The organism is Halomicrobium sp. IBSBa, assembly GCF_017612575.1.
Classification (GTDB): domain Archaea; phylum Halobacteriota; class Halobacteria; order Halobacteriales; family Haloarculaceae; genus Halomicrobium.
The window spans coordinates 393,682-448,502 of sequence record NZ_JADPQC010000002.1 but is presented as its reverse complement, the minus strand read 5'-3'; the positions used below and the strand labels follow the sequence as shown (position 1 = coordinate 448,502).

At 68.3% G+C, this 54,821-nt stretch carries 58 protein-coding genes and 1 pseudogene (1 of these 59 running past the window's edge); 35 read left to right on the top strand and 24 right to left on the bottom strand.

All coding sequences use genetic code 11. The features are described from left to right. Positions 1-66 precede the first annotated feature (66 nt). Entirely contained in the window at positions 67-327 is a 261-nt protein-coding gene (locus tag IL252_RS08985) for a hypothetical protein (protein WP_208627714.1), read from the bottom strand. A gap of 85 nt (positions 328-412) precedes the next feature. On the opposite strand from IL252_RS08985, the gene IL252_RS08980 reads away from it, so the two are divergent. After that, on the top strand, positions 413-643 hold the full coding sequence (locus tag IL252_RS08980; RefSeq protein WP_208627713.1) for a hypothetical protein: 231 nt from the start codon (positions 413-415) through the stop codon (positions 641-643). 89 nt (positions 644-732) lie between these two features. Beyond that, positions 733-2,046, top strand: coding sequence for a phosphoglucosamine mutase (gene glmM / locus IL252_RS08975; protein ID WP_208627712.1), 1,314 nt, complete (start codon positions 733-735; stop codon positions 2,044-2,046). A gap of 412 nt (positions 2,047-2,458) precedes the next feature. Here glmM and IL252_RS08970 read toward each other — a convergent pair whose 3' ends face one another. The 3 genes from IL252_RS08970 to IL252_RS08960 all read right to left on the bottom strand — a co-directional run bounded on the left by IL252_RS08970 (position 2,459) and on the right by IL252_RS08960 (position 4,054). After that, a complete protein-coding gene (locus IL252_RS08970; RefSeq protein WP_153552253.1) occupies positions 2,459-3,037 on the bottom strand; it encodes a hypothetical protein in 579 nt (192 codons plus the stop codon). Positions 3,038-3,132: 95 nt separating this feature from the next. Next, a complete protein-coding gene (locus IL252_RS08965) occupies positions 3,133-3,573 on the bottom strand; it encodes a DUF2391 family protein (RefSeq protein ID WP_208627711.1) in 441 nt (146 codons plus the stop codon). 46 nt (positions 3,574-3,619) lie between these two features. Next, a complete protein-coding gene (locus IL252_RS08960) occupies positions 3,620-4,054 on the bottom strand; it encodes a hypothetical protein (protein ID WP_208627710.1) in 435 nt (144 codons plus the stop codon). 86 nt (positions 4,055-4,140) lie between these two features. Between IL252_RS08960 and IL252_RS08955 the strand changes: the two genes are divergently transcribed. Together IL252_RS08955 and IL252_RS08950 are read left to right on the top strand one after the other, a co-directional pair. Continuing rightward, the gene (locus tag IL252_RS08955) at positions 4,141-4,881 is read left to right on the top strand and encodes a class I SAM-dependent methyltransferase (RefSeq protein WP_208627709.1); all 741 of its coding nucleotides are present in this window, start codon (positions 4,141-4,143) and stop codon (positions 4,879-4,881) included. A 60-nt stretch (positions 4,882-4,941) separates the two neighbouring features. Then, positions 4,942-5,910 (top strand): replication factor C small subunit, encoded by a 969-nt coding sequence (locus IL252_RS08950; protein WP_208627708.1) that lies wholly within the window; start codon positions 4,942-4,944, stop codon positions 5,908-5,910. On the opposite strand, the gene IL252_RS08945 is transcribed toward IL252_RS08950, so the two are convergent. Next, positions 5,911-6,384 (bottom strand): DUF6789 family protein, encoded by a 474-nt coding sequence (locus IL252_RS08945; RefSeq protein ID WP_208627707.1) that lies wholly within the window; start codon positions 6,382-6,384, stop codon positions 5,911-5,913. It lies immediately after the preceding gene. Between the two features lie 167 nt (positions 6,385-6,551). Here IL252_RS08945 and alaS point away from each other — a divergent pair, with 167 nt between their 5' ends. The 4 genes from alaS to IL252_RS08925 all read left to right on the top strand — a co-directional run bounded on the left by alaS (position 6,552) and on the right by IL252_RS08925 (position 12,060). Further along, entirely contained in the window at positions 6,552-9,326 is a 2,775-nt protein-coding gene (gene alaS, locus IL252_RS08940) for an alanine--tRNA ligase (RefSeq protein WP_208627706.1), read from the top strand. Between the two features lie 122 nt (positions 9,327-9,448). Then, the gene (locus IL252_RS08935) at positions 9,449-10,432 is read left to right on the top strand and encodes a DUF4013 domain-containing protein (RefSeq protein WP_208627705.1); all 984 of its coding nucleotides are present in this window, start codon (positions 9,449-9,451) and stop codon (positions 10,430-10,432) included. A gap of 39 nt (positions 10,433-10,471) precedes the next feature. After that, positions 10,472-11,251, top strand: a complete 780-nt coding sequence (locus IL252_RS08930) for an alpha/beta fold hydrolase (protein WP_208627704.1) — start codon at positions 10,472-10,474, stop codon at positions 11,249-11,251. A gap of 89 nt (positions 11,252-11,340) precedes the next feature. Continuing rightward, the gene (locus tag IL252_RS08925; protein WP_208627703.1) at positions 11,341-12,060 is read left to right on the top strand and encodes a type 1 glutamine amidotransferase; all 720 of its coding nucleotides are present in this window, start codon (positions 11,341-11,343) and stop codon (positions 12,058-12,060) included. Between the two features lie 15 nt (positions 12,061-12,075). On the opposite strand, the gene IL252_RS08920 is transcribed toward IL252_RS08925, so the two are convergent. After that, positions 12,076-12,564 (bottom strand): HPP family protein, encoded by a 489-nt coding sequence (locus IL252_RS08920; RefSeq protein WP_208627702.1) that lies wholly within the window; start codon positions 12,562-12,564, stop codon positions 12,076-12,078. A 121-nt stretch (positions 12,565-12,685) separates the two neighbouring features. Between IL252_RS08920 and IL252_RS08915 the strand changes: the two genes are divergently transcribed. Continuing rightward, complete coding sequence (locus IL252_RS08915; RefSeq protein ID WP_208627701.1) at positions 12,686-13,858, top strand: acyl-CoA dehydrogenase family protein; 1,173 nt, start codon at positions 12,686-12,688, stop codon at positions 13,856-13,858. 131 nt (positions 13,859-13,989) lie between these two features. On the opposite strand, the gene IL252_RS08910 is transcribed toward IL252_RS08915, so the two are convergent. The 4 genes and pseudogenes from IL252_RS08910 to IL252_RS08895 form a co-directional block, all read right to left on the bottom strand. Beyond that, positions 13,990-14,937, bottom strand: coding sequence for a hypothetical protein (locus IL252_RS08910; protein WP_208627821.1), 948 nt, complete (start codon positions 14,935-14,937; stop codon positions 13,990-13,992). A gap of 24 nt (positions 14,938-14,961) precedes the next feature. Next, positions 14,962-15,291 (bottom strand): annotated as a pseudogene (locus IL252_RS17785) (hypothetical protein); the annotation flags it as partial. 256 nt (positions 15,292-15,547) lie between these two features. Next, the gene (locus tag IL252_RS08900; RefSeq protein WP_170093314.1) at positions 15,548-15,712 is read right to left on the bottom strand and encodes a DUF6757 family protein; all 165 of its coding nucleotides are present in this window, start codon (positions 15,710-15,712) and stop codon (positions 15,548-15,550) included. A gap of 45 nt (positions 15,713-15,757) precedes the next feature. Then, positions 15,758-16,543 (bottom strand): PHP domain-containing protein, encoded by a 786-nt coding sequence (locus tag IL252_RS08895; protein WP_208627699.1) that lies wholly within the window; start codon positions 16,541-16,543, stop codon positions 15,758-15,760. A 117-nt stretch (positions 16,544-16,660) separates the two neighbouring features. Between IL252_RS08895 and IL252_RS08890 the strand changes: the two genes are divergently transcribed. Continuing rightward, entirely contained in the window at positions 16,661-16,948 is a 288-nt protein-coding gene (locus tag IL252_RS08890) for a DUF2795 domain-containing protein (protein ID WP_170093312.1), read from the top strand. Between the two features lie 127 nt (positions 16,949-17,075). Here IL252_RS08890 and IL252_RS08885 read toward each other — a convergent pair whose 3' ends face one another. Next, positions 17,076-17,348: a hypothetical protein gene (locus tag IL252_RS08885; protein WP_208627698.1), complete on the bottom strand. Its 273-nt coding sequence runs from the start codon at positions 17,346-17,348 to the stop codon at positions 17,076-17,078. Positions 17,349-17,514: 166 nt separating this feature from the next. On the opposite strand from IL252_RS08885, the gene IL252_RS08880 reads away from it, so the two are divergent. From IL252_RS08880 to IL252_RS08865, 4 genes are all read left to right on the top strand, one after another. Further along, entirely contained in the window at positions 17,515-18,213 is a 699-nt protein-coding gene (locus IL252_RS08880; RefSeq protein WP_153552101.1) for a DUF120 domain-containing protein, read from the top strand. Then, positions 18,197-18,874, top strand: coding sequence for a 3,4-dihydroxy-2-butanone-4-phosphate synthase (ribB, locus tag IL252_RS08875; RefSeq protein WP_208627697.1), 678 nt, complete (start codon positions 18,197-18,199; stop codon positions 18,872-18,874). The genes IL252_RS08880 and ribB overlap by 17 nt, the downstream gene beginning before the upstream one ends. Before the next feature lie 105 nt (positions 18,875-18,979). Continuing rightward, positions 18,980-19,216, top strand: a complete 237-nt coding sequence (locus IL252_RS08870) for a hypothetical protein (RefSeq protein WP_208627696.1) — start codon at positions 18,980-18,982, stop codon at positions 19,214-19,216. A gap of 139 nt (positions 19,217-19,355) precedes the next feature. Further along, positions 19,356-20,294: a branched-chain amino acid transaminase gene (locus tag IL252_RS08865; protein ID WP_208627695.1), complete on the top strand. Its 939-nt coding sequence runs from the start codon at positions 19,356-19,358 to the stop codon at positions 20,292-20,294. Positions 20,295-20,580: 286 nt separating this feature from the next. Here IL252_RS08865 and IL252_RS08860 read toward each other — a convergent pair whose 3' ends face one another. Both IL252_RS08860 and IL252_RS08855 read right to left on the bottom strand, forming a co-directional pair. After that, a complete protein-coding gene (locus tag IL252_RS08860) occupies positions 20,581-21,246 on the bottom strand; it encodes a DUF502 domain-containing protein (protein WP_153552104.1) in 666 nt (221 codons plus the stop codon). A 63-nt stretch (positions 21,247-21,309) separates the two neighbouring features. Then, positions 21,310-22,143, bottom strand: a complete 834-nt coding sequence (locus IL252_RS08855) for a proline dehydrogenase family protein (protein WP_208627694.1) — start codon at positions 22,141-22,143, stop codon at positions 21,310-21,312. 131 nt (positions 22,144-22,274) lie between these two features. Between IL252_RS08855 and IL252_RS08850 the strand changes: the two genes are divergently transcribed. From IL252_RS08850 to IL252_RS08810, 9 genes are all read left to right on the top strand, one after another. Then, a complete protein-coding gene (locus IL252_RS08850) occupies positions 22,275-22,820 on the top strand; it encodes a CDP-2,3-bis-(O-geranylgeranyl)-sn-glycerol synthase (RefSeq protein ID WP_170093306.1) in 546 nt (181 codons plus the stop codon). 85 nt (positions 22,821-22,905) lie between these two features. Further along, the gene (gene hemC / locus IL252_RS08845) at positions 22,906-24,039 is read left to right on the top strand and encodes a hydroxymethylbilane synthase (RefSeq protein WP_208627693.1); all 1,134 of its coding nucleotides are present in this window, start codon (positions 22,906-22,908) and stop codon (positions 24,037-24,039) included. Further along, the gene (cobA, locus tag IL252_RS08840) at positions 24,036-24,851 is read left to right on the top strand and encodes a uroporphyrinogen-III C-methyltransferase (protein WP_208627692.1); all 816 of its coding nucleotides are present in this window, start codon (positions 24,036-24,038) and stop codon (positions 24,849-24,851) included. The genes hemC and cobA overlap by 4 nt, the downstream gene beginning before the upstream one ends. Continuing rightward, on the top strand, positions 24,844-25,596 hold the full coding sequence (locus IL252_RS08835) for a uroporphyrinogen-III synthase (RefSeq protein ID WP_208627691.1): 753 nt from the start codon (positions 24,844-24,846) through the stop codon (positions 25,594-25,596). Before cobA ends, IL252_RS08835 begins: the two co-directional genes overlap by 8 nt. Positions 25,597-25,903: 307 nt before the next feature. Further along, positions 25,904-26,224 carry a hypothetical protein gene (locus IL252_RS08830; RefSeq protein WP_208627690.1) on the top strand — a complete coding sequence of 107 codons (321 nt, stop codon included), beginning with the start codon at positions 25,904-25,906 and terminating at the stop codon, positions 26,222-26,224. Between the two features lie 55 nt (positions 26,225-26,279). Then, complete coding sequence (locus IL252_RS08825) at positions 26,280-26,957, top strand: NAD(P)-dependent oxidoreductase (RefSeq protein ID WP_208627689.1); 678 nt, start codon at positions 26,280-26,282, stop codon at positions 26,955-26,957. Between the two features lie 120 nt (positions 26,958-27,077). Next, positions 27,078-27,338 (top strand): helix-turn-helix domain-containing protein, encoded by a 261-nt coding sequence (locus IL252_RS08820; protein ID WP_170093301.1) that lies wholly within the window; start codon positions 27,078-27,080, stop codon positions 27,336-27,338. A 141-nt stretch (positions 27,339-27,479) separates the two neighbouring features. Beyond that, positions 27,480-29,000, top strand: a complete 1,521-nt coding sequence (locus IL252_RS08815) for a sulfatase (protein WP_208627688.1) — start codon at positions 27,480-27,482, stop codon at positions 28,998-29,000. 2 nt (positions 29,001-29,002) lie between these two features. Further along, on the top strand, positions 29,003-30,034 hold the full coding sequence (locus IL252_RS08810) for a lysylphosphatidylglycerol synthase transmembrane domain-containing protein (RefSeq protein WP_208627687.1): 1,032 nt from the start codon (positions 29,003-29,005) through the stop codon (positions 30,032-30,034). 65 nt (positions 30,035-30,099) lie between these two features. Here the strand turns inward: IL252_RS08810 and IL252_RS08805 are convergent, their stop codons facing one another. Beyond that, positions 30,100-30,978, bottom strand: a complete 879-nt coding sequence (locus IL252_RS08805) for a ketopantoate reductase family protein (protein ID WP_208627686.1) — start codon at positions 30,976-30,978, stop codon at positions 30,100-30,102. 77 nt (positions 30,979-31,055) lie between these two features. Here IL252_RS08805 and IL252_RS08800 point away from each other — a divergent pair, with 77 nt between their 5' ends. Further along, positions 31,056-31,535, top strand: a complete 480-nt coding sequence (locus IL252_RS08800) for a hypothetical protein (protein WP_208627685.1) — start codon at positions 31,056-31,058, stop codon at positions 31,533-31,535. A gap of 201 nt (positions 31,536-31,736) precedes the next feature. Here IL252_RS08800 and IL252_RS08795 read toward each other — a convergent pair whose 3' ends face one another. Beyond that, positions 31,737-32,039 carry a rubredoxin-like domain-containing protein gene (locus tag IL252_RS08795; protein ID WP_170093295.1) on the bottom strand — a complete coding sequence of 101 codons (303 nt, stop codon included), beginning with the start codon at positions 32,037-32,039 and terminating at the stop codon, positions 31,737-31,739. A gap of 132 nt (positions 32,040-32,171) precedes the next feature. On the opposite strand from IL252_RS08795, the gene IL252_RS08790 reads away from it, so the two are divergent. Then, complete coding sequence (locus IL252_RS08790) at positions 32,172-32,411, top strand: hypothetical protein (protein WP_208627684.1); 240 nt, start codon at positions 32,172-32,174, stop codon at positions 32,409-32,411. Positions 32,412-32,433: 22 nt separating this feature from the next. On the opposite strand, the gene metX is transcribed toward IL252_RS08790, so the two are convergent. Both metX and IL252_RS08780 read right to left on the bottom strand, forming a co-directional pair. After that, positions 32,434-33,642 carry a homoserine O-acetyltransferase gene (gene metX / locus IL252_RS08785; protein WP_170093293.1) on the bottom strand — a complete coding sequence of 403 codons (1,209 nt, stop codon included), beginning with the start codon at positions 33,640-33,642 and terminating at the stop codon, positions 32,434-32,436. An 89-nt stretch (positions 33,643-33,731) separates the two neighbouring features. Continuing rightward, positions 33,732-35,024: an O-acetylhomoserine aminocarboxypropyltransferase/cysteine synthase family protein gene (locus IL252_RS08780; RefSeq protein WP_208627683.1), complete on the bottom strand. Its 1,293-nt coding sequence runs from the start codon at positions 35,022-35,024 to the stop codon at positions 33,732-33,734. 202 nt (positions 35,025-35,226) lie between these two features. On the opposite strand from IL252_RS08780, the gene IL252_RS08775 reads away from it, so the two are divergent. The 4 genes from IL252_RS08775 to IL252_RS08760 are packed head-to-tail and all read left to right on the top strand — an operon-like array spanning position 35,227 to position 41,451. Further along, complete coding sequence (locus IL252_RS08775) at positions 35,227-37,887, top strand: transglutaminase domain-containing protein (protein ID WP_208627682.1); 2,661 nt, start codon at positions 35,227-35,229, stop codon at positions 37,885-37,887. Next, entirely contained in the window at positions 37,887-38,513 is a 627-nt protein-coding gene (locus tag IL252_RS08770) for a hypothetical protein (protein ID WP_208627681.1), read from the top strand. Before IL252_RS08775 ends, IL252_RS08770 begins: the two co-directional genes overlap by 1 nt. Then, positions 38,510-39,847: a DUF58 domain-containing protein gene (locus IL252_RS08765; RefSeq protein WP_208627680.1), complete on the top strand. Its 1,338-nt coding sequence runs from the start codon at positions 38,510-38,512 to the stop codon at positions 39,845-39,847. Before IL252_RS08770 ends, IL252_RS08765 begins: the two co-directional genes overlap by 4 nt. Next, a complete protein-coding gene (locus IL252_RS08760; protein ID WP_208627679.1) occupies positions 39,844-41,451 on the top strand; it encodes a hypothetical protein in 1,608 nt (535 codons plus the stop codon). Before IL252_RS08765 ends, IL252_RS08760 begins: the two co-directional genes overlap by 4 nt. A 44-nt stretch (positions 41,452-41,495) precedes the next feature. Here IL252_RS08760 and IL252_RS08755 read toward each other — a convergent pair whose 3' ends face one another. Then, positions 41,496-42,452 (bottom strand): MoxR family ATPase, encoded by a 957-nt coding sequence (locus IL252_RS08755; protein ID WP_153552120.1) that lies wholly within the window; start codon positions 42,450-42,452, stop codon positions 41,496-41,498. A 143-nt stretch (positions 42,453-42,595) separates the two neighbouring features. Then, a complete protein-coding gene (locus IL252_RS08750; protein WP_208627678.1) occupies positions 42,596-43,639 on the bottom strand; it encodes a DUF4397 domain-containing protein in 1,044 nt (347 codons plus the stop codon). 301 nt (positions 43,640-43,940) lie between these two features. Here IL252_RS08750 and IL252_RS08745 point away from each other — a divergent pair, with 301 nt between their 5' ends. The 5 genes from IL252_RS08745 (at position 43,941) to ligA (ending at position 51,198) form a co-directional block, all read left to right on the top strand. Next, entirely contained in the window at positions 43,941-45,053 is a 1,113-nt protein-coding gene (locus tag IL252_RS08745; RefSeq protein ID WP_208627677.1) for an alanine--glyoxylate aminotransferase family protein, read from the top strand. A 115-nt stretch (positions 45,054-45,168) separates the two neighbouring features. Then, positions 45,169-46,758, top strand: coding sequence for a methyl-accepting chemotaxis protein (locus tag IL252_RS08740; RefSeq protein WP_208627676.1), 1,590 nt, complete (start codon positions 45,169-45,171; stop codon positions 46,756-46,758). Next, positions 46,751-47,455, top strand: a complete 705-nt coding sequence (locus IL252_RS08735; RefSeq protein ID WP_208627675.1) for a bacteriorhodopsin — start codon at positions 46,751-46,753, stop codon at positions 47,453-47,455. The genes IL252_RS08740 and IL252_RS08735 overlap by 8 nt, the downstream gene beginning before the upstream one ends. A gap of 355 nt (positions 47,456-47,810) precedes the next feature. Next, a complete protein-coding gene (locus IL252_RS08730; RefSeq protein ID WP_208627674.1) occupies positions 47,811-48,959 on the top strand; it encodes a hypothetical protein in 1,149 nt (382 codons plus the stop codon). 136 nt (positions 48,960-49,095) lie between these two features. Continuing rightward, entirely contained in the window at positions 49,096-51,198 is a 2,103-nt protein-coding gene (gene ligA, locus IL252_RS08725) for an NAD-dependent DNA ligase LigA (RefSeq protein ID WP_208627673.1), read from the top strand. A 19-nt stretch (positions 51,199-51,217) separates the two neighbouring features. On the opposite strand, the gene IL252_RS08720 is transcribed toward ligA, so the two are convergent. From IL252_RS08720 to IL252_RS08705, 4 genes are all read right to left on the bottom strand, one after another. Continuing rightward, positions 51,218-52,051, bottom strand: coding sequence for an ABC transporter permease (locus tag IL252_RS08720; protein ID WP_208627672.1), 834 nt, complete (start codon positions 52,049-52,051; stop codon positions 51,218-51,220). Beyond that, positions 52,048-52,977: an ABC transporter ATP-binding protein gene (locus IL252_RS08715; protein WP_208627671.1), complete on the bottom strand. Its 930-nt coding sequence runs from the start codon at positions 52,975-52,977 to the stop codon at positions 52,048-52,050. Before IL252_RS08715 ends, IL252_RS08720 begins: the two co-directional genes overlap by 4 nt. A 67-nt stretch (positions 52,978-53,044) precedes the next feature. Continuing rightward, positions 53,045-53,308 (bottom strand): hypothetical protein, encoded by a 264-nt coding sequence (locus tag IL252_RS08710; protein WP_208627670.1) that lies wholly within the window; start codon positions 53,306-53,308, stop codon positions 53,045-53,047. Positions 53,309-53,356: 48 nt separating this feature from the next. Continuing rightward, positions 53,357-53,734, bottom strand: a complete 378-nt coding sequence (locus IL252_RS08705; RefSeq protein WP_208627669.1) for a hypothetical protein — start codon at positions 53,732-53,734, stop codon at positions 53,357-53,359. 128 nt (positions 53,735-53,862) lie between these two features. Here IL252_RS08705 and IL252_RS08700 point away from each other — a divergent pair, with 128 nt between their 5' ends. Further along, the gene (locus IL252_RS08700) at positions 53,863-54,444 is read left to right on the top strand and encodes a hypothetical protein (protein ID WP_208627668.1); all 582 of its coding nucleotides are present in this window, start codon (positions 53,863-53,865) and stop codon (positions 54,442-54,444) included. A 7-nt stretch (positions 54,445-54,451) separates the two neighbouring features. Here the strand turns inward: IL252_RS08700 and IL252_RS08695 are convergent, their stop codons facing one another. Next, a protein-coding gene (locus tag IL252_RS08695) for a universal stress protein (protein ID WP_208627667.1) crosses the window boundary here: on the bottom strand, positions 54,452-54,821 show its 3' portion. It continues 356 nt past the right edge of the window; 370 of the gene's 726 nt are visible here — the last part of the coding sequence; the start codon falls outside the window, past its right edge — the gene reads right to left on this strand; the stop codon is at positions 54,452-54,454.

The following is a 54,821-nucleotide window of genomic DNA, read 5'->3' as shown; positions in this document are numbered from 1 at the left end:
CGGACGCGGACAAAACGTTTGTTCTCCGTGGCGACGCGCACCGGTAAGTAACTACAACGTTCCGTATCACTCGGGCGAACCGGTCACGCGTCCCGTGACCTCGAACAGCGTCGGCACGAGGCGGTCGGTGACGACGACGTAGGCGAGAAAGAGCATCGCGACGCCCATGAAGGCCGCCCAGGCCCCTGCGGTCGTGTCGCCGGTCTGGATCGTCGCGAACGCGAACCGCTCGACGTACGTGCCGGCGACCGACAGCACCGCGGTGCTCAGGCCCGCGACGAGCAACTCGACGAGTTCGGGAAACAGATCGAACAGTTCCGAGTCCATGTACGGACCCACCAGAGTCGCTGTCGAGTACCTTTTGGTTCGCGGGATCGCAACGACTATGACTTCCGTCGTCGGAATTCACACTATGGCAGGACGGTACGGCAACGTCGACTACGCGGCGCTGACGAAACGAAGCTTCCTCCTCGGTGTCGCCCTGTTCGCGATCGGCGGCCTCGGTGGGATCGCCGCCGGTGCGACCGGCGGCCCGATCCCGGGCTGGGAGCAGACACTGCTGTTCGACCTGGAGCTGGTCGGCCTGGTGATCGCGCTCGTGACTCCGTTCCTGTTCGGGATCGTCCTCCCGCTCACCGAGTGATCGGCGGGCGAGACTGTGTCGTGGGCGAAGCGACGAGGTCGTCGGCTAGACGACGCATACTTTTTATCACGCTCTCGCGACCTGCCGGTATGTTCGGTACGAGCGGTATCCGGGGACCAGTCGGCGAGGCGGTGACCGCGGAGCTCGCCCTCGACGTGGGGCGGGCGCTGGGCGTCGAAGCCGATCGGGTGGTAGTCGGGCGCGATCCGCGCGAGTCCGGGGAGCTACTGACCGACGCGCTGGCGGCGGGACTGCGCGAGTCCGGGACCGACGTGATCGACCTCGGAGTGGCGGCGACGCCGACGGTCGCCCGTTCGGTAGGGTGGCGCGACGCCGACGCCGGGGCGGCGATCACGGCGTCGCACAACCCCGCGCCCGACAACGGGATCAAGCTCTGGCAGCCCTCCGGCCAGGCGTTCGACGAGGCCGGGCGCGAGCGGATCGCCGAGCGGGTCCGCGACGGCGTCGCCGACCTCGAAGCGTGGGACGGGCTCGGCACGCGGACGACGTGGGACGGCCGCGAGCGCCACGCGCGGACGATCGCCGACGCCGTCTCGCTCGCTCCGGCAGACGCACCCCCGGTGGCCGTCGATCTCGGCAACGGCGCGGGCGGCGTGAGCGTCGACGCGCTCCAGCGGCTGGGCTGTGCGGTCGAGACGCTGAACGCCCAGCCGGACGGCTCGTTTCCGGGCCGTCCCAGCGAACCGACCGCGGACAACTGCGCGTCCCTGTCGGCGCTGGTCGCGAACACGGACGCCGAACTCGGTGTGGCACACGACGGCGACGCCGACCGCCTGCGAGCGGCGACGGCCGACGGGCGTTTCGTCTCCGGCGACGAACTGCTGGCCGTGTTCGCCCGCGAGGCGGCGTCGCCCGGCGACACCGTCGCGGTGCCGGTCGACACGAGCCTCGCGGTCGCGGACTTCCTCGCCGAGTCCGACGTGTCGGTAGCGTACACGCCGGTCGGCGACGTGTACGTGGCCGAGCGAGCGAGCCAGTCGGGCGTCGCCTTCGGCGGCGAGCCCAGCGGTGCCTGGATCTGGCCCGACCAGACGCTGTGTCCGGACGGACCGCTCGCGGCCTGCCGGCTCGTGGCGCTCCACGCCGAGGAGCCACTCCGGGAACGCGTCGCCGCGGTGCCCGACTATCCGATCCGCCGCGAGAGCGTCGCGGTCGAGGACAAGCACGCCGTCGTGGACCGCCTGGCCGACCGGATCACCGCCGAGTACGACGACGTGGCGACGCTCGACGGCGTTCGGGTCGACCTCGGAGACGCGTGGTTCCTGGTCCGGGCCAGCGGGACTCAGCCGTTGATCCGGATCACCGCCGAGGCACGAGACGAGGGGCGAGCGACGGACGCCTTCGAGATCGCGCGCGACGCCGTCGCTGGGGCTCGCGAGTGATACTGCCGGCTGTAAGTCTGTAACAGTGACAGCCGGCAGTACGAGACCGACAGAGCTGCCCGGCCGAGCGCTCGCTGGGCGCACTCGACTGTGCCGCGACGTGAGACGAGAGAACCCGCAGCGTTCGCGTGTCTGTCAGACCGCGCGACGATCGGAGACTATCCGCGCCGTTTCGACCGGGCTTCCCGAACGCCCGCGCCGTCGCGAATCTTGTCCTCGCACTGCGGACAGACCCGCGGTGCATCGACCCCGTTGGGTGTGAAGACCCGTGCGTAATCAGCCGTCACGAAGTTCCCGCAGTTCTGGCATTCCGGCATACGTCTCTCAACAAGGGAATCTGGCCTCTTAATGGTTCGTTCCTCCGATGCGAGCGCGGGTCGCGGTTCGGCGCGGACAGCGACGGCCGGTCGTATCAGAACTGGCTGGTGATCGAGCCGTCCTCGTCGAGTTCGACGACGCCGTCGAACAGCTCCCGGAAGCGGTCGACCGTCTCGTCGTCGTGGACGCCGCGAGCGAGGTGGAACATCCCGACGGCGTCGTGGTCGGCCAGCAGGTCGAGGAGCCGCTCCAGCGCCTGGACGGCGCGGTCCTCGTCGGCGTAGTAGATCAGTTCCGTGACGGAGTCGAAGGTCACCCGCAGCTTGCCGTCGTGATCAGTCAGGAACGTCTCGGCCTCGTCGACGATGGCCTCCCAGTCGTCGGGCGCGGAGACGTAGCGGACGTTGTCGGACTTCCGGCGCGTGTACCCGCGCTCGACGGACAGCGTGTCGAGGATGGTCGCCCGGTCCTCGTCGACCTCGTAGTACTCCAGTTTCTGTTCGACCTCGCGGGCCGTCGTCCGCGTCGAGACGACCAGCAGGTGGTCGGTGTCGGTACTGAGGAAGTCGGTGTCCAGTCGGTCCGTCTCGCCGGTGCTGGGATGCAACAAGAGGATGCCCGTCCCGCCCGGGATCGACTCGGGCGTGTTCTCGATGGCGAGGGAATACTCCATGTGGTCGCAAAGGGTGCCCGGCGCGCTTTAGAGTATCGGTCGTTTCCCCCGACGAGAGATGTGACCACACCGATCGGGCAAGCGGTCCGACGGGCTCAGAAGACGCTGTCGGCGGTCGCGGCCCCGACGACGCTGAAGATCGCGCCCACGGAGACGGCCTTCAGCGTGGTCGTGAACACCCTCCGCTGGGTCGGCTCCGCCAGGATCTCCGCCTCGACGAGGAACGTCTGCGGTGCGGTGAACGCGAGCGCGAGGATCGCCACGGAGCCAAAGGAGACGCCCATCAGCGAGACGAACCGGATCGGCACACCGGCGACCTCGGCCTCGGTGTCGGGATCGCGGTCGTCGTCGGCCTTGTACAGCGCGCCGTAGCCGATCGCGAAGACGATGGCGACGACGAGGAGCGCGTGGGCGTCGGTCATGTTCGCCGCCAGCACCCACACCTCCTCGGTGACGACGAAGGGACCGGCCAGCAGGAACCCGCCGACGAGTTGCTGCGCACTGTCGGCGATTCGATAGCGCGGTGCCCGTGTCATGCCGTGGTCTGGGCGGCGGGCCGGGAAAACGGTTTGTGTTCGACGGTCACGGCGACAGGGCACGCCGGAGTCGCGTCCAGCCCTCGCGGTAGACGAGCAGGTACGACAGGGGGAGAGCCGCGGTCGTGAGCACGGGCAGCGCCAGGATCTGCGTGAATGGGTCCGGTGGGGTCACTAGGACCCCGACGACGAACGCACCGCCGATGGCGACGAGTGCCGTCTCGACGCGGCGATCCCACGCGGTCTTGGGGTGCTCTCGCTCCCAGCGACGCCGACGGTAGAGGTACAGCAGGAGCCCGAACGGCGCGAACAGAGCCACCGGAACCACCAGGATCGGGTTCCGTCGACCGCGGGCGCTGGCGTCGCGGTAGACCCAGTAGCCGAGTAACGCGAACAGACCACCGACGAAGCAAGCCCCGAGTACGCCGATCAGGAGTGCCGGCCGGTCGGTAAACGGGAGGGCGACGGATCGGACGATCATAGTTCCACACCATCGCGGGCGGAACATACGTGTCACGATCGCGACCGTCCGAACCGCCTTTGTCCCGTCCCCGCGTTCGCTCGGGTATGAGCGTCAGCGACGCCTTCGACGAGTGGGCTCGTTCGGGCAAAGATCAGGGGATGGAAGAGCGCCACTGGCACACGGCCAAGCACGCGCTGGCCCGGATGCCGGTGGAGAGCGAGGCGCGTAGCGCCTCGAAACGGTCGAGCGGGGAGCGTGGTGACCCGCGAGACGAGGGCGACACCGTCCTCGATCTGGGCTGTGGCAGCGGCTACGCCGGCCGTGCCCTGCGCGAGACGAAAGACGTGGGTCGCGTCTACGGCGTCGACGTCGCGCCGGAGATGGCCCACAACGCACGCGCCTACACCGACGACCCGCGGGTCGCCTTCGCCGTCGGCGACTTCGAGCACCTGCCCTTCGACGACGACAGCATCGACCACTGCTGGTCGATGGAGGCGTTCTACTACGCCCAGAACCCCCACACGGTGCTCGACGAACTCCGCCGCGTCCTGCGCCCCGGCGGGACCTTCTACTGTGCCGTCAACCGGTGGGAGGAGCACGTCCACTCCCACGAGTGGGAGGAACTGGTCGGCGTGCCGATGCTGCTGTGGAGCGAACAGCAGTACCGCGAGGCGTTCCGCGAGGCCGGCTTCGCCGTCGCGGGCCAGGACCGGATTCCGGACACGGAGACGGAGATCCCCGCCGAGAGCGAGTTCCCGACCGAGGACTGGGAGACGCGCGCGGCGATGGTCGAGCGATACCGCGAGTACGGCACGCTACTGACGGTCGGCGTCGTTCCCGAGTAGCGCTCCGTCGAGGCTGGCAGTTTCAAACCAGTTAAGGACGGTCCCACCCTCCGATAGGGTATGAGCGAGGTCGAGCGTTCGGGTCGGGAGGAAGTCTGGATCGAGAAGTACCGCCCGCAGACCCTGGCAGACGTCGTGGGCCACGAGACGATCGTCGAGCGCCTGCAGAGCTACGTCGATCGCAACGATCTGAGCCACATGCTGTTCGCGGGGCCGGCCGGCACCGGCAAGACCACGAGCGCGACGGCCATCGCCCGGGAACTGTACGGCGAGGACTGGCAGGAGCACTTCCTCGAACTGAACGCCTCCGACGAACGCGGGATCGACGTGGTCCGAGACCGGATCAAGAGCTTCGCCCGCACTTCTTTCGGCGGCGTCGATTACCGAATAATATTTCTTGATGAGGCAGACGCGCTTACTTCTGACGCCCAGTCAGCACTCCGCCGGACGATGGAGCAGTTCTCGAACAACGTCCGCTTCATCATGTCGTGTAACTACTCCAGCCAGATCATCGATCCGATCCAGTCCCGGTGTGCCGTCTTCCGCTTCTCGCCGCTGGGCGACGAGGCCGTCGAGGAAGAGATCCGCCACATCGCCGACGAGGAAGGGATCGAACTCACCGACGACGGCGTCGACGCGCTGGTCTACGCCGCCGGGGGCGACATGCGCAAGGCGATCAACGGCCTGCAAGCGGCCTCGGTCTCGGGGGACGTGGTCGACGAAGAAGCGGTCTTCGCGATCACTTCGACGGCCCGTCCGGAGGTCATCCAGGGGATGGTTCAGGACGCCATCGACGGCGACTTCACGGCCGCTCGGGCGCAGCTGGACGATCTCATCACCGAGGAGGGGATCGCCGGTGGCGACATCATCGACCAGCTCCACCGGTCGATCTGGGAGTTCGACGTGCCCGACGAGCAGGCCGTCCGTATCCTCGATCGGGTCGGCGAGACGGACTACCGGATCACCGAGGGAGCCAACGAGCGGATCCAGCTCGAAGCGATGCTGGCCTCGCTGAGCTTAGACGACTGATCAGAGCCGGGTTCCCAGCGCGGCCGCGACGACGCCCAGCACCAGCCCGTAGACGGCGTGCCACAGCAGCGACGGCGGCGCGAAGTTCGGGAACGGCGGCGAGGCCGGCGACCCGACGACGCTCAGCCAGACCGGCATCACCAGCGCGGCCAGCCCGATCCATGTGAGCACGCCCCATCCGAGGCCGAGTCCGACGAGCCGGTTCGCCTCTCGCACGTCGAGTGCCTGTGCGAGCGCGGCGAAGCCGACGCCCAGTACGGCCCCGTGAGAGACGTGGACGGCCATCCCGAGGCCGGGGTTGGGCGGCGGCGCGAGGCCGTACAGCGACGGAATCGCGACGGCGAGCGTCGCGTCGTTCATCACCAGCACCAGGACACCCATCGCGAGCGCGCCAGCGATACCACCGAGGACGCCGGCCTTCCAGTCGGCGGTCCCAGCCGCGGTTCGCTGCGCGTCGACGTTTTCTGTTGACATGCGACCGGAGGATCGAAGGGGAAGATAAAACTCGTGTGGTGGTCGTGGCGTGTCTGGCACGACCGGGGAACGCTTAACAACGGCGTCGGCAGACGGCGCGTCACGCCGGCTGTCACGGATTGAGCCTTCGGAACTGTTTTACCCGCTGCTGGGCCAACAGTATCCCAATGAGCGACCTCGCCGACGAATATCGACTCGACTACTTCGAGGAGGAGGGGTTCGAGCGGCTGAAGTGTGGGACGTGTGGCGATCACTTCTGGACGCGCGACGCCTCCCGCGAGACGTGCGGTGAGCCACCCTGTGCCGAGTACGGCTTCATCGACGACCCCGGCTTCGAGGAGACCCTCTCGCTCGAAGAGATGCGCGAGACGTTTCTCTCCTTCTTCGAAGAGCGCGACCACGGCCGGGTCGACCCCTATCCCGTCGCCGCCAACCGCTGGCGCGACGACGTATTGTTGACCCAGGCGTCGATCTACGACTTCCAGCCCCACGTCACGACGGGCCAGTCGCCGCCGCCGTCGAATCCGCTGGTGGTCTCCCAGCCCTGCATCCGGATGCAGGACATCGACAACGTCGGCAAGACCGGTCGCCACACGATGGCCTTCGAGATGGGTGGCCACCACGCGTTCAACGCCGACGAGGGGTCGGGCTACGCCTACGAGGGCGAGGTCTACTGGAAAGAGGAGACCGTCCAGTACTGCGTGGAGCTGTTCGAGGAGCTGGGCGTCGACAGCAGCGAGCTGACCCTGATCGAGGACGTGTGGGTCGGCGGGGGCAACGCCGGGCCGTGTTTCGAGGTGATCTACCAGGGGCTGGAGCTTGCGACGCTCGTGTTCATGCAGTTCGAGCAGGACCCCGACGGCGACTACGAGATGAAAGACGGCAACAGCTACTCGGAGATGGACCGCCGGGTCGTCGACACGGGGTACGGGATCGAGCGCTGGACCTGGATGAGCCAGGGAACCCCGACGGTCTACGAGGCGATCTACCCCGAGATGATCGAGTTCCTGCGGGACAACGCCGGGCTCGACTACACCGACGAGGAAGACGAGATCGTCTTCCGGGCGGCCAAGCTGGCCGGCCACATGGACATCGACGAGGCCGAGGACGTCGAGGCGGCCCGCGACACCATGGCCGAGCAGTTGGGCGTCGAGACGGCGCGGCTGGTCGAGCTGATGGAGCCCCTCGAAGACATCTACGCCATCGCCGACCACTCCCGAACGCTCGCGTACATGCTCGGCGACGGCATCGTCCCCTCGAACGTCGGGACGGGCTATCTCGCGCGGATGGTGCTGCGTCGCACCAAGCGCCTCGTCGACACGGTCGGCGTCGACGCGCCCCTTGACGAACTCGTCGACATGCAGGCCGACCGGCTGGGCTACGACAACCGCGACACCATCCGCGACATCGTCCGGACCGAGGTCGAGAAGTACCGTGAGACGCTGGACCGCGGCGGCCGGAAGGTCCGCCAGTTGGCCGACGACTACGCCGAGCGAGGCGAACCGATCCCGGTGTCCGAGCTGATCGAGCTGTACGACTCCCACGGCATCCAGCCGGACATGGTCGCGGAGATCGCCGCCGAGCGGGGCGTCGACGTGGACGTGCCCGACAACTTCTACGGACTCGTCGCCGACCGCCACGGCGGCGGCCAGGCCGTCGAGGAGGAAGCGACGGTCCCACACGAGGAACGGCTCGACGAACTCCCGGAGACCGACCGGCTCTACTACGAGGACCAACAGCGCATGGAGTTCGAGGCCGTCGTCCTCGAAGTGTTCGACCGCGAGGACGGCAATTACGACGTGGTGCTCGACCAGACGATGTTCTACCCCGAAGGCGGGGGCCAGCCCCCGGACCACGGGACGATCTCGACCGACGACGTCACCGGAGAGGTGACCGACGTGCAGGTCCACGGCGGCGTCATCGTCCACACCTGTGACGAGGACCCCGGGACCGGCGAGTTCGTCCGCGGGCAGGTCGACGCCACCCGTCGCCGTCGGCTGATGCGCCACCACACCGCGACACACGTCGTCATCCACAGCGCCCGGCAGGTGCTGGGCGAGCACGTCCGCCAGGCCGGCGCACAGAAGGGGACCGACTCCTCGCGGATCGACATCCGCCACTACGAGTCGATCAGTCGCGAACAGGTCAAGGAGATCGAGCACCGCGCCAACGAGATCGTGATGGACAACGCCGCCGTCACCCAGGAGTGGCCCGACCGCCACGAGGCCGAGAAAGCGCACGGCTTCGATCTCTACCAGGGCGGGATCCCGACCGGCGAGCAGATCCGCCTGATCCACGTCGACGACGACGTGCAGGCCTGCGGTGGCACCCACGTCGACCGGACGGGTGACGTGGGTGCAATCAAGCTGTTGAACACGGAGCGGATCCAGGACGGCGTCATCCGACTCACCTTCGCCGCCGGGGACGCGGCCATCGACGCCACCCACGAGGTCGAGGACGCGCTCTACGAGACGGCCGAACTGTTCGACGTGGCACACGGCGACGTGCCCGAGACGGCGGCACGCTTCTTCGACGAGTGGAAGGCCCGCGGCAAGGAGATCGAGGAGCTGAAAGAACAGCTCGCCGAGGCCCGCGCGAGCGGCGGCGGAGACAGCGAGGCGGTCGAGGTCGCAGACACGACCGCCGTCGTCCAGCGCATCGACGCCGACATGGACGAACTCCGGGCCCAGGCCAACGCCGTCGTCGACCAGGGCTCGATCGCCGTGCTCGGTTCCGGTGCCAGCGGTGCGCAGTTCGTCGTCGCCGTCCCCGACGGCGTCGAGGTCAACGCAGGCGAAGTCGTCGGCGAACTCGCTTCCCGCGTCGGCGGCGGCGGCGGCGGCCCGCCGGACTTCGCACAGGGGGGTGGCCCAGACGCCGACAAACTGGACGCGGCACTGGACGACGCACCGGAGATCCTCAGACAGATCGCGAACGTCTGATCGGGACCGTCCCCGTTGCTTTGCTGTTCCCGCAGTCGCGAGTTCGGTCACGGCTGCGGGGCGATCCGTCCCGACGATCAGAGCACCAAGCTACTTTTACGTCGGTCCAGAAGGGCCGACCGATGCCATACTGTCTGGCCTGCGGGACGAAGACAGATTTCGAGACACAGACGTGTCCGTCCTGTGGGCAGGCGGTCAGACACCGGATCGATCCGCCGGGAGACGCGTTTCCGGAGCCGTCCGAGCCGGAGGTCCCCTGGGAGGAGGACGACGCCGAATCTGGGACGGACGACGCCGACTCCGGGGCGGGCGACGCCACGAACGGGGCCGGGGCCGAGGAGTCGAAGCCACTGGCGGGGATCGACGACACGCTCGCGGCCGAGGACGACAGAGCGGTCGAGGACGACGGAGCGGGCGACGCTCCGCCGTCGACGGACCCGTCGGGCCCGTCGCCCTTCGCCGATCGCTGGTCGTTCGGCGTGGCGGCGACCTATCCGGTCGACGAGGACTACCGGCCGCTGGTCGTCGGCGGGATCGTGGAACTGATCGCGCTCGTGTTGCCCGTCTTCTCGCTCGTCACCGTCGGGTACGGCTTCCGGCTCTGTGGCGCGGTCGCGCGGGGCCAGCGCGAGCGACCGGCGTTCGACGACTACGGCGAGTCGCTGGTCGGCGGGCTCCAGTCCCTGCTCGTGGCGGGGCTCTACGGGGTGATCCTGCTGGTCGGTGGGGGGGCCACAGCGGCGGTCTGGACCGTCGACGAACCGCTCGGGATCGCACTGGGCGTGACGACCGGCGTGCTGGGACTCTACCCGTTCCCGGCCTCGCTGACGGTCTACGCCGCGACCGGCGAGTTGCGAACGGCGTTCTCGCGGGCGTCGGCCGGTCGGTTCGCGACCTCGGGGACGTACGTCCGGGCGTGGCTCGCCTGGCTCGCCGGGATCGTCGCCGTCGCCCTCGCGGCGGTGCTGTCGGTGATCACGCTCGTCGGCCCCGTCGTCGTCCGGGCCTGGGGCACCTACTCGCTGGGAGTGTTGTGGGGGTACTACTACCGCAGCGCCGCCGCCGCGGGCGTCGTCCCGCCGGCCCCCGACGAGCCCGTTCGGTGAACCGATACGCACAACGGGCTCGCGAGCCACGGCTCGACTATGCCGACCGCGACAGCCGACGGCGTCGCAGTACACTACGAGCGCGACGGGGACGGCGAGACAGTGGCGTTCGTCAACGACGTGGGAGCCGGTGCGTGGCTCTGGAGCTGGCAACACGGCGTCGTCGCCGGGCCCTACGAGAGCCTCGTGTGGGATCTGCGCGGGACCGGCCGCTCGGACGCGCCGCCGGGTCCCTACAGTGTCGACCGGCTCGCGGCCGATCTGGAGGCAGTGTTTGCCGACGCCGGGGTCGCGCGGGTCCACCTCGTCGGCGCGGGACTGGGCGGGATGGTCGCCCTGGCCTACGCCCACGAGTACGACCGCGGGGCGTCGCTCACCCTCTTCGGGACCGCCGCCAGCGGCGACGCCGTGACCGACCGGCTGGCCGACCTCCGTGCCCCGCTGGACGACCGCGAGGCGCTCGCGGCGTCGCTGCAGACCGCGTTCGCCTCGGACCTGACCGACCACCCCACCATCCGCGAGGAGATGGTCGAGTGGCGGCAGGCCGACGACGCCGACCCGACGGCGTGGGACGCACAGGCCGCCGCGATGCGGTCGTTCGAGGCCCCGCCGCTGTACGAGATCACGCTGCCCACGCTGGTGTTACACGGCGTCGACGACGAGATCGTCCCGGCGTCGGCCGGCGAGGCGCTGGCTCGGGACCTCCCGCGAGGGGAGTACCGCGCCGTCGAGGGCGGCCACTGGGCCTTCGTCGAGGAGAGCGCCGCAGTCTCGGACGCACTGGTGGGCTGGCTCGACGAGCAGACGAGCAACGCGTGACCGGCCGCCCCGCCAGCGGCGTCGCGGAGATCGGCAAATACGGTCACGTATCTGTACGCTTTTGTGACTCGACCCGCTGACTAGGAGTGATGAGTCTCAGGATCGCCTTGCTGAACGCGGCCCACGACGGGGCGCTCAACCGCCGGAACTTCCGGCGGGAGCTAGACGCCGACCTCGTCGAGTACGACGTGACCGAACGCGAACTGCCCGACACCTTCGCGTTCGACGGCTGTCTCCTCACCGGGTCCCGCGCCTCCGTCTACTGGGAGGAGCCCTGGATCGCGGACCTGACCGCGTGGGTCCGCAACGCGGTCGACCGCGACGTGGCGTTCCTGGGCGTCTGTTTCGGCCACCAGCTGCTCGCTCACGCGCTGGGCGGCGAGGTCGAGCCGATGGACGAGTACGAGATCGGCTATCGGACGGTCGAGCACGACGGCACCAGCGAACTGCTCGACGGCGTCGACGACCGCTTCACCGTCTTCACCACACACTCCGACCGCGTCGTCGAGCTGCCGCCCGAAGCCGAGCAGTTCGCTGCGAACGACTACGGCATCCACGGGTTCCAGACCGAGGACGTGTTCTCCGTCCAGTTCCACCCCGAGTACGACCCGGAGACGGCCCGCGAGGTCACGCGGGGGAAAGACGAGCAACTCTCCGAAGCACGGATCAAGCAGGTGCTCGACGGGATCACGGCCGAGAACTACGACGCCGCCTGCGAGGCCAAGCGACTGTTCGACAACTTCACGCAGTACCTCCGAGAGCGAGCCACGACGGGAGAGTCCGGCGGCGTCGCGGCCGCAGACGACTGATCGGTCGGACGCCGACTACACTCCGATCCGGTCGAGCACCCGCTGTTCTACCACGAGGACGACGACGGCCACCACGATCAACAGCGCCGCCCGCGGCGTCGTGAGGATCCCCAGCGAGACGATGAGCGTCGTGGCACACGCGGGAGCGTGGCCGGTGTCGGTGGCGACCATGCCGGCGGTCGTCAGGCCGACGGCGACGACGCCGCTGGCGGCCAGTCGGAGCGCCGAGATCGACCCCGGAGTGGTCAGCGTGTCGATGCCGATGCCAGCGCCCAGCGCGTGGAACGCGACCAGTCCCGCGAGGACGCCGATGGCGTGGCCGGCGACGACGCGGCGGGGCGCACACTCCGGGGCCGCCGGGGTCGTCGCGAAGAGGTACGCGGTGGGACCGAGGCTCGGAAAGAGGAAGGGGAGACCGCTGAGCCACACCGCACCGGCCAGCGTCGACAGCAGTGTCGCCGCTCGGATCGCCTGCCGGAGCCACAGCGCTCGCGGTGCCGTCACTGTGCCGGAGGCTGCCGATCTGTACAGTAAAGCGTGCTGTTTCCGGGCGGTGCCGACGCGTGTCGTCACGGTCTCCGTCACCGCGGACCACACTTTTGCCCGCGCCACGCGTAGCCGTCGTATGCTCGACTACCTCGACCTCGAAGCCGACCGCGACGGGGAGGCGCGTCTGATCCGCGACACCGCACGGGAGTTCGTCGACGAGCGCGTCCGCTCGTCGATCGGCGAGTGGTTCGAGTCCGGGACCTCGCCCGACCACCTGTTCGAAGCGATGGGCGAGCTGGACTTCTACGCGCCGACGCTGTCGTGGGGAACGCTTCCGGGCGTGAGTCCGGAGGCCTACGGCCTGCTCATGCGGGAGCTGGAGGCCGGCGACTCGGGCGTGCGCTCGATGGCCAGCGTCCAGGGCGCGCTCGTGATGTACCCGATCCACGAGTTCGGCAGCGAGGCCCAGCGCGAGCGGTGGCTCCCCGACCTCGCTGCGGGCGAAGCGGTCGGCTGTTTCGGGCTGACCGAGCCCGAACACGGCTCCGATCCGGCGAGCATGGCGACCACCGCGGTGCCCGACGGGGACGGCTATCGGCTCACCGGGACCAAGACGTGGATCACGAACGCGCCCATCGCCGACGTGGCCGTGATCTGGTGCAAGATCGGCGACGGGGACGCCGAGACCGACGGCCCCGTCCGGGGCGTTCTGGTCGATCTTGACGGCGACAGTGTCGAGACCAGCGAGATCGACGGGAAGCTCTCGATGCGGGCCTCCTCGACCGGCGAGATCCACCTTCGGGACGCGTGGGTGCCAGAGGACGCCCTCCTGCCCGGCGTCGAGGGAATGAAGGGGCCGCTGTCCTGTCTCACCGAAGCCCGCTACGGCATCGCGTGGGGCGCGGTCGGGGCCGCCCGAGACTGTTTCGAGACCGCCCGCGAGTACGCGACCGACCGCGAGCAGTTCGGCGGGCCGATCGCCCGCTTCCAGCTCCAACAGGAGAAGCTCGCCGAGATGGCGACCCGCATTACGACCGCACAGCTGCTCGCCGACCGGCTCGCGGCGCTGAAGGCGCGGGGCGACCTGCGGCCCCAGCAGGTGTCGATGGCCAAGCGCAACAACGTCCGGATGGCCCGCGAGGTCGCACAGACCGCCCGCGAGATGCTGGGGGGCAACGGGATCACGACCGACTACCCGCCGATGCGCCACGCCGCCAACATGGAGACCGTCTACACCTACGAGGGGACCCACGACATCCACACGCTGATTCTGGGTGCGGATCTGACGGGGATCGACGCCTTCGAGTAGGGAATCGCGTCGCGAACGGACTGCGATCTCACGACGACGAGGCGTGACGACCCACACCGCAGGCTGCGCAGTTGCCTGTGGCGGCTACTGTCTCCCGAGGTGCGAGTCGAAGGCGGTGACAGTCGGCAGTGTCAGTCCCGCACTGCCGGCGTGTGGAGGTGGTGTTCGATGTGCGCCCAGTCGTCGAACGGCGCTCCGTCGTTGTAGCCCACGTACCCATCGGGAGCGTTGTAGTTCATCGTACTTTCGTAGCGATCTGCACTCACAGTCTTCGAGTCGACGCCGTCGTAGTCGTTCGGTCGGATCCCGTTCGAGTGACCCAGTTCGTGCATGAACGTACTTGCGATGGAGTCGTCGGACAGCGTCTGGTCGCTGTCGTCCCGGGCCGTCTCGAAGAGAAAGGGCCTGTTGTCGCCCCAGCTCTGGGTAACTCCGGCGACGGAGCGACCGTCGTGCCGAGCGTCACCGACCGCGATGCCGTAGTGGTAGCCATCGGCTTCGTGATCGAAGTAGACGGGCATGTAGCGTTGCCGCAGCTCGTCGAGACTCACGCGCTCGTCAGTCTCGATCGCCTCGTCGTAGCTGATGTGGAGTCGGATACCGGTCGAACCGTCCGGGTTCGTGATCGGGGCTGCCGCGTACGCCTTCGTGACCGGCTCGAGGGCGTCGGCGGGCGGTTTGTACCCCTCGACGTAGTCCACCTCGACGTAGATATCCATACGGAATGGATCACTCTCGTCGAGAGCGTCGTGGCCGACTTCGGCACCGTCGTCGAGGCCGTCGCCGTCCGTGTCTGCCGCCGTGGGATCGGTTCCGTGAATCTCGACCTCCTCGCCGTCGTCGAGACCGTCACCGTCCGTATCAGCCGCCATCGTGCCAGTTCGATACTGGTACACTTCCGCGTCGTCGTCGAGACCGTCGCCGTCCGTGTCGGCCGCCGTGGGATCCGTTCCGTGAACCTCGATCTCGTCGAGATCGGCGAAATCGTCGCTGTCGCTGTGGGCAGAAACAGGGTCCGTCCCGTGAACCTCGATCTCAGCACTGTCGTTGAGTCCATCGTGGTCACTGTCGGCCGACATTGGCGCCGTTCCGTGCGTATACACTTCGTCGCCGTCGTCGAGACCGTCCCCGTCAGTGTCGGCAACTGTCGCATTTGTGCCGAGATCGTGGACTTCGACGCCGTCGTCGAGACCGTCCCCGTCGGTGTCGACGACCGTCGGGTCCGAACCGACCGCGGTTTCCTCGCCGTCTGGGAGGCCATCACGGTCCGTATCAGCGACGAGTGGATCTGTGTCTTGCTGGAGTTCCGCTGCCGCGGGGATTCCGTCACCGTCGAGCGCGACGACGTTCGTCGAGAGCACCAGTCCGGCACTACCCACAGAAAGAGCGACGACGAGGAACACGGCGGCTGAGCGTTGCACACTAACGGTCATCGGAGTGGTTAAAATAAGCACTTCGGATTGCGTATCTCACCGATGGCAAGACGCCAGTGTCGGTGTGTCGTCCCGGCGGATCACGTGACAGAACGACCGTAGCAGTCAATCGAAAAGAGGCGACTGCACGCGGATTGTCGTCGTCGTTTGTCCGGTCGACGGGACGGCGTCGAGCCGAACTATCTGTGGGCCGGGTCGGGAGACGACGGCGAGTCTCCCGGTGGCGTGCGCTCGATCCAGTAATCGAAAGAAGTCCTCACTCCGTCCGGTCGACGTCGAGCTCCTCTTCGAGATCGCCGAGCCACTCGGTCTCTTCGAGTTCTTCGAGTTGCTCGCGGAAGTGAGTCTCGCAGACCCCCACAGAGATACCGTCTTTCTCGACTGCGATGTCCGCCTCACTCTCGCAGTAGTGACATTGCATACGACACGATTGGGTCCCTGTGACATTGAATGCTCCGCTCGCCGGTCACTCCGGCGACACGTCCAGGGCGTCCCGGACGCGCTCCCACTGGGCGCTGTCCAGACCGGCCAGGCCCAGCCGGTCGTCGTGTGCGTCGCTCCCGCCGGTCACCAGCAGGTCGTGGCGCTCGATGGCCCGGTCGACGGCCGACAGATCGGGATCGTCGGCGTAGGGGTAGGGGCGTTCGACGGCGTCGAGCGTGTCACAGAGCGCGAGCGCGCTCTCGGGGTCGTCGTAGCGCAGCGGATGTGCCAGCCCCACCAGCCCGCAGGCCTCGGTCAGCAACGCCCGGCCTCGCTCGAAAGCGGGGACTGCTCGGGGGACGTAACACGGACAGTCGTCGCCGATGAGGTGGGCGAACGCGCCGTCGACGTCGTAGTCGCTGACTTCCGCGATCGCACGTGCGATGTGTGGCCGGCCCAGTCCGGGCCGCGGTTCGATCGGCAACGAGACGGACAGGCGCTCCTCGACGCAGTCGACGATGGCGGCCCCCCGTTCGGCCCGGTTTCGCTGGATGCGCTCGCACTCGGCGACCAGCGCGTCCGTCGGCGAGACACCGTAGCCGAGCAGGTCGAGGCGCTGCTGGCCGGCGTCGACCCGGAGCTCGATCCCGTGGACGACCGTGACGCCCTCGCGTATCGTCACCGGGGCGTCGAGGTCGGGCGAGAGTCGGTCGTGGTCGGTCACCGCGACGGCGTCGAGGCCGCCACGCCGTGCGGCCGCCGGCACCTCGTCGAGGGACAGCGTCCCGTCCGAGCGCTGCGTGTGGACGTGGAGGTCCGCGACAGTCATACCGGAGCCTGGCCGCCGGAGCCCAAGCCACTTCGGGTCGTGGCCCTTATACACATTAAGGAGTGTATTAATTATTAATAATGAAGGTTTATTATCGTTCATTAACTTTCCAGAGCCATGCGAATGTTCGACAGCGCAGACGAGATGTTCACCGCACAGAGCTACCCCGCGACGACGACCGACCTGATCGAGGCCCACGGCCACCTGACGCTGGAGTTGCCCAACGGCTCGGAGACGGTCGCCGACGTTCTGGGCCGCCTGACCGAAGAGACCTACGACACCGAGAACGAGGCCAGACTGGCGGCCTACAGCGCCGTCAGCCAGAAGGGCATCGGTCGAAAGGGCTACTCCGACCGCGATCCGATCGCGATGGGCGAGGACGGCCCGGATCAGGTCTCGTTCTAAACCACCGTTTTACTGCGGGGGTCGCCGACGGCGATCCCGCTCGCAAAACCGTGGTTCTGCTGAACGCAGTGAAGCAGCGCCCGCTCTGACGGTGACGAACCCCTTCACGAAGCTACAGCCGACAGTATCAGGCCGACTCGATCTCGTCGTCGTACCGGCGGGTGTAGCGCATGACGGCGTAGAAGATCCCGGACAACACGAGTACTGCACCGCCGCCGTAGCTGGCCATGTTGAGTGGCGTGGGCCGAAACTGGACGCCGAAGAGACCGACCGGGACGGCGGCGTCGTTGCTGATCACGAGACCGACAAAGGCACCGAAGCCCACGCCGAGCGCCAGCGCCGCGACGAACACCCAGCCGACGACGCGCCGCCCCGACGTGGTCGAATCCGTTTCGTTCATGGTAGTGTTGCCGCCTGCTCGACGGCGATACTGGTCGTAACGACTCGACGGGCAAGTGGCTACCGGGACCGAACGAGACAACGCCGGTCCCGTTGCCTGCCGTTCCAGAACTGTGACGAATGCCACATTCGTTATCCTTTTCCCGCGATAGCGCCAACTCGTGCGTATGGCAGAGACAACGCGGGCCGTCGGCCACGACGAGCTGGCGACGCTGAAGTTGCTGGCGCTCGACGGCGCGATCGAGGGCGAGCGAAAGGAGTCCTGTTCGGCGCTCGCCGACCGGCTGGACGCCTCCAACCAGACCGCCTCGCGGCGGCTCCAGCGGCTGGAGGAAGCCGAGATGATCGATCGGGACATCGTCGGCGACGGACAGCTCATCCGGATCAGCGAGGTCGGCGAGCGGGCCCTCCAGCGGGAGTACGCCGACTATCGACGGATCTTCGAGGGAGCCGTCGGCGTCGATCTGGGCGGGATCGTCACCTCCGGCATGGGCGAGGGGCGACACTACATCACGCTGCCGGGCTACATGGAGCAGTTCATCGACAAGCTCGGCTACGAGCCCTTCGCCGGGACGCTCAACGTCGACCTCGTCGACGAGAGCGTCCGCAAGCGCGCGCGGCTGAGCGCCTTCGAGCCCGTCACGATCGAGGGATGGGAGGACGACGAGCGAACGTACGGGCCGGCGTACTGCTACCCGGCCTCGGTCGTCGCCGGGGACAGCGAGTACGAGCCCGCCCACGTCATCGCCCCCGAGCGAACCCACCACGGCGAGAGCCAACTGGAAGTGATCGCCCCGGAGAAACTGCGCGACGTGGTCGGCCTGGCCGACGGTGACGAGGTGACTGTCCATGTCTCGGAGCAGTGAGCAGGCAGGGACAGGTGCCGAGGACGCCATCGCGGCGTTCGCACGTGGCCAGCCGATCTTGATCCACGACGCGGCCGACCGCGAGGGCGAGGTCGACCTCGTCTACCCCGCCGGAGCGATCACGCCAGCGGCCGTCGCACGCCTGCGCAACGACGCGGGCGGGCTGGTCTGTGTCGCGCTCTCGGATGCGGTCGCCGAGACGTTCGGCCTGCCGTTCATGCAGGAACAACTGAGCCACCCCAGCGCCGACGGCCACGACCTCGCGTACGACGAGCGATCCTCGTTCTCGCTGACGGTCAATCATCGGGACACTCACACCGGCATCACCGACGAGGACCGCGCGCTGACGATCACCGAACTCGCGGGAGCCGCCGCCGACCCCGGCGGAACGGCCTTCGCCGACGAGTTCCGGTCGCCGGGCCACGTGACGCTGCTGCGCGGTGCGCCGGACCTGCTGGCCGACCGGCTGGGCCACACCGAACTCGGGCTGGCCGTCGCCGCGGCGGCCGACCAGCCGCCCGCAGTCGTGGTCTGTGAGATGCTCGACGACGAGACGGGCGGGGCGCTCTCGCCGGCCGCCGCACGTGCCTACGCCGAGCGCGAGGGACTCGCCTACGTCGAGGGGAGCGCACTCGTCGAGCGGCTGGGAACGTCGTCGTAAGCCGGCAGTTCGCCGTCACTGTGTTCGAGCGTCGATGGGTTTCACAGACGGCTGTCGTGAGAGGGAAGCGACAGGTTTGAGTCGACACCCCGACCAGCCACGGATATGGCCGAAAGCCGCCGGATGGTCTCGAACGAACGAAAGCTGCTGGTCGTCGTCGGATTCTGTCTCGGCATGGGGCTAGGACCGTTCGTCCTCACCGTCCTGACGGCACCCGTCGAGTTCTTCGCGGGAGAGACCGTCGCGTCCCTGCTGTGGACGACGGTGCAGTTCCTCGGCGTCGTCTTCGCCGGGGTCGCGCTCGCGACGATCGATCCCGACGCGACCGGCGCGGCGCGCTGACGCGTCGCCTGGCACGCCAACCGGACCCACACATCGTCAACACTCTTAACGATGGCCTGCAATGGCCCGGTATGTACGTCGCTGAGACGATGCGTGGACAGTATCGCGAGGGACAGACCACACGCGGGGGGACGGCTCGATGAGCGAGCGCCCGGAGATGTTCGAGGGCGTCGACGAGATCTGGCAGGACGGCGAGTTCGTCGACTTCGAGGACGCACAGGTCCACGTGCTGGCCCACGCGCTGCACTACGGCACCGGCGTCTTCGAGGGCGTGCGCTGCTACGATACCGACGACGGCCCGGCGATCTTCCGCTGGGAAGAGCACCTCGACCGACTGTACGAGTCGGCGAAGGTCTACGACATCGAGATTCCCTTCGAGCCCGAGGAACTCACCGAGGCGACCGTCGAGTTGATCCGCCGCGAGGGGCTGGAGTCGTGTTACATCCGCCCGATCGCCTTCTACGGCTACGGCCCGCTGGGGCTGAACCCGAGCGAGTCGCCCGTCGAGACCGCCATCGGCGTCTGGCCGTGGGGGGCCTACCTCGGCGAGGAAGCACTCGAAGAGGGCATCGACACGGCGATCTCCTCGTGGCGCAAGCACGCCTCCAGCCAGATCCCGACCAGCGCGAAGACGACCGGTGCCTACGTCAACAGCGTCCTCGCCTCGCTCGAGGCAAAGGGCAACGACTACGGCGAAGCGATCGTCCTCAACAAGGAGGGCAACGTCGCCGAGGGGCCGGGCGAGAACATCTTCCTCGTGCGCGACGGCGAAATCTACACGACCGGCCTGGCGGAGTCGATCCTCGACGGCATCACCCGACGGAGCGTCATCACGATCGCCGAAGACCTGGGTTACACTGTCCACGACGACGCGACGATCTCGCGGGGCGAACTGTACGCCGCCGACGAACTGTTCTTCACCGGCACCGCCGCGGAGGTGACGCCGATCCGCAGCGTCGACGACAACGAGATCGGTGCCGGAACGAAAGGGCCGGTCACCGACGAGATCCAGACGCGCTTCTTCGACATCCTCGAAGAACCGCCCGAGCAGTACGACGACTGGTTCAAGTACGTCTGAAGGCCGGATCGATCACGTGCGGTGTTGACGCTGACACACTCGACGACACGCGTTCCTCGAAACGTTCTTCGAACGGTTTCTGGCGGAGTGGCACGGCGAGGCGTAGGACGATCCGTGCTCTCTCGATACTGACCACCACAAAGCATCCGGGCGACCGAGCGGTCCGAAGGACCCGGCAGGTCGCCCGGTTCCCCGGAATCGCCGACGGCGATTCCGGCCTTTTTCGCCCACGTGTTTCGACAAGCGGTGCACCTTCGGCGCACCCGCAGTCGAAAAAGGTGGTAGTCTAGTCGTCGTCGGCGTCGACGAGTCCGGCCGGGACCTGCGTGTGGTTCTCCTCGGCGTCGCCGAAGCCGGCCGAGAGGATCCGCGTCAGCGCGTCCTCGACGCGCTCGTCGGTCTCCTCGTAGGCGTCGGGCTCGACTTCGATGACGTAGCCGGTCGTGATGTTCGGTGCGGTCGGCAAGAACAGTACGTCTCGGCCGTCCTCGGTCTGTTGGCCGGTCTTGAACGCCGTCATCCGCAGCCCGTCCCACACTTCGAGTTTCACCGGCGTCTGGAGTTCGTCGGCCCCCGAGACGGCCGTCTCGACGGCCATCTTCGAGGCGTTGTACACCACGCGGAGGCCGGGGACCTGGTTCATCATGTCGTCGAGAGCCTGTTCGATCACGTCGCCAAAAGCAGTCCGCATCAGATAGCCGATCGAGAACACGAGGAGCACGAAGACCGCGAGCGTGGTGAGCACGCGGACGAACGTCACCAGCTGTGTCATCAGATGGTGCTCCTCCGGAATATTGAGCAGCGGAGCGAGCCGCTCGGGAGTGATGACGTTCGCGAGCGGTAACGAGGCCAGAATACCGTAGAGGTAGGCGAGTACGTAGACCGTCACCAACAGGGGGAGCAGGATGATCAGCCCGCTCGCGAAGTCACGTTTCCACGTCGCCGAGGCCATGTCAAGTCCGTAGCCCTCCCCCGTTATCAGCCCTTCCCTTCGCCTCTGTCAGACAGCTGCCAGCTAGGAGAGTATCGCCCGCAGGGCGAACAACGCGTTTTCCTTCCGCTCTGCGACCCGTCGATAGAAGTAGGCGAGCCACTCGCCGCCGTAGGGAGCGTACTGCCAGACCTCGGAGTCCGTCGCCAGCGAGCGCTGGGCGTCGTCGCGAACGCCCATCAGCATCTGGACCTCGTACGGAGTGCCGTACTCCTCGTGTAACGACGCAGCGAGGTCGATCATCTCCGGGTCGTGGCTGCCGACGGCGACCTCGCCACGGAAGTGCTCGAAGAGGTATCGCAACTGGTCGCGGTAGGCCTGATCGATCTCGGCCTTGTCCTGGAGCGCGACCGACTGCGGTGGATCGTACGCGCCCTTGACGAGCCGGATCTTCCCCGGCAGGTCGGCCAGTCGTTCGAGGTCGTCGGGCGTCCGTCGGAGGTTCGCCTGCACGCAGACGCCGACGCCGCCGTCGGTCTGACGGGCGAGCCGTTCGAAGGCGTCGAGCGTCGCGTCCGTCGTCGTGTGGTCTTCCATGTCGATCCAGACGAACACGTCGCGGTCGGCCGCGTGCGTGACGACGCTGTCGAGGTTCGACTGGAAGAGCGCCTCGCTCACGTCGAGGCCCAATTGCGACGGCTTGATCGAGAGGCACGCATCCAGACCTGCCAGATCGATCTCCTCGACGAGGGCCTCGTAGGTCGCCGTGGCTTCTGCGGCCGGTTCGCGACGATCGTAGTGTTCACCCAACTGGTTCAGGATGACGCCGATTCCCTCCTCGTTGCACTGTCGCGCGTGCTCCAGCGCTCCGGCGGTCGTCTCACCCGCGACGAACCGCCGCGCCAGTGGCGGAATCATCGTCCGGTGGTAAGACCTGCCTACGTATGAGGTTTGTCACCGAGGCGATCTGTTCCGCGCCACGGCACCCGCCCAGGCAGGTGTCGCGGGGAGTCGCCGACGTTAAGCCGCCCGCGGGACAGCACCGCGACATGGACGTACTCGCGATCGTGGCGACGGCGCTGTGGGCGATGTTACCGGCGTACGTCCCCAACAACGCGGCCGTCCTCGCCGGAGGGGGACGGCCGATCGACGGGGGACGGACGTGGGGGGACCGACGGCTCCTGGGCGACGGGAAGACCTGGCGCGGGACCGCTGCCGGCACGCTCGCGGGGACGGCGCTGGCGCTGGCGCTCAACGCCGTCTACGAGCCGGTCGCCGCGACGCTGGGGGTCGTCGCCGACCCGTTCCCGGTGGTGGCCGGCCTGGGACTGGCACTCGGCGCGATGGTCGGCGACATCGGCGCTTCGTTCCTCAAGCGTCGCACCGGTCGCGAACGCGGGGCGGCGTTTCCGGGGCTCGACCAGCTCGATTTCGTCGTCGGAGCGCTCGCGCTGGCGACGCTGTTCGCACCGGAGTGGGCGCTGGCGACGTTCAGGCCGCCGGTACTGGTCGCAGTCGTCGTGATCACGCCGCTCTTGCACGTCGTCACCAACGGCATCGCGTACGCGCTGGGACTGAAAGACGAGCCGTGGTGATCGGCGGGCCGGGATCGCGCGGGGCGTGTTCGCCGAGAGCGACGAAAGTGGTGGGCTTTTCTACGCTGGCCGACGACCAACGTGTATGACGACAGCGACGACGGTGCGGCTGGCGACGCGGGGCTCGGACCTGGCCCTGCGTCAGGCCGCGACCGTCACCGAGACGCTCGAAGCGCGGGGGTACACGGTCGAGATCGTCGAGGTAGAGACGACCGGCGACCAGATTCGCGACGAACTGATCCACCGGCTGGGCAAGACCGGCGCGTTCGTCCGCAGCCTCGACGAACAGGTCGTGGAGGGCGAGGTCGACGCCGCCGTCCACTCGATGAAAGACGTGCCGACCGAACAGCCCGACGAGCTGGTCGTCGCTGGCGTTCCCCAGCGGGAGTCGCCCGACGACGTGCTGGTGACGCCGGACGGAGCCACCGTCGAAGAGCTGCCCGACGGCGCGACCGTCGGCACGTCGAGCCTCCGTCGAAAGGCCCAGCTGCTTGCCGAGCGACCGGATCTCGACGTGCAGCCGCTCCGTGGCAACGTCGACACGCGCATCGAGAAGCTGCTCGCGCCGACCCTCCAGGCCGAACACGAGGAGCGCAGCGAGGCCGAGAAAGAGCGAAAGGAGAGCGTCGACGACGAGGAGTACGAATTCCCCTACGAGCACGACGTCGAGACGTGGTTCGACGGGCTCACCGAAATCGAGCGCCAGGCGCTGGGCCGCGAGGTCGAGACGGCGTACGACGCCGTCGTCCTCGCTCGCGCAGGCCTGGAACGGGCCGGACTGCTCCACCACGTCGAGTACCAGTCGCTCCCGACCGGGACGTTCGTCCCCGCGCCCGGCCAGGGCGCGCTGGCGGTCACCGCGACCGACGGGGAGTTCGCACAGGAGCTCAACGGCGTCCTCGATCACCCGCGCTCGCGGGCGGAGACGACCGTCGAGCGGACCGTCCTCGACGAGCTGGGCGGGGGGTGTGTCGCACCGCTTGGCGTCCACGCGATCTTGCAGGGCAGCGTGATCCGGACGACCGTGCGCGTCCTCGACCAGGCGGGCGAGCAGGAGGTCACCGCCACGCGTGACCTCTCGGCGGATCGCCACGTCGACGACGCACGAGCGTTCGCCGCCGACCTGGCCCAACAGGGCGCGGCCGACCTGATCGAGCAGGCCAAGCGAGCGGGCGAGGGCGGCGACGCGGCGACGGCCCAGGGAGCCAGTGACGAATGAGCGACGACACGGGCGACGGTGCGGCGACCGGCACGGTCTATCTCGTCGGCTCCGGCCCGGGCGATCCGGAGCTGCTGACGGTGAAGGCAAAGCGGCTGCTCGAAGCGGCCGACGTAGTGCTACACGACAAGCTCCCCGGCCCGGAGATCATCGGCATGATCCCCGAGGCGAAACGCGAGGACGTGGGCAAGCGTGCGGGCGGCGAGTGGACGCCCCAGGAGTACACGAACCGTCGCCTCGTGGAGCTGGCCCGCGAGGGCAAGGACGTGGTGCGGCTCAAGGGCGGCGATCCCACGGTGTTTGGCCGCGGCGGCGAGGAGCTCGTCCACCTCGCACAGCACGGCGTTCCGGTCGAGATCGTCCCCGGCATCACGTCGGCCGTCGCCGGTCCGGCGGCCGCCGGCATCCCCGTCACCCACCGCGACCACGCGTCGTCGGTGTCGTTCGTCACCGGCCACGAAGACCCCACGAAGTCGGAGTCGGCCGTCGACTGGGAGGCACTCGCCGCGACCGGCGGCACCATCGTCGTCCTGATGGGCGTCGGCAAGCTGCCAGAGTACACGGCCGCGCTCCGCGAGGCCGGCATGGACCCCGAGACCCCGGTCGCGTTGATCGAACGGGCGACCTGGCCCGGCCAGCAGGTCGCGACGGGCACCCTCGACAGTATCGTCGACGCCCGCGACGCGGCCGGTATCGAGCCGCCAGCGATCACCGTCATCGGCGACGTGGCGGCGACGCGGGCGGCGGTGCTGGAGTTCCTCGTCGGAACAGCGGACGACTCGGCGGGCGACGGCGGTGACGACGATGCGTGAGGAACCACGGCTCAGCGTCGCCGTGTTCCGCCCCGACGACGAGCGGACCACCCGGGCCGTCGCGTTGCTGGAGTCGCTCGGTGCGGACCCGGTCCCGGACCCGATGCTCGCCGTCGAGGCGACCGGCGCGACGCCCCGATCCGACGCGGACTACGTCGTCCTCACGAGCAAGACCGGCGTCGAACTGGCCACAGAGGCCGGGTGGGACCCCGGCGACGCGACCGTCTGTGCGATCGGCCGGCCCACCGCAGACGTGCTCGAAGACGCCGGCTACGCGGTCGATCTGGTGCCCGAGGAGTACTCCTCGACCGGCCTGGTCGCCGCGCTGGAAGACGATGTCGACGGCGCACGCGTCGAGGTAGCGCGCTCGGATCACGGCTCGGCGGTCCTGACCGACGGACTGGAAGCGGCCGGCGCGTACGTCCACGAGACGGTCCTCTACCGGCTCGTCCGACCCGAGGGGTCCGGAGCGTCGACGGAGCGTGCGGCGGCCGGCGACCTCGACGCCGCGCTGTTCACTTCCTCGCTGACCGTCCGGCACTTCCTCGCGGCCGCCGACGAGCGGGGACTCCGAGGGGAAGCGATCGAGGGACTGAACGACGCCGTCGTCGGCGCGATCGGTGAACCGACCCGTGAGACGGCCACGGACGCGGGCATCGACGTCGACGTCGTCCCCGACACCGCCGACTTCGAGACGCTGGCGACGACGGCGGTCGAGGCGGCCGCGCCGAGTCACCGCGAGTGACACTGTAGAGTATGAATCGAGAGTAGCCATTGAAACTCATACTACCGGCTGTACATCTGTGAACGATTTCGCCACCCCGGGGTGGCGAAGATTTTCACGAAGTGACAGCCGGCAGTATCAATGCACACTTGGTCGAACGACAGCAGTGCGATCGGTGTGTAAACCGTTTCGACTGTTACTATAGCAACAGTACGAGTAGCGACTCTGGCGATAGATGCCGACGTGTAGCTCCCCTCGTGCAGTACTTACTGTCCACGATCGTCCGAGACGGCCGCCGGTATAAGCGGTTCCAGTCCGTACGACACGTATGTTCGTCACAGAACACGACGGGCGGCTGCTTGCCCGTATCGAGGATGATCACATGGTGTTCGAGGTGTCCTTCGATCGGATCGAACCGACAGACGTGACACTCCACTTCCTGCGAGACGGCCAACAGGTCGGGAGCATCTACAACGACGACGGCACCGACCGGACGATGGCACGGCTGACCGTCGACGGCGAGACCACCGATTTCGTCGGCGTCGAAGTCCCCAAAGAGTTCGTCTCACGCGTCCTCGACATCGCCGAAGAAACCGGCCGCGTCACCGACGAGACGGCACTGGCTGGCTATCGGCTCCGGGTGCTGTAGTCCGCTCGTTCGGCAGCGGCGGCGCTGTTTTGAGTCTGTAGCTCGACAGTTCTGTATGCAGCTACTGGTGACAGGCGGCAACGGTTTCATCGGTCGGCGCGTCTGCCGGCGTGCCGTCTCGGACGGCCACGACGTGACGAGCGTCGCCCGTAGCGGACCGCCAGCAACGGAAAAACGCGGTCCGTGGGCAGAAGCCGTCGACTGGCACGCGGCAGATGTCTTCGCTCCACACGAGTGGCGAGACACGCTCGCTGGCGTCGACTGCGTCGTTCACTCCATCGGGACGCTCGACGAGTCACCGACCCAGGGCGTCACGCTGGAACGCCTCAACGGGGACACTGCCGTCGTCGCCGCACTGGAAGCGGAACGCGTCGGCGTCGATCGCTTCGTCTACGTCTCGTCGTCGACCAAGCCACCGGGCGTTCGAGACGCGTACATCGACGCACGCCGCCGTGCCGAAGCGGCGATCGCGGACCTCCAGCTGTCGGTCGTCGTCCCACGGTTTGGTCCCGTTTACGGACCGGACCAACCACACTTCTCGACGCTCACGAACGCGCTCGTCGCGACACTGGGGCGGTGGGAGCCACTGGCCAGACGGCTCGGCGACGACCGGCCGTTCTCGGTCGAACAGGCCAGCACCGCGATCTATCGTCTCGCAGTCGACGACACGGTTCCGACGGGACCAGTCTCGGCACCAGCCCTGGCGACACTCGCGACCGGACAGCCCCAGTGATACTGGCGGTCGTAACGTCGTGACGAGACTCTCCCGAGGTGGCGAAATTAGTCACAGACGGACAGCCAACAGTGTAAGCACCGGCTTTGATGTCGGCTGCACCCATGAATCGACGTGTACATGTCGTCCGATCCTGGGGACGTGTTCCGCGCGTTCGAAGACGAGTTGGCAGACAGCCCACCGAGTGCCAAACTCGTCACGAAAGTCCTCGCCCACGAAGGACAGCTGACCCAGTCGCAACTCGCCGAGGAGACCATGTTGTCGAAACGAACCACGAGATACGCACTCTCTGAACTCGAAGAGGCGGGCGTCGTCACCTCCGAAGTCTCCTTTATGGACGCCAGGCAGTCACTGTACTCGACAGTGACGACAGACGAGTAGTACCGTCACGGTCTCTCCACCGCCGTTTCGCTCCGGTGTCGTCGCTCCCGTCGACGCCCGCAGTCGGGCGACCTGATCGTTCGGACCTACCCAGAGCCGTGAAACGCGGTCTTTAAACTCGTGGACGATGCCGTACTCAGTATGACTGGTGCGGACGGGACGAACGTGCTCTTCGTCGTGCTCGATACGGTCCGCAAGGACCACCTCTCGGCGTACGGGTACGACGAGCCGACGACCCCGACCCTGGAGGCGTTCGCCGAGGAAGCGGCGGTCTTCGAACACGCCGTCGCGCCGGCCCCCTGGACTCTGCCGGTTCACGCCTCCCTGTTTACGGGGCTGTACCCCTCCGAACACGAGGCCACACAGGAGGACCCCTATCTCGACGGGGCGACTACGCTGGCCGAGTCGCTGTCTTCGGCCGGCTACGACACGGCCTGTTACTCCTCGAACGCCTGGATCACGCCCTACACGAACCTCACCGCGGGGTTCGACGACCACGACAACTTCTTCCAGATCATGCCCAGCGAACTCCTCTCGGGACCGCTGGCACGGATCTGGCAGACGATGAACGACAGCGACACCCTGCGGGGGGTCGCCGATCGGATGGTTCAGCTGGGCAACAAGTTCCACGAGTACTTCGCCTCCGAGGGCGGGGGCGACACGAAGACCCCCGCCGTGATCGACAAGACGATGGAATTTATCGACGACTCGGAGAACTTCTTCACGTTCATCAACCTGATGGACGCCCACCTCCCCTACCACCCGCCCGAGGAGTACGTCGAGCAGTTCGCTCCCGGCGTCGACTCCACCGAGGTGTGCCAGAACTCCAAGGAGTTCAACTGCGGCGCTCGCGACATCGACGACGCGGAGTGGGACGACATCGAGGGGCTGTACGACGCCGAGATCCGCCACATCGACGACCAGCTCGACCGGCTCTTTACCCACCTCAAGGAGACCGGCCAGTGGGAAGAGACGATGGTCGTCGTAGTGGCCGACCACGGCGAACTCCACGGCGAGCACGACCTCTACGGCCACGAGTTCTGCATCTACGATCCACTGGTGAACGTCCCCTGCATGGTCAAACACCCCGAGATCGAGCCCGAACGCGACGACGAGACGGTCGTCGAACTCGTCGACCTGTATCACTCCGTGCTGGACGCGACCGGCGTCGCGGGCGACGGCGTCTCGCTCGATTCCGCTCGCTCCCTGCTCTCGACGGAGTATCGCGAGTTCGCCGGGGAGGCCCCGAGCGGTGCGGGCGCACACGGCCCCCGCGGTGACGTTGGCTTCGTCGAGTACCACCAGCCGGTCGTCGAGCTCCGCCAGCTGGAGGGGAAAGCCAGCGCGGCCGGCATCTCCCTGGAGACAGCGTCGCGGTTCTACTCCCGGATGGGGGCGGCCCGTTCGCCCGAGGGCAAGTACATCCACTGTACGCGCATCCCGGACGAGGCCTACCGGATCGACAGCGACCCCGGCGAGACCGAGGACCGTGCGGGCGGTGACGACGAACTGCTGGCCGACCTCGAAGCGGAACTGCACGACTTCGTCGACCGCGTCGACGCCGACTGGCCCGACGAGGCCGACGGCACCGACGGCGAGGTGCTGGACTCGATGGACGACGACGCGAAGGATCGCCTGAAAGACCTGGGCTACATCGACTGATCGTGAGCGACGACGCAGGCGGGATCGGTGACCTGTTCGACCGTCGAACAGTCGTCCAGACCGTCCTGGGATTCGCCGTCGCCGGGCTCGTCCTCTTCGTACTGGTCGACTTCGTCGGGACGCGAAACGTCCTCGATCGGCTGGCGACGGCGAACCTGCGCTGGCTGGCGATGGGCTGTCTCTCGACGCTGCTCTGTCTCACGTTCTGGGGGAAAGCCTGGCAGATCGTCCTGGACGTGGCCGGCGTCCGCGAGTCGTTTCGCCGACTGGTCGTGACCTACTACGCCGCGACGTTCGCCAACTACGTGACGCCGCTGGGCCAGGCCGGCGGCGAGCCCTTCATCGCCTACGTGCTCTCGCGAGACACGGACGCCAGCTACGAGGACGCGCTGGCCTCGGTCGTCACCGCGGACCTGCTGAACCTCTTTCCGTTCGTCACCTTCTCCGGGGTGGGGTTCGCGGCCCTGCTCTACCAGTCGTCGCTGCCGGCAGTGCTGGAACCACTCGCTGTGGCGCTGTTCGCCATCGCACTCGGGGTCCCGGTGCTCGCGGCGGTCGGCTGGCGCTACCGGCTGTCGCTGGGACGAGTCGGTGCCAGAGTCGTGGTACCGATCGTCCGACTCCTGCCGCGCCTGACCGTCGACGGGCTCCAGAGCCGCCTCGCGGAACTGGACGAGGCCTTCCAGCGGATCGCGACGGATCGGAGAGCGCTCGTGCGGGCGCTTGGCTACTCGTACGTCGGCTGGATCTTCTTCGCGCTCCCGCTGTACTTCGTCGCGATGGCCGTCGGCGACGCGGCGATCCCGCTCTTGCTCGTCTTCTTCATCGTCCCCGCGAGCACGCTGGGCGGGCTCGCGCCCTCGCCGGGAGGCTCGGGCGCGGTCGAGGCGTTCCTGGTGGTGCTGATCGTCGCGCTCACGCCGATCGCCAGCGACGGGGCGACCGCAATCTCGATTCTCTACCGGGTCGCGAGCTACGTCTTCGCGCTCCTCGTGGGCGGCGCAGCGGCGGTGTTCGTGCTCCGGCGGAGCTAGTGCCCGTGCGCCACCACCGCGATGTGCCCCCAGATCCCTCGCTCGCCACTGCCTCGCGACCGGGACTAGCCCGATTCCCACGCTCGGACGAGTGCGGTCAGCGTCTCGTTGACCGGCACCGCCACGTCCCCGGACTGCGCCACGACGTAGCCGTTGATCGCGTCGATTTCGGTCTGTCGTCCGTCGGCCACGTCCTGCAACATCGAGGAGTGGTTCGCGGCGGTGTCCGTGGCCACCTGCGCCATCGCCTCGGCGGCCCGTTCGTCCGACAGATCGACGCCGTGCTCGCGGGCCACGGCCGCCGTTTCCCGTGCAGCGCGCTCGGCGACGCGCCGGGCCGGGCCGTCGACGAGCGCGCCGTTGGGAACGCGGGCCAACGCCGTCGTGGCGTTGATCCCGGCGTTGACCGCCAGCTTCTCCCAGAGCCGTCGCGGCATGTCGTCGGCGACGGTGGTCTCGACACCGGCGTCGGTAAACGCCGCCCCGACCCTGTCGGCCGGCGCGGAGTGGCCGCCCTCGCGGGGGCCCAGCACGACCTCGCCGACGCCGGTACACGCGACCACGCCGGGTTCGGTCAGGCGTGCGCCGTAGGTACAGGTGCCCGCGAGGACGGGACAGTCCAGTCGCTGGGCGAGCGTCGCCTCGTTGCCCATGCCGTTCTGCAGCGAGAGACAGGCGTCGAGTGCCGTGTCAGAAAGCGCCGCGGCGGCCGCGTCGGTGTCACCGGCCGTGACCGTCACGACGGCGAGGGCTGCCGCGGCGGGCGGCGTCGTCCCCGCGGCCGGTCCCACGTGTGCTCCGATCGCGCCCTCGATCGTCAGCCCCGATCGCTCGACCGCTCCGACGTGTGGCTCGCGCCCGACCAGGGTCACGTCGTGGCTGCGTGCCAGCAGCCCGCCGATCAGACTGCCGAGGCTCCCCGCGCCGAAGACGACGACGTCCATGCGCCCACTCCGTCGCGGGTGCTGAAAAACGCGACGGGGATCACCACCCACTTGCCGCGCCGTCGCCAACGACGAGTATGACCGACGGATCCGCTTCAGACGATCCCCTCGCCGACGCCGAGTGGCCGGCCGAGACGCCGCGGTATCGCCTCGTCGTCCCGGCGACGGCCTCGGAGCTGGCGTCGATCGAACTGCTGGCGACGGTGCTCGACGAGAGCCCGCGATCACCGGCCACGGCCACCGTCCGCGTGGGGACCGGCCGGCGGGACGACCGCGACCACATCCGTCACGCGCTGGCCGATCTGGCCGCCCACTCCGACGTGGCGGTCGGCCACGAGGAGACCAGCGGGACGGTGCCGCTGACCGACGGCACGTTCGACGCGCTCGCAGACGTGTCCCCGGAGATCCGGACGCTGGTGGTTCGAGACGACGACGGACTCGCGCTCGTCACGCGGCGCGACGAACGGTTCACGTTCGCCCTGCCCGACGAGGCGATCGAGGCCGTCGAGTCGTCGCTGCCGTCGTCGCTGCGAGAGCGACTCGAAGTCGTCTCGTAGCGGAGGACAGGCCGCCGTTCGTCTACTCCGAGATTCTCAGTCGCTTCGCTTGCTCCGAATCTCGCTCGTCCTCATACTGCCGGCTGTCCGTCTGTCACGAATGTTGCGACCCCGTGGTCACACATATCTTGCAACAGTGACAGCCGGCGGTATCACTCAGACTGATTCGCTGCTCGCGCACGGCCGCGCTCGCTGGGCAAATCAGTCCTCAGTCCAGTAGTAGATGTCCTCCTTCGGCGCACCGCAGTCGGGGCACTCCTCGGGGATGTCCTCGATCTCGCCCATCGCGCCACAGTCCCAGCAGCGCCACATCAGTTCGGCCGCTCCGGACTCACCGGCGCGGACGTGTTCGATCGACATGGCGGCCATGCCGCCTTCGAGCGTGACGTAGAATCCCCGCTCGTCGAACCCGCGGATCGTCCCGAGTCGCTGGCCGTCCTCGTCGTAGACGGTCTCTCCGAAGCCCAGTCCCATGTCGCTGGCCGCGTCTGGCATCTCTGACATTGTGTAACACAGTTCACACCACACGGCAATAAAGGTCACTGAGAGAACAGGTGATCGAACGCTACCGTACTCGGTGGCTTCGTCGAGAGAAACACGCAGGAATTTATACCCTGCTGGGAGAATGCGGTCGATATGGAGATCGAGAACGATCTCTCGACATCTGTCGACAGGCTCTCCGCCGACAGAGAGCGACGGGGCGTCGCCCTCGTGTTGCTCCTGATCGCGGCGTTCGCGCTCGGGTACGTCCTCAAGTCTGTGATCACTGGAGAACCGATCACCGACTACCTCCCGATGCTGGTCGCGTCGATCGTCGCGCCGCTCGTGATCGTCTTCGCCTTGCTCGCCGAGGCGGGTACCGACGAGGACGCGTAACGCACCGCCGACGGCGGCCGTATCAGGAAAAGAGGCTGGTGTGGACCGGCGCGTGGTCGGGACCGTCGTCGCCGTCGTCGTCGGTGGTGTCGGAGACGGCGCTGCCTCCGACGCCGTCGGCGAGGAAGTCGGCGACGGGCGGGCCGACGCGGTCGGGCTCGACGAGGAAGGCGTCGTGGCCGTAATCGGAGTCGACCACGTGGTGTGCGGTCGCGGTGTCGGTCTCGCGGAACGCGTCGGCCAGCTCTTCGGACTGTTCGGTGGTGAAGTGCCAGTCGCCGGTAAAGGACATCAGCAACGCCTCGCCGTCGAAGGCGGCGACGGCGTCCGCGTCGGACTCGAAGCCCGACGAGAGGTCGTAGTTGTCCATCGCCCGGGTCAGGTAGAGGTAGCTGTTCGCGTCGAAGCGGTCGACGAACTTCGTGGCGTTGTGATCGAGGTACGACTCCACGTCCCGGTAGGGGAAGAACCGGCCCGCCGGATCCGTCGGGAAGGCCCGCTCGTACTCTCTCGTGGCGGCCCGACGGCCGAAGCGCTGCTCCATCGTCGCCTTCGAGAGGTACATCACGTGGCCGAGTTCGCGGGCCAGCGCCAGCCCCTCGTCTGGGTCCGGGCGGTCGTCGCCGTAGTAGTCCCCACCGTTCCAGTCGTCGTCGGTCGTGATCGCCCGGCGTGCGATCCCGTCCAGCGCGAGACACTGCGGGTCGAGTCGCGCGGCGGTGGCGATGGCGACGACGCGCTCGACGTGGTCGGGGTGGCGCTTGACCCAGTCCAGCGCGTTCATGCCGCCGACGCTGCCGCCGACGACCGCGTGGAGGTGGGGTACCCCGAGTTCGTCCAGCACGGCCCGCTGGGCCTCCGTCCAGTCGCCGACGGTCACCGGCGGGAACGCCGTCCCGTAGGGCTCGCCGGTCTCGGGGTTCGTCGAGGCCGGCCCGGACGTGCCATAACAGGAGCCGGGGTCGTTCACGCAGACAACGTAGTACTCGGTCGTGTCGATGGCTTTGCCCGGACCGACGATGTTGTCCCACCAGGCGAAGGCCTGATCGGAGTCTTCGAAGCGACCGCGGCCGGCGACGTGTGCGCTGCCGGTGAGCGCGTGACAGACGAGGACCGCGTTGTCGCCGTCGAACTCGCCGTAGGTCTCGTACGCGACTTCGAGCTCGGGGATCGTCTCGCCACAGGCGAACTCGAACTCGCCCAGCGAGAGGGTCTGGTGGTCTACGTCCATGCTGTAGCCCTCACTGTCGTCGTTCGAAACGGGAACTCGATTGCCGTGTCGCTGTGCCGTAGACGGTCTTCTCGTTGGTCTCGAACCATTTAGCTCGCCTCCGCGATGGCCCGGTCGAGGTCGGCGAGGACGTCCTCGGTGTCCTCGATGCCGACGCTACAGCGGATCAGGTCCGGCGTGACGCCGCTGGCCCGCTGTTCGTCCTCGCTGAGCTGTGCGTGGGTCGTACTCGCGGGGTGGATCACGAGCGTCTTGGCGTCGCCGATGTTGGCGAGGAACTGCGCGAGATCGGTCCGCTCGCACACCTCGCGGCCGGCGTCGTAGCCCCCCTCCAGGCCGAAGGTGACGATGCCGCCGTAGCCGCCGTCGAGGTAGCGGTTCGCGTTGTCGTGGGTCTCGTGGGATTCGAGTCCGGGGTAGGTGACCCACGCCACTTCGGGGTGGTCTCGGAGGTGCTTGGCGACGGCCATCGCCGACTCGCAGTGCTGTTGCATCCGGAGCTTGAGCGTCTCACACCCCTGGAGGGTGGCCCAGGCGTCGAAGGGCTTCTGGCCGTCGCCCAGTGAGCGAACGGCGCGCTGGCGGACCGCGTGTGCGAACGCCTCGCCCTCGAAGCGCTCGGCGAAGGTGATCCCGTCGAAGGCCGGATTGGGAGCCCCGAGCTCCGAGAACTTCTCGGGGTACTCCGCCCACGGGAACGAGCCGCCGTCGACCAGCACGCCGCCGACGGTCGTCCCCGAGCCGTGGATCCACTTGGTCGTCGACTCCCAGACGAGGTCGACGCCGTGGTCCAGCGGGTTACAGAGGTACGGCGTGCCGAAGGTGTTGTCGACGAAGACGGGGACGCCACGGTCGTGAGCGACCTCGGCGATCTCTTCCATCGGCGGCGTCACGAGCGAGGGGTTCCCGATGGTCTCGAAGTGGACGTAGGCGGTGTCGTCGTCGATTGCGTCGGCGTAGGCCTGTGGGTCCAGCGTGTCGACGAAGCGCGTCTCGATGCCGCGGCGCGGCCCCATGTTGGCCAGATAGGAGTGAGTCCCCCCGTAGATCGAGGCGGCCGTGACGACGTTGTCGCCCGCGCTCGCGAGGATCGACGTACCGGCGTCCAGCGCGGCCATCCCCGAGCCCGTGGCCACCGCTGCAGTGCCGTTCTCCAGCGAGGCGATGCGCCGTTCCAGCATCGACACCGTCGGGTTGTCGAACCGCGAGTAGACGTTGCCGGTGTCGTCGAGAGCGTACCGCTGGGCGGCGGTGTCGGCGTCCTCGAACACGTACGACGTGGTCTGGTAGATCGGTGGCGCACGCGCGCCCGTCGCCGGATCGGGCTCCTCCTGGCCGGCGTGGACACAGCGCGTCCCGAACCCCTGGGTGTCGTCAGTCATGTACAACACGCATATTGCTCCAGCCATCTATAACCACCAGTTACGGCAAAACTCGCAGGTGCGTCGCCCGCTGGCAGGTCGCTGTCGGCGGTCGACCGCCCATCCAGCGACCGTCTCGTCTGGTCAAAGCTTATATCGCGTCACGACTGACGTACGTCCATCTTCAGTCACGTTCCGGCCGGTCGTCCCACATCGACGAGCCATGGCAGATGACGAATCTCTCTTCGAGGTCGGCGGCACGCGCGACTACTCGCGGGTCGCGCTCGTGGTAGTCACGCTGCTCGCGCTCGTGGTGGCGACGACCGCGGTGCCGGCGCTGTCGCCGGCAGGTACCGACACGCCAGCCTCGTCGCTGGTCCCGATCCCCGAGGAGGTCCGGGGTGGGTCGGGGGGCAGCGGCTCTGGCGGTGGCGGCGGGCTCGGCGCGCTGAGTCCCGGCGACAGCACCGACGTTGGCGGGTCGCTGGGCGGCGAGTCGGCCCTGCGATCACAGAGCGACGAAGTCCACTTCCGGGTCCAGAGCACGCAGGCAAGCTACTGGCGGACGGGTGCCTACGGCGAGTACACGGGCGCGGGGTGGGAGCGACGCGGCGGGACGACGCCGGTCGAGGGCGAACTGCCCGTCGAGGGCGCTCGCGACGGCCGCGTCACCTACGAGGTGACCCTCGAACGGAGCGCCGCGTCGCTCCCGACCGTCTGGCGGCCGACCCAGATCTCTCGGCCGGGCGTCTCGGTCACCGAGAACGGTGCGATCACGGCCGACGGGGCCGTCCCGCAGGGGACTAGCTACACCGGCGTCAGTCAGCGCCCGGCCGACGATCCGGCCGTACTGAGTCAGGCCGGCCGGGAGTATCCGGCGGCGATCGAGGACCGGTACACCCAGCTCCCGGCCGACAGCGAGGCCCGCCTCGGGGCGTTCACCGACGAGCTGACGGCCGACGCCGACGATCCCTACGAGACCGCTCGCACGATCGAGCGGTGGCTCGAATCGAACAAGGCCTATTCGCTGAACGCCAGCCACGATCCCGAGCGGGAGGCCGGCGTCGCGACGCAGTTCGTCTTCGACATGGATTCAGGGTACTGCGAGTACTTCGCCACGTCGATGGTCGCGATGCTGCGCAGTCAGGACATTCCCGCCCGCTACGTCGTCGGCTACTCCACCGGCGAGCAGGTCGGCGAGAACAGCTACACCGTTCGAGGGATGAACGCCCACGCCTGGACGGAGGTGTACTTCCCCGACGTGGGCTGGGTCCGCTTCGACGCCACGCCGGGCGACGAGCGCCGCCAGCAGGAGCAGGCCGCGCTGGACGAGCCGGCCACGGCGACACCCACACCAGCTCCGACGGACCAGTCACCGACCGACACGCCGACGCCGACGGACACGGTGACAGCCACGCCGACCGAGCAAGACGACACCGCAGACGGCGGCTACGACGTGTCGCTGAACCGGACGGCCGTTCCCGGCGTGCCGGTGACCGTGACCGTCACCGAAGACGGCGTTCCGGTGATGGGCGCGCAGGTCCTGTTCAACGGCGAGCCGGTCGGTGCCACGGCCACGGACGGGAACGTGACCGCCACCGTCCCCTACGCCGCGACGCTCAACGTGACGATCGCCGGCACCGCCGACGAGCGGGTGGTCGTCTACGGCGCGCCGAGCCGCGAGAACGGGCGGCTCTTCAGACCGGCCGGCCCCGCGACCCACGACACCGAGACCTTCGAGCTGAACACGACCGCGGCGATCGCCGTGAGCGGCGATCTCACCACCGGCAGCGAGGTGTCGGTGGTCGCGCTCGTCGACGGCGAACCGCTCCGGCGGGCGGCGGTGACACTGGCGGGCGAGCAGGTCGCGACGACCGACGACCGGGGCCGGGCGACCGTGCGCCTGCCCGAGGAGCCCGGCGAGACGACCCTGGCAGTGCGTCGCGGTGCCGTCGAGGGCACTAGGACGCTCACGCTCGGGCGGCTGAACGTGAGCGTCGAGCCGACGGCACCGCTGGCCCTCCCGCTGACCGACGCCCGGGTCAACGCGACCGTGGCGGGCGAACCGACGGCCGGCGCGACCGTCGCGCTGGACGGCGAACGGATCGGGACGACCGGCGTCGACGGGACGACGACGGTCTCGCTGCCGCTGGCAGACAGCGCGACCGTCGCGGTCTCGCAGTACGGCCAGTCTCGCCGGACCGCCCTGGAGGGACTGTACGCGAACCTGGCGGCGGTCGTGACCGCCCTCCTCGTCGCCGTCGTCGCCGCGATCGCGCTGGCTCGCCGCTACGGAGTCACGCCCCGACGGATCGGGGCGGCGCTCGCCCGGAGCGGACAGTTGGTCGTCGTCGCGCTGGTGGGGATCGGCTCGCTGCTCGATCGCGCGATCCGGCAGCTCTACCGACGGGCGGCGCTGACCGTCGACCACCTGCGCGCGCTCGTCACCGGCCGCGTCTCGCCGACCGCGCTGCTGGCTGCGCTCCGGCGCTGGCTCGCGGACCGGTCGGGCGGCGTCCAGTCGACGGTGACCGCCCGCTTCGAGTCGCTGGCTCCAGCCGGCGACGGTGACGCCGGGTCCGACGACGCCCACGCGACGATCAGAGAGGGGTGGTCGCAGTTCCTCGGGCACGTCTCGGTGGCCCGGCCGGAGCGCCGGACGCCCGAGGCGATCGCGGCCCACGCCGTCGAGGTCGACGACCTCCCGGCCGACGCGGTCTGGACGATCGTCGACGCCTTCCGGGCCGTCGAGTACGGCCAGCGCGAACCCACCGAACGAGTGCCGGCCGTCGACGCGGCCCTGGCGGCGATCGACGACGCCGTCGAGCGCGCCGACGACGCCGACGGCGACGCGCCCGAGGGCAAGCCGGAGGTGGCCGACTGATGCGGGTCCGGGTCGTCCTGTTCGGAGTTGTCGGGACGGTCGCGACGCTGTTGGCCGCCGGGCTGCTGTTCGCTCCCGAGACGCTGCTGTCGGTCGCGCCCGTCGCTCCGCTCGTGACCCTCGGCGAGGCGGCGAACGCGCGCCAGCTGTTGCTGGGGGGCAGCCTCATCGCCGGGCTCTACCTGCTCGTCGCCGCCCGGTCGGCGACGCTGCCGAGCCGCGATGGCGAGGGCGGAGACGCGTTCGACGCCGCGACCGCGGAACCGCCCGAGGCCGTCACGACGGCACGCCAGCGTCGGACCGGCGCGGCGCTGGCGGCGACGATCGACGACGCCATCGCGGGCGAGGACGAGGCGCTCGACGCCGTCCGCGAGCGGTTTCGCGAGACGGCGACGGCGGCCTACGCACAGACGGCCGGCTGTGGCCCCGAGGCCGCCCGGCGAGCGGTCGAGCGGGGTGACTGGACCGACGACCGGACCGCCGCGGCCGTTCTCTCGGGCGACAACGGCCCGTCGCACTCGCTGTGGTCGCGTCTCAGACTCTGGCTCGATCCGGCGGCCGAGCGCCGACGCCGACTGCATCGCACGGTCAGCGCCACGCGCGGACTCACGGAGGGGTGGCCGTGACCGACCGGGTCCGACGCTGGGGCGTCCCGCTCGCGGGGACGGTGACGCTACTGAGCGTCGGTCTCCTGGCCGCCGAACCGGCCCTCTTCGCGGGGGCGGCGATCCCCCTCGCCTACGTGCTTGTCGGGGCGCTCTCGCGCGTCCCGTCGGGAGCCAACCTCGACGCCGACCGGACCGTGGCCGCCGCCGCACCGACGCCGGGCGATCCGGTCGACGTGACGCTGACCGTCGAGAACACCGGCCGGCGGACCCTGACCGACGTTCGGATCGTCGACGGCGTCCCCGCCGAACTGACCGTCGTCTCGGGCTCGCCGCGGGCCTGTCGCTCGCTGCGGCCCGGCGAGTCGACGACCGTCGAGTACGCCGTCCGCTCGAAGCGGGGGACCTACGCCTTCGACGATCCCGTCGTTCGGATCCGGCCGCTGGCGGCCACCGAGATCGCGACGGCGACGGTCGCCGCGGCCGGCGACACCGCCCTGACCTGTGCCAACGTGGTCGCCGAGGCACCGCTTGCCGACGCGACGCTGCCCCGCGCCGGCACGCTCCCGACCGACAGCGGCGGGAGCGGGCTGGAGTTTCACGCGACCCGCGACTACCAGTCGGGCGATCCGGTCTCGCGGATCGACTGGCGGCGCTTCGCCAAGACCGGCGAACTGACGACCGTCGAGTACCGCGAGGAGCAGGCCGTCCGCACCGTGCTCGTCGTCGACGCACGCCCCCCGACGCGGGTGACGCCGGAAGCGGGGTATCCGACGGGTGCGGAACTGGCCGCCTACGCCGCCGAGCGCCTGCTCGATGCCCTGGCCAGATCGAGTGTCGTCGCCAGCATCACTGCCGTCGGGCTCGCCGACGAGGACCTCGTGGGCGGGCTCGGTCCGGACGGACTGGCCTGGGCCGACCCCGACGGCGGCGTCGAGAGCCCGCAGGCGAGTCGTCTGTTCGACGGCGTCCAGTCGGCGGCCACGCGCGACAGCGTCGCCCCCGACGGCGGCGAGCAGGCGAGGGCCGAGACCGCGACGGATCGGACCGCCCCCGACGTGGAGACCCTGCTCGCTCGCCTCCCGCCGACGGCCCAGGTCGTCGTCTTCTCGCCGCTGCTCGACGACTGGCCGACGGAACTGATCACGAGCCTCCGGGCGCGGAACTACCCGACGACCGTCGTCAGTCCCGACGTCACTCGCGGCGAGGGACCGGCCCAGACCGTCGTCGCGCTCGAACGCCGACTGCGCCTCCAGTCGGTGGAGCTGAGCGGGGCGACGCTGATCGACTGGGACCTCGACGAACCGATCGACATCGCCATGCGGGCCTCGCTCGCGGAGCTGTTCAACCGATGATCGACGATCGCACGGACTGGCGGCCGACGACGGCGAGCACGGGGCTGGTCGTGTTCGTCACGCTGCTGACAGCGACGGTGCTCGTGCGAGCGATCGGCGTCGCGGTGCCGGCCGCGCTCGGCGGGGCCGGCGCGGTCGCGCTCGCACTGGCGGTCTGGACCGCCGGCTGGAAACGCCACCAGACGCTGGGAACCGTCCTGACCAGCCTGCTTGCGCTCCCGATCGGGCTCGGCGTCGTCGCTGCGACGGTCGGGACCGTCATCGTCCTGGCGGGCGTTCTGTTCCCCGTCGAGTCGCTGTCCCGGCTGCCGGCGACCGTCGTCGACCTGTCGGCCCGCGCGATGGTCGTCGTCGGGGCGGCCGCGGCCGTCTTCGGCGCGAGCGTGGCGATCGGACACGTCCTCGATCGGGACACGGCCAGGCGGACCGCCGAGGCGTCGCTGAAGACGACGATACCGCCGCTCGGTGTGGGACTGGTCCTCGTCGCCAGCGAGGCCCTCCGGTATCTCGAAGCCACCCGCGACGCACCGGGTGTCGGGGCCGTCCTCGGCGACGTGCTCCGGACGACCACGACGATTGTCTTCGAGCCCCCAGCGGTCCGACCCAGCGTGACGACGTTCCTGTTGCTCGTCGCGGCCACGTTCCTCGTCGTCCGACGGACCGTCGGTGCCCTGCCGCTCACCGAACTCACGACCGACCCGGCGGTCGAGCGCGCCGTCGCGAGCGCCCGGTCGTGGCTGCTCCGGGCGGCCGTCCTCGCCGGGTTCGGCGTCCCCGTCGGGTTCTTCACCGACTACGTGTTCCCGCCCGAGCGACTCCAGTCGGTGGTGACGCCCCCGGTCTTCGACCTGCTGACGGCGGTGACGACCGCGCCGCCGGCTCGCAGGCTCGCGTGGCGTGTGATCGTCCTCTGTGTCGCGACGCTGGTCGCCGTCGCGCTGCTCCGGCGGACCGCCCAGACCTCGGCCGACCGGATCGGGGCCGCAGTCGCGCCCTTCGCGGCCGGGAGCGGGGTGCTCGTCGCGGCCGCCCTCGTCGCCGGCCCGGTCCTGTCGGCGGCTCGCGGCTGGGTCGCGGCGACGCTGCCCGGCGAGTTCGGCCCGCAGTTTCGCGAGCTGTCCGGCTCCGTCGTCGACTTCTACGGCCCGGTCCCGATCGTCCTGGCCGGCGTCGGCTTCGTGTTGCTGGTCGCCGCGGTCGTGGCGATGTGTCTGTGGCTCGTCTTGCTCACGAAGTACCTCGACGACCGCACTGCCGGCGTCGGGATCGCCAGTGCCGCACTCTTCGAAATCGCGGCGTTCGCGGGCGTCGTCGGCGTGCCGACGGCGCTGCTGTTTGGAAGCCTCGTCGCCGCCGTCCTCGTCTGGGACGTGGGCGAGTTCGGGACGACGCTGGGCGAGGAGATCGGACAGCGGGCCGACACCCGCCGGGCAGAACTGGTCCACACGACCGGAACGCTGGCCGTCGGCGGGGTCGGCGTCGCCGTCGCCGTGGCCGTGACCGACGCCGCCGTCGGCGCGGTCACCGTCGCCGACGGGGCCGTCGTCGCGGGCTTGGTCGTCGCCGTCGCGGGGCTGTTGGCGTTGCTGGTCGCGCTGCGCTGACGGACAGCGCTGGTGTCGCCGGGACAGACCGGCAATAATCCGTCTCAGGTCGGCGAGACGGCCGGCACCTCGATCCGGTCGAGTACGTCTCGGACCACCTCGTCGGGATCCACCTCGCGGACGCTCGCGTCGGCGGTCAGCACCAGTCGGTGAGCGAACACGTCTCGGACGACTCGCTGTACGTCCTCGGGGACGACGTAGTCCCGCCCTTCGATGACGGCGCGAGCGCGCGCGGCCTCGAACAGCCGCTGGATTCCGCGCGGGGAGACGCCCACGTCGACGCGCTCGTCGGCGCGGGTCGCCCGCCCGAGTTCCACCACGTAGTCCCTGAGTTTCCCGTCGACGGTGACGGTCTCGGCGACGCGCTGGAGGTCGGGGATCCGCTCGGCGTCGACGATGGCGGTGACGCTCGGTGCCTGTGCGGTGCGGTCGGCCCGCCGGTCGATCAGCGCTCGCTCGCCGTCGAAGTCGGGGTAGCCCATCGCGGTCTTGACGACGAATCGGTCTCGCTGGGCCTCGGGTAGCCCGAAGGTCCCCTCCTGCTCGACGGGGTTCTGGGTCGCGATGACGAAGAACGGCTCGGGCAGCGCGTGGGTCTCGCCGTCGACGGTGACCTGGCCCTCGCCCATCGCCTCCAGCAGCGCGGCCTGTGTCTTGGGCGGCGCGCGGTTGATCTCGTCGGCCAGCACGACGTTGGCGAAGATCGGCCCCGGCGCGAACTCGAAGCTCCCCGTCCCCTCGTTGTAGACGTTCGAGCCGGTGATGTCGGCCGGCAACAGGTCCGGCGTGAACTGGATGCGGTTGAACGAGAGATCGAGCGCGTTCGCGAAGCTCCGGGCGGTCAGCGTCTTGCCGGTGCCGGGCACGTCCTCCAGCAGGACGTGGCCCCGTGCGAGGATGCCGGTCAACACGCCCTCCAGGAAGGCGTCCTCGGCGATCACCGCGCTCCCGACGGCGTCGAGAATCTCGGCGCAGGCCCGGCCGGCGGTCTCGTGATCCATACGCGAGTGCTCGGCCAGCGACGGCATAAGTCTGGTCGAACCGCCGGGTGGTCGCCGGCCCGCTGAGCGAGAATCGAGCGAACCGGTTATACGAACCCCTCACGGGAGCGAAGGAGAGCTACGCAAAAAGCGAGGGTGGACGGCTACGTCGCGGCTTCGGTCTCTGTCGCTTCCTCGTCGGTCGTTGCTTCTTCCTCGGTGGTTTCTTCCTCGGTGGTCTCTTCCTCGGTGGTTTCTTCCTCGGTGGTCTCTTCCTCAGTCGTCTCTTCTTCCTCGGATTCCGTTTCGGTGTCCGTCCCTTCAGTCTCGTTTCCCGCGCCCGGGAAGTCGATCGTCCTGCTTGCGTCCTGGGTCGTTACGACGCGGAAGGTCGGTGGCATCTCCTCGCCGTCCTCGGGGACGTTCCCGAGCGCCCACGCGGTGTGGGCGACGCCGCTCTCCAGGGTGAGGTCCGTACTGGCGACGACCGATCCGTCGTTGTCCTCGGCCGCGACTCTGACCTCGACGGTGTAGTCGCCGGCCGGGACGTTCGCGTACTCGGTCGCCTCGGTGTACGAGACGTTCTCCGCGAGGACCATCTCGCCGGTCGCTTCTTCCTCCTCAGTTGCGGTCTCTTCGTCGGTCTCGTTTGCCTCCGTCTCGGTCGCCGTCTCCTCGGTGGCGTTGTCCTCGCCGCTCTCGACGGCGACGATATCGACTGCCGGCGCGTTCGGCGAGAGGTGAGCGATCCGGAGTGCAGCCTCGTCGTCTGCCGGGGTCGCGGCGCTATCGTCGTAGGCCACGGGGACGACCCCACCCTCGCTGTCGTTTGCGGCGATCGCCGCGGTCACGGTCGTCACCGACCGCGGTTCGAGGTCGACGGTCTCGTTGAACACGACCTCGTCGGGCGTGTCGACGACGGAGACCGTTATCGTGTGGTTGCCCGACTCCAGGGCGATGTAGTCGCTGAACGTGTCGAACGCGACGCCCTCGGCGACGGTCTCGTTGTCGACGGAGACGTCGACCGACGCTGCACCGGGCGCGGCGTGGGCGATGCGCAGGTACGACGTGTTCTGTGTGCTCAACTCTGTGTCGTCGGCGTCGTCCTCGGCCTGCTGGCCGAAGCCGACCCCGACGAAGGCCGCGCTCGCCACGAGCGCGACCGAGAGGACCAATACGAGTGCGGTACTGCGTGTGTTGTCTGGCATGCAGTGGAGTCATCCACCCTCTCCCCCTTTGTTATGCGAGAGCAAGCGCTCGCCCGCCAGCGCCGCTGTCCCGTGCCCGCCACGGTGCTCCGGAGTAAGCCGGTCGTTTGTTCCGCGCTCGTTCGATAACGACCGCTTGTTTGCCGGCACGATCCCACCGCGGGGACCCGGAAAGCGAACCGTATCGACCGGGCGACGCCGCCAGCGGAGATAAGGCGAGGTTACTGGCCGTCGAGCGGACGGTATCACAACTACCATACCGTTCGGCGACGACCGTTCACAACACTCAGAGGTGGCTTCAGTGACGAAAAAAAGCGAATACACGGACGACTATCCCGACAAGACGCTGTACATTCCCGGCCCGACCGAGGTCCGCGACGACGTGATCCAGGCGATGGCCCAGCCGATGTTCGGCCACCGGATGGACCGGATGACCGACCTCTACACGACCATCGTCGAGGACACGAAGACGTTCCTCGGCACCGACAACGACGTGATCATCCTCACGGGCTCGGGGACGGAGTTCTGGGAGGCATCGACGCTGAACCTCGTCGACGAGAACATCCTCGTGCCGACCTGTGGCAGCTTCAGCGAGCGCCACGCCAACGTCGCCGAGCGTCTCGGCAAGGACGTGGACCGACTCGAATACGAGTGGGGACAGGCGATCAAGCCCGAGGACATCCGCGCGGAACTGGAAGCCAGCGACAAGCACTACGACGTGGTCGCGACGGTGATGAACGAGTCTTCGACCGGCGTCCGCAACCCGATCGAGGAGATCGGCGACGTGGTCGCCGAGTACCCGGACACCTACTTCGTCGTCGACGCCGTCTCCTCGCTTGGCGGTGACTACGTCGACATCGACCAGCACAACGTCGACGTGATCTTCGCCTCCACCCAGAAGGCCTTCGCCATGCCGCCGGGACTGACCGTCTGTGTCGTCAGCGACGACGCCTACGACCGCGAGATCGAGAAAGAGTCCGCCTCGTGGTACGGCGGCTTCCAGCGCTGTCTGGACTACTACGACCGGAAGGGACAGACCCACTCGACGCCCGCCATCCCGATCATGCTGGCCTACCGCAAGCAGATGAAGCACATGCTCGACGAGGGCCACCAGGGCCGCGACCAGCGCCACCGCGAGATGGCCGAGTACACCCGCGAGTGGGCGCGCGATCACTTCGACATGTTCCCCGAGGAGGGCTACGAGTCCCAGACGGTCTCCTGTATCGAGAACACGCAAGGCATCGACGTGGCCGCCACCATCGAGGAAGTCTCCGAGAAGTACGACATGGTGTTCTCGAACGGCTACGGCTCCGCGCTGGGCGAGGAGACGTTCCGGATCGGCCACATGGGCGAACACGACGTCGAGTCGATCCGGACGCTGACCGACGCCATCGAGGACGTCGCGGACCTGTAACGCACCCGTCGCACGCTGTCTGGCGTCTCTGTGAGCGAGGCAATCTCGCTACGTTATCAATTGTGGAATCTGGGGCCACAGCTTCAAGAGTCGTATCGAGTTTGTTCCCAGTAAGATGCAATCACGGACAGTCACGTGGCTCGCCTCGCAGTACAGCCGCCGAATCGGCACGGCGCTGGCGATCACGTTGGGAGTGACAGTCGGCTTCGGCGCGGTCTTCGCTGGCCACGTCGCCACCTCGCCGGAGGCCGGCCTCGCCGGGCTCGCGGGGACGATCTTCGTCCTCACGCTCAACCTCGGCTTGCTCGGCATCGTGTTGGCCGGCAACGTCGCGGTCGAGCTCAGACAGCTCACCGACGCGGCCGCCGCGATCGAGGACGGCGACCTCGACGCCACCCCCGAGGTCGATCGGGCCGACGAGTTCGGGCGGCTCGCCGACGCGTTCGACAGCATGCGCGACTCGCTCACGTCGGCCTTCGACGAGTCGGAGGCCGCTCGCAAAGAGGCCGAACAGGCAAAGTCGGAGGCCGAAACGGCCCGCGCCGAGGCCGAAGAGTTCAACGACCAGCTGGTCGACCAGGCCGAGACGATCGGGGACGCGATGGCGGCCGCCGCCGACGGCGACTTCACCACGCGGCTGACGGCCGACAGCGAGGTCGACGCGATCGAGCGGATCGCCGACGCCTACGAGGAGATGACCGTCGACCTCTCCGAGACCGTCGGCGAGATTCGGGCCTTCGCGACGACGGTCGAAGAGACCAGCGGGGCCGTCGCCGAGGACGCCGCCGAGGTCGAGCGCCTCAACGAGTCGCTGGCGACCGACATCCGTGAACTCGCCAGTGACGTGTCCGGACAGGCCGAACGCCTCCAGAGCGCGGTCGCCGAGACGAACGACCTCTCGGCGACGATCGAGGAAGTCGCTTCGACGACCGACGAGGTCGCAGGACGGGCGACCGAAGCCGCCGAGGTCGGTGAGGTCGGCGCAGAGCGCACCGAGGAGGCAGTCGAGACGATCGAACACGTCGCCGACGCCGTCGACGAACTCGACCGGCTCGTCACCGCCCTCGACGACCGGATGGACGAGGTCGCGGAGACGACGGGACTCATCGACGAGATCGCCCAGCAGACCGACATGCTCGCGCTCAACGCCAACATCGAGGCCTCCCACGCCGGGAGCGGTGGCGACGGGTTCGCCGTCGTCGCCGACGAGGTGAAGGGGCTGGCCGAGCAGACTCAGGACGCCATCGACGAGATCGAGTCGATCGTCGACGGTGCCCGCGACGACGTGGACGACGTGACCGAGGAGATGGCGCTGACGCGCCGCCGGATCGACGACGGCGTCGAGACGGTGACCGAAGCCGGAGAGACGCTTGGCACGCTGACCGAGACCGTCGACGACGTGGACGACGCGATGGCGGAGATCGCCCGTGCGACCGACGACGGTGCGGCCGCCACCGAGGAGGTCTCGGCGGCGCTCGACCAGGTCGCCGACTCCGCCCAGCAGGTGGCGACTCGCTCGAACGAGCTGGCCGACACGGCCGAGCAGACGGCGTCGACGATGCGTGGCGTTCGCAAGCGCGCCGACGAGCTGAGCGACCAGACGGCCGACCTGATGGCACTGCTGGACTCGTTCGAGACCAGAGACACGGGCACTGCCGGGACAGTGCAAACCGCGAGCGCAACGGCGGGTGACGACGATGATTGAGGCTGCGACGCTCCACGGCTTCAGAGCTGGCGTCTACGTTGTCGCGCTGATGGTACTGCTGGCCTGGTATCGCCGTGTTCCAGACGACCAGCGGGCGTTCTGTCGGCCAGTCCTCTTCGTCGTCGGTTTTGCCGCCGTGGCGACGGCGCTGGTCGCGGCCGGCGTCGGGACGGTGCCGGTCGGAACCGGCGAGGTCGTGGTTCCCTCGGTCCTCGACGATCTGGTGGCCTACATGTTACTGTACGCCGTGATGGCTCGCCTTGCGGGTATCAACGGTCGTGCGCTCGCCGCTATCGTGTTCACGCCGGTCGCCCAGCGTCTCGGCTTCGAGGTCGCGACGGTCACTGACGGACCCATCGCGCTGCTCGGCCTGGTGATCCTCGTGGGTGGCCATCTCGCCCTCGCTGCCTTCTTGCTCGGTCCGATCTGGCGACGAGCGCAGGCGGTCCCCGAACAGCCCCGGCTCCTCCACTGGAAGGCCCGGAACCTGTTGCTGTTCATCGTTGGCATGTTCGTCGTCTTCGTCCTTCTGGCACTGTTCGGTATCTTCGACAACTTCACCACGCTGATCGTCCAGCAGTACATGACGGTGCTCCTCCGTGTCGGTTTTGCCGGCTTCCTCTTCGCGAATCTCGACGCCGTCGGGGACGTGTCGTTGCGTCCGTCGACCGCGTCCGAGGCGACGCCGGCCGACTGATACGGATTATTGTAGCCGTTTGCCCGGTCGACCGCACACTGTCGTGCGGTTGATCCGGTAAAGATCCACAATAATCCGTATGATACTGTCGGCTGACGGGACGCCGTCGCTCGCGCGCACCGTGCTGTCACCGGCAGCGAGGTGGCGACGAGAAGCACTCTCTGGCCCGTAATCACTGCTTACTCTCGATAACCCGAACCTGTGGCGAGGTAAGCGAGACGTTCTCGCCCCGGCCGGCTCGCACCGAACTGGCAAGCAACTGCCGAGCGTCCGACCGTCGCTGGGCTGTGGGTGTGACAACCCGGTTGCCACCCCGTAAAAATTCCCTTTAACGGTAAGATCACTGTACTCGACTATGCCGGAACCTAACGGCGACCGGAACCGTACTGCACCGACGACAGAGCTCCCCGTCAGCCGACGCCGCTGTCTGGAACTGACCGGATTGATGCTCATGAGTGGCGCTGGCGTCGGCGCTGCCAGCGCACGCGACGCCGAGTCGGCCGCGGCGGCCGACGACGACGTGACCGGCCGCGCGTCGGAACCGGCGGGCGAGAGCGACACCGACGAGGCACCGGTCGTCGGCGGCGGCACCGGGTACGAGAACACCGTCGAACCGGATCAGGCGGACGTTACCGTCGGTACGCGGAGCGAACTCCAGGACGCGCTGGGCAACGCGTCTAGTGGCGACGTGGTGTACGTCGCTGGGGACGCGACCATCGACATGGGCGGTGCGGAGTGGTCGATCCCCGAGGGCGTCACGCTGGCCTCGGATCGCGGGATCGACGGCGCTCCCGGCGGCCACCTCCAGACGACCGATCTCCCGTGGCCGATGTTCGTCGTCCGCGCGAACGCTCGCGTGACCGGCCTGCGCGTCAGCGGCCAGTACGACGAGTACGTCGACCTTACCGACGGACCGGTCAGTATCGGGCTACAGGTCGCCGAGAGCGGCGTCGAGATCGACAACAACGAAGTCTTCGGCTTCTCCCACGCTGCCATCCGACCCTTCACCGACACCCACGTCCACCACAACGACGTCCACCACAACCCGATGGACGGCCTGGGCTACGGCGTCAGCGTCACCCGGGGCGAGCCTCTGATCGAGTACAACTACTTCAACTACAACCGCCACAGCGTCGCCGGCAGCGGCAACTGCGGCTACACCGCCCGGTACAACCACTTCGGACCGGAGACGATCGATCACGTCATCGACCAGCACGAGCCCGGCGGGACGACCATGGAGATCCACCACAACACCGTCGAGGCCGTCTCCCACGTCCAGGACGGCGGCGAACCGGAAGCGGTCGCGATCCGGGGCACGCCCGACGACGTGGCCGCGATTCATCACAACTGGTTCTACAACGCCGACGAGCCGAAGTCGACCCCCGCCGACTGGGACGGCAGCGCGATCACGCAGGTCCACACGAGCGACTGGGCGAACGTCGAGTACGAGGCCAACCACTACGGTAGCGACGAGCCCGACCCGGACGTGGGATGCCCCCGGTAAGGCCGTCCTACTGCCGTCGACGGTATAACGCGTCGATCGCTTGCCCACACGCCCCGCTGACCCGTCGCCCGCCGCCCGTCCTCCCACCGCTTTCGGGATAGCTTCTTTTAACCCCCGACGGCCACACCCACAGCGTATGAGTTCGGAGACGGAGCCGACACCACCACCGGACAACCACTACGTCGAGGATCCGCCCACCGAGTTCGATCCCATCGACGGCCTGACCGACGACGCGGCCCGCGAGCAGGCCGCGGCGCTCCGCGAGGCGATCCGGTACCACGACTACCGCTACTACGTGCTGGCCGATCCGGTGATCGGGGATCGGGCCTACGACGCCCTCTTTTCGCGGCTCGAAGCCCTCGAAGACGCCTTCGACCTCGACCGCGCGGACAGCCCCACCCAGCGCGTCGGGGGCGAGCCGCTGGACGAACTCCAGTCCGTCGAACACGTCGCGCCGATGGGATCGATCGACCAGGGCGGCGAGGCCGACGAGGTCCGCGAGTTCGACCGCCAGGTCCGGGATCGACTGGCAGACGCCGGCTACGAGGACGAGATCGACTACTTCTGTGAGCCGAAGTTCGACGGGCTCTCCGTCGAGATCGTCTACGAGGACGGCCGGTACCAGCGGGCCGCCACCCGCGGCGACGGCGAGGTCGGCGAGGACGTGACCGAGAACGTCCGCACGATCGCCAGCGTCCCCCAGCGCCTGCGCGGTGACTACCCCGACTATCTCGCCGTGCGGGGCGAAGTGTACATCCCTCGCGACGCCTTCACCGAGTACAACAGCGAGCGCATCGAACGCGGCGAGGACCCCTTCGCCAACCCTCGCAACGCCGCGGCGGGGACGCTGCGCCAGCTCGACCCCTCGATCACGGCCGAGCGACCGCTCTCTATCTTCTTCTTCGGCGTGCTCGACGCGTCGGTCGACTTCGACTCCCACGGCGCGCTCCACGAACGGTTCCCCGAGTGGGGGCTGCGAGTGTGTGACCGGACCGCCGTGGTCGACGATATCGACGCCGCCATCGACTACCGGGACCGACAGCTCGACGCGAGGGACGATCTGGACTACGAGATCGACGGCGTCGTGATCAAGGTCGACGACCGCGCCGCCTGTGACCTGCTGGGGTCGACGAGTCGCGCCCCCCGCTGGGCCTTCGCCTACAAGTTCCCGGCGCGCAAGGAACGGACGACGCTGCGTGACGTTGCCGTCCAGGTGGGTCGGACCGGCCGGCTGACGCCCGTCGCGCTCCTCGATCCCGTCGAGGTCGGCGGCGTCACGGTCTCGCGGGCGTCGCTGCACAACCCCGCACAGATCGAGGCGCTCAGCGTCGACGCCGGTGACACGGTGCGGATCAAGCGAGCCGGCGACGTGATCCCGGACGTGGTCGAAGTCGTCGAGTCGAGCGGCGAAGCGACGTTTGCCTTCCCCGAGCGCTGCCCGGTCTGTGAGAGCCCGGTCGAGCGCGACGGGCCGATGGCATTCTGTACCGGCGGCCTGGCTTGTCCCGCTCAGCGCGAACGCGCGATCGAACACTACGCCAGCCGCGACGCGCTGGACATCGAGGGGGTGGGCGAGAAGGCCGTCGCGACGCTCCTGGACGCGGGGCTCGTCGAGAGCCCGGCCGACCTCTACGATCTGACCGTCGACGAACTGGCCGCCCTCGAGGGGTGGGGCCAGCGCAGTGCCGAGAACCTCGTCGCGGAGGTCGACGCGACCCGCGAGCCGCCGCTGGCGAACTTCCTGGTGGCGCTCGGCATCCACGAGGTGGGGACGGTCACGGCCCGGAACCTCGCCCGCGAGTTCGGGAGCTTCGAGGCGATCCGCGAGGCCGGCGAGGCCGGCGACACGGACGCGTTCGAGGCCGTCGACGACGTGGGACCGATCGTCGCAGAGAGCATCTGCGAGTTCTTCCGTGGCGAGCGCAACGAGGCGGTGCTCGACGACCTGCTCGACCACGTCGACCCCCAGCCGGCCGACACGGAGACCGGCGACGCGCTCGACGGGCTGACGTTCGTGTTCACGGGCTCGCTCGACGGCTACACCCGCAGCGAGGCACAGGAACTGGTCGAGACCCACGGCGGCGCTGCGACCAGCAGCGTCTCGGGCAACACCGACTATCTCGTCGTCGGCGACAACCCCGGACAGTCAAAGCGTGACGACGCCGCGGCGGAAGGCGTCGAGACGATCGACGAAGAGGCGTTCGCGGACCTGCTCGCCGATCGCGGCATCGAGAACTGAGAGCGCGGTCCCGAGAGGGCTACAGGTCGGCGTCTTCGAACCGGAGGATGCCGATCAGGATCGGCAGCGTGATCCAGACGAGCAACATCGCCATCGCGCCCAGCTGGAGGCGGAAGTCCGGGAGTCCCTCGCCGACCTCGGAGGCGAACAGCACGTCGTTCATCAGCGCCTGTCGGAGGATCTGGAAGTCGCCGGTCGGGCTGAGCAACTGGAACACACGCAGGGTCTCCTGGACTGTCAGGGGCATCCAGCTGGGCCACTGGCCGCTGAGTGTGAGGACGATAACGAACGACGCGGTGTTGATCGCCCGCCAGAGGATGTTGAACAGGAAGTAGAAGCCAAAGACCGAGAGCAGCACGCGGAAACGGGACTCGAAGGTCGCGGACATCCCCGTCGCGACGGAGACGAACGCGACGCCGAACAGCGTCGCCAGCAGGAGATAGCCGAAGTACTTCGCTGCCTCGAAGTCGACGCCGACGACCAGCAGCGCCACCGCTGGCACGAGCATCCCCAGCACGAGCGGGACGACGAACGCGGCTGTCCGGCCCAGCGCCTTCCCCAGGATCACGTCCGTCCGGGAGTGAGGCAGCGACAACAGAATCTTCAGCGACCCGGAGTCGCGTTCGTTGACGATCGCCCCGAACGAGATCGCGATCGCGATCAGCGGGACGATGTACTGGAACAGCATGTGGAGAACCCCCAGGATGTCCGTGGAGGTGGGATCCGGCTGGACCCACCCGAGCACCGCGGCAGCCAGCGAGACCAGCGCGATGAACCCGATCGTCAGGCCCCACAGGAGATAGGATCGCGAGGCGTCCTGGAAGTCCTTGCGCGCGACGGCCTGCCAGCTCATGCTTCGGCCTCCTGGCGCTCGGTGTAGGAGCTGAACACGTCGTCGAGCGACGCCTCCTCGGTCTCGAAGTCCTCGACGCTGACCTCGGCGTCTTCCAGCGCGTTCAGGACCGCCATCTTCTGGTCGCCCTCGCAGGTGACCGTGATCGCGTCGCTGTCGGAACGCACGTCGGAGACGGCGTCCAGTGCCCGGACGGCAGCCACACCGTCGTCGATCTGGCTCGCGGTCCCGCCGACGGTGACCGTCAGCGTGAGACCGGTGTCGTAGGCCTCGCGCAGCCCCTCGATGGTGTCTTTGGCGACCAATTCGCCCTCTCTGAGGATCCCGATGGTGTCACAGACAGCCTCGACCTGCCCGAGGATGTGCGACGAGAAGAAGACCGTCGCGCCGCGTTCGTTCTCCTCGCGGACGATCTCCTGCATCATCCGCGCGCCGTTGGGGTCGAGTCCGGAGGAGGGCTCGTCGAGGATCAACAGGTCGGGCTCGCCGACCAGCGCCATCGCCAGCACGAGCCGCTGGGACATCCCCTTGGAGTACCCCCCCGCCTTGCGCTTTGCATCTTCCTCGCTGAGGCCGACCCGATCCAGAAGTGCGTGCGGGTCGTCGTCGGCGTCTTTCGACTCGATCGCGAACTCCAGGTGCTGGAGCCCGGTCAGGCGGTCGTACACGTCGTACCCCTCCGGCAGGACGCCGGTCCGTTCGCGGATCCGCGTGGAGTCCTCGTAGGAGTCGTATCCCAGCACCTCCGCGCGACCCTCCGTGGGCCGGACGAAGTCCAGCAGGATGTTGATGCTCGTCGACTTCCCAGCGCCGTTGGGGCCGAGGAAGCCGAAGATTTCACCCTCTTCGACGGTGAGATCCACCTCCTGTAGCGCGGTCACGCCGTCGAACCGCTTCGTTACTCCGTCCAGTTCTATTGCAGCCATACGCGCCGAATTTACCCCGGTGACGTAAAATCTTCGTGGAACTGACTCGCCGCACCGGTTAGCGGCGCTATATCTCGTCGTCGGGAGCGAACTGCTCGCGAACCCGCTCGACCTCGCGAGCGTACCGCTCGCGTTCGTCGTCGTCCTCGACGGGCTCTAGGTCCTCGACCGGGACCTCCGTGGCCGCGGTCGGTGGCTGCTGGCGCAGCATCGTCGTCGACCGCTGGCTCGTCTGTGCGCGCTCGCCGTCCGGCGTCGCGTACACCAGCGTCACGAGGTTCTTGTCCCAGTAGTCCCGTTCGACCAGCCAGCACTGCACGGTCTCGGTCATTACTCCCCCTTCGCCGCCGACGGTTTAGGGCCTGTGGGTCCGGCGGCCTCACAGGACGCCGACGTTGAACGAGGCGATCGTCAACAGCAACGCGACGACCGACACGAAGACGCCGCCGAAGATGATGAGCCGGTACTGGACCTCCCGGCGCGAGGGGAGCTCTTGCAGTAGCTTCGAGATGTGATCGTCGGCGACTTTGAACGCTTTCACGCTCTCTTCCATCGACTTGGCCTTCTTCTCGCGCCCTTTGACCATCTGCTCTCGGATGGTCTGGAGGCGTCGCTCGCTCTCTGCCTTGCTCGGGGCGTCCAGTCGGGTGATCGTGTACAGGGTCGGTGCCACTCGCTCGTTGAAGTACTGGTCGAGCTTCTTGTCGGGCACGGACTGTGCGCTGTCGAACGCGGCACGCTGGATGTGTGCTTCCATCTCGCCGAGGTTCTCTCTGGCCCCGTCGATGTCGTCCTGTTCCAGATCGTTGATCGATCACGACGCCCGTTCTCGATTCTGGTACTCCCGCCAGCAGATTCATACCGGCCGCTCGCAAACGGCCGACAATGACTGGCTGGCTCGACCGGGCCGACGAACTCCTGTACGACGGGGAAGAGTCCATCGAGCGGGTCCGGATCGGGGAGGGGGGCGTCGTGGTCACGTCTCACCGCGTGCTGGTGTTTACGCCCGGCGGCGACGGGGCGAACTTTCGGGACGTGGATCGCCCGAACGTCGTCGGCGTCGCCGCCGCGACCAGCGGCGAGTGGGCGTTTCTGGAGCGGGCGATCAAGGCGCTGGTCGTCGGTGGCGTGTTGCTGGTCGCGGGCCAGACGGTGAGCCTCGACTCGATGGTCGAGGGCATCGAGATCGGGGCCAGCGCGGGACAGGTCGGGATGGGCGGCATGCTGGGACTGCTCCAGACGTTCCTCTCGCTGATGGCCCAGCTGGACGAGCTACTGACGCTTTTCGGTGCGCTGGCACTGCTGTTCGGGGCGATCGTGCTGGGCGTCTACGCCTGGTCGCGCGAGGCCGAACTCGTCGTCTCCGTGGCCGGCGACGAGGAGGACCTGCGGCTGCCAGCGCCGGACGACGCCGCCGCGGTCGCCGCGCGACTGGAGTCCGTGATCCTCCCGCAGGGCGAGTCGTGAGCGGGCGTCACCGATCGTCCGTCTCGGGGCTGCGCTGGACGACGAGGACCGGGCCGAGGAATCGGTCGGCGACCTGGTCGGTCGGCATCCCGAAGACGAACGTCGAGAGCGACGGGTCGGACTCGCCCATGACGACGGCGTCGAACTCGGCGGCCGTCTCGACGATCGCGTCCAGTGGCGACACGTCGCGGTCGACCGCCGTTTCGAGGCGCGACGGCTCGACGCCCTGCTCTGCCAGCCGGTCGGTGAGTCCGTCCAGAAGCGTCTGGCTGTCCTCGTCGGTCTCCCCGTCGGCCGCGACGTGATACAGCGTCACGCCGACCTCGCTCTCCGCGAACAGCCCGGCGACGACGCGGACGAGGCGGTCGACGCCGACC

Coding starts and splice junctions, on each gene's coding strand:
- IL252_RS08985 (WP_208627714.1), bottom strand. CDS start 327: ATGGACTCGGAACTGTTCGATCTGTTTCCCGAACTCGTCGAGTTGCTC.
- IL252_RS08980 (WP_208627713.1), top strand. CDS start 413: ATGGCAGGACGGTACGGCAACGTCGACTACGCGGCGCTGACGAAACGA.
- glmM (WP_208627712.1), top strand. CDS start 733: ATGTTCGGTACGAGCGGTATCCGGGGACCAGTCGGCGAGGCGGTGACC.
- IL252_RS08970 (WP_153552253.1), bottom strand. CDS start 3,037: ATGGAGTATTCCCTCGCCATCGAGAACACGCCCGAGTCGATCCCGGGC.
- IL252_RS08965 (WP_208627711.1), bottom strand. CDS start 3,573: ATGACACGGGCACCGCGCTATCGAATCGCCGACAGTGCGCAGCAACTC.
- IL252_RS08960 (WP_208627710.1), bottom strand. CDS start 4,054: ATGATCGTCCGATCCGTCGCCCTCCCGTTTACCGACCGGCCGGCACTC.
- IL252_RS08955 (WP_208627709.1), top strand. CDS start 4,141: ATGAGCGTCAGCGACGCCTTCGACGAGTGGGCTCGTTCGGGCAAAGAT.
- IL252_RS08950 (WP_208627708.1), top strand. CDS start 4,942: ATGAGCGAGGTCGAGCGTTCGGGTCGGGAGGAAGTCTGGATCGAGAAG.
- IL252_RS08945 (WP_208627707.1), bottom strand. CDS start 6,384: ATGTCAACAGAAAACGTCGACGCGCAGCGAACCGCGGCTGGGACCGCC.
- alaS (WP_208627706.1), top strand. CDS start 6,552: ATGAGCGACCTCGCCGACGAATATCGACTCGACTACTTCGAGGAGGAG.
- IL252_RS08935 (WP_208627705.1), top strand. CDS start 9,449: ATGCCATACTGTCTGGCCTGCGGGACGAAGACAGATTTCGAGACACAG.
- IL252_RS08930 (WP_208627704.1), top strand. CDS start 10,472: ATGCCGACCGCGACAGCCGACGGCGTCGCAGTACACTACGAGCGCGAC.
- IL252_RS08925 (WP_208627703.1), top strand. CDS start 11,341: ATGAGTCTCAGGATCGCCTTGCTGAACGCGGCCCACGACGGGGCGCTC.
- IL252_RS08915 (WP_208627701.1), top strand. CDS start 12,686: ATGCTCGACTACCTCGACCTCGAAGCCGACCGCGACGGGGAGGCGCGT.
- IL252_RS08910 (WP_208627821.1), bottom strand. CDS start 14,937: ATGTCGGCCGACAGTGACCACGATGGACTCAACGACAGTGCTGAGATC.
- IL252_RS08900 (WP_170093314.1), bottom strand. CDS start 15,712: ATGCAATGTCACTACTGCGAGAGTGAGGCGGACATCGCAGTCGAGAAA.
- IL252_RS08895 (WP_208627699.1), bottom strand. CDS start 16,543: ATGACTGTCGCGGACCTCCACGTCCACACGCAGCGCTCGGACGGGACG.
- IL252_RS08890 (WP_170093312.1), top strand. CDS start 16,661: ATGCGAATGTTCGACAGCGCAGACGAGATGTTCACCGCACAGAGCTAC.
- IL252_RS08885 (WP_208627698.1), bottom strand. CDS start 17,348: ATGAACGAAACGGATTCGACCACGTCGGGGCGGCGCGTCGTCGGCTGG.
- IL252_RS08880 (WP_153552101.1), top strand. CDS start 17,515: ATGGCAGAGACAACGCGGGCCGTCGGCCACGACGAGCTGGCGACGCTG.
- ribB (WP_208627697.1), top strand. CDS start 18,197: ATGTCTCGGAGCAGTGAGCAGGCAGGGACAGGTGCCGAGGACGCCATC.
- IL252_RS08870 (WP_208627696.1), top strand. CDS start 18,980: ATGGCCGAAAGCCGCCGGATGGTCTCGAACGAACGAAAGCTGCTGGTC.
- IL252_RS08865 (WP_208627695.1), top strand. CDS start 19,356: ATGAGCGAGCGCCCGGAGATGTTCGAGGGCGTCGACGAGATCTGGCAG.
- IL252_RS08860 (WP_153552104.1), bottom strand. CDS start 21,246: ATGGCCTCGGCGACGTGGAAACGTGACTTCGCGAGCGGGCTGATCATC.
- IL252_RS08855 (WP_208627694.1), bottom strand. CDS start 22,143: ATGATTCCGCCACTGGCGCGGCGGTTCGTCGCGGGTGAGACGACCGCC.
- IL252_RS08850 (WP_170093306.1), top strand. CDS start 22,275: ATGGACGTACTCGCGATCGTGGCGACGGCGCTGTGGGCGATGTTACCG.
- hemC (WP_208627693.1), top strand. CDS start 22,906: ATGACGACAGCGACGACGGTGCGGCTGGCGACGCGGGGCTCGGACCTG.
- cobA (WP_208627692.1), top strand. CDS start 24,036: ATGAGCGACGACACGGGCGACGGTGCGGCGACCGGCACGGTCTATCTC.
- IL252_RS08835 (WP_208627691.1), top strand. CDS start 24,844: ATGCGTGAGGAACCACGGCTCAGCGTCGCCGTGTTCCGCCCCGACGAC.
- IL252_RS08830 (WP_208627690.1), top strand. CDS start 25,904: ATGTTCGTCACAGAACACGACGGGCGGCTGCTTGCCCGTATCGAGGAT.
- IL252_RS08825 (WP_208627689.1), top strand. CDS start 26,280: ATGCAGCTACTGGTGACAGGCGGCAACGGTTTCATCGGTCGGCGCGTC.
- IL252_RS08820 (WP_170093301.1), top strand. CDS start 27,078: ATGTCGTCCGATCCTGGGGACGTGTTCCGCGCGTTCGAAGACGAGTTG.
- IL252_RS08815 (WP_208627688.1), top strand. CDS start 27,480: ATGACTGGTGCGGACGGGACGAACGTGCTCTTCGTCGTGCTCGATACG.
- IL252_RS08805 (WP_208627686.1), bottom strand. CDS start 30,978: ATGGACGTCGTCGTCTTCGGCGCGGGGAGCCTCGGCAGTCTGATCGGC.
- IL252_RS08800 (WP_208627685.1), top strand. CDS start 31,056: ATGACCGACGGATCCGCTTCAGACGATCCCCTCGCCGACGCCGAGTGG.
- IL252_RS08795 (WP_170093295.1), bottom strand. CDS start 32,039: ATGTCAGAGATGCCAGACGCGGCCAGCGACATGGGACTGGGCTTCGGA.
- IL252_RS08790 (WP_208627684.1), top strand. CDS start 32,172: ATGGAGATCGAGAACGATCTCTCGACATCTGTCGACAGGCTCTCCGCC.
- metX (WP_170093293.1), bottom strand. CDS start 33,642: ATGGACGTAGACCACCAGACCCTCTCGCTGGGCGAGTTCGAGTTCGCC.
- IL252_RS08780 (WP_208627683.1), bottom strand. CDS start 35,024: ATGACTGACGACACCCAGGGGTTCGGGACGCGCTGTGTCCACGCCGGC.
- IL252_RS08775 (WP_208627682.1), top strand. CDS start 35,227: ATGGCAGATGACGAATCTCTCTTCGAGGTCGGCGGCACGCGCGACTAC.
- IL252_RS08770 (WP_208627681.1), top strand. CDS start 37,887: ATGCGGGTCCGGGTCGTCCTGTTCGGAGTTGTCGGGACGGTCGCGACG.
- IL252_RS08760 (WP_208627679.1), top strand. CDS start 39,844: ATGATCGACGATCGCACGGACTGGCGGCCGACGACGGCGAGCACGGGG.
- IL252_RS08755 (WP_153552120.1), bottom strand. CDS start 42,452: ATGGATCACGAGACCGCCGGCCGGGCCTGCGCCGAGATTCTCGACGCC.
- IL252_RS08750 (WP_208627678.1), bottom strand. CDS start 43,639: ATGCCAGACAACACACGCAGTACCGCACTCGTATTGGTCCTCTCGGTC.
- IL252_RS08740 (WP_208627676.1), top strand. CDS start 45,169: ATGCAATCACGGACAGTCACGTGGCTCGCCTCGCAGTACAGCCGCCGA.
- IL252_RS08735 (WP_208627675.1), top strand. CDS start 46,751: ATGATTGAGGCTGCGACGCTCCACGGCTTCAGAGCTGGCGTCTACGTT.
- IL252_RS08730 (WP_208627674.1), top strand. CDS start 47,811: ATGCCGGAACCTAACGGCGACCGGAACCGTACTGCACCGACGACAGAG.
- ligA (WP_208627673.1), top strand. CDS start 49,096: ATGAGTTCGGAGACGGAGCCGACACCACCACCGGACAACCACTACGTC.
- IL252_RS08720 (WP_208627672.1), bottom strand. CDS start 52,051: ATGAGCTGGCAGGCCGTCGCGCGCAAGGACTTCCAGGACGCCTCGCGA.
- IL252_RS08715 (WP_208627671.1), bottom strand. CDS start 52,977: ATGGCTGCAATAGAACTGGACGGAGTAACGAAGCGGTTCGACGGCGTG.
- IL252_RS08710 (WP_208627670.1), bottom strand. CDS start 53,308: ATGACCGAGACCGTGCAGTGCTGGCTGGTCGAACGGGACTACTGGGAC.
- IL252_RS08705 (WP_208627669.1), bottom strand. CDS start 53,734: ATGGAAGCACACATCCAGCGTGCCGCGTTCGACAGCGCACAGTCCGTG.
- IL252_RS08700 (WP_208627668.1), top strand. CDS start 53,863: ATGACTGGCTGGCTCGACCGGGCCGACGAACTCCTGTACGACGGGGAA.